At 55.9% G+C, this 57,671-nt stretch carries 39 protein-coding genes, 1 tRNA gene and 1 pseudogene (2 of these 41 only partly in view); 17 read left to right on the forward strand and 24 right to left on the reverse strand.

The window, feature by feature from the left end; genetic code table 11:
• The 8 genes from GS620_RS10380 to GS620_RS22295 all read left to right on the forward strand — a co-directional run.
• Positions 1-218, forward strand: partial view of a DUF4242 domain-containing protein gene (locus tag GS620_RS10380; RefSeq protein WP_152458857.1) — the 3' portion only. Its footprint begins 52 nt before the window's first position; only the last 218 of its 270 coding nucleotides appear in the window; its start codon lies beyond the left edge, outside the window; it ends in the stop codon at positions 216-218.
• Positions 219-285: 67 nt separating this feature from the next.
• The gene (locus tag GS620_RS10385) at positions 286-1,161 is read left to right on the forward strand and encodes a carbon-nitrogen hydrolase family protein (protein ID WP_171615669.1); all 876 of its coding nucleotides are present in this window, start codon (positions 286-288) and stop codon (positions 1,159-1,161) included.
• 91 nt (positions 1,162-1,252) lie between these two features.
• The gene (gene infA / locus GS620_RS10390) at positions 1,253-1,471 is read left to right on the forward strand and encodes a translation initiation factor IF-1 (protein WP_005978431.1); all 219 of its coding nucleotides are present in this window, start codon (positions 1,253-1,255) and stop codon (positions 1,469-1,471) included.
• A gap of 11 nt (positions 1,472-1,482) precedes the next feature.
• Positions 1,483-2,061 carry a nucleoside triphosphate pyrophosphatase gene (locus tag GS620_RS10395; protein WP_171615671.1) on the forward strand — a complete coding sequence of 193 codons (579 nt, stop codon included), beginning with the start codon at positions 1,483-1,485 and terminating at the stop codon, positions 2,059-2,061.
• Positions 2,058-3,080, forward strand: coding sequence for a ribonuclease E/G (locus tag GS620_RS10400; RefSeq protein WP_171232794.1), 1,023 nt, complete (start codon positions 2,058-2,060; stop codon positions 3,078-3,080). Before GS620_RS10395 ends, GS620_RS10400 begins: the two co-directional genes overlap by 4 nt.
• A complete protein-coding gene (locus GS620_RS10405) occupies positions 3,077-3,259 on the forward strand; it encodes a DNA gyrase inhibitor YacG (protein WP_171232793.1) in 183 nt (60 codons plus the stop codon). The genes GS620_RS10400 and GS620_RS10405 overlap by 4 nt, the downstream gene beginning before the upstream one ends.
• A gap of 79 nt (positions 3,260-3,338) precedes the next feature.
• Positions 3,339-3,413: transfer RNA gene (locus tag GS620_RS10410), tRNA-Phe, on the forward strand.
• 177 nt (positions 3,414-3,590) lie between these two features.
• A complete protein-coding gene (locus GS620_RS22295) occupies positions 3,591-3,764 on the forward strand; it encodes a hypothetical protein (protein ID WP_371809796.1) in 174 nt (57 codons plus the stop codon).
• A gap of 98 nt (positions 3,765-3,862) precedes the next feature.
• On the opposite strand, the gene GS620_RS10415 is transcribed toward GS620_RS22295, so the two are convergent.
• From GS620_RS10415 to GS620_RS21855, 9 genes are all read right to left on the reverse strand, one after another.
• Positions 3,863-6,523, reverse strand: coding sequence for a nitrate reductase (locus tag GS620_RS10415; protein ID WP_171615673.1), 2,661 nt, complete (start codon positions 6,521-6,523; stop codon positions 3,863-3,865).
• On the reverse strand, positions 6,523-6,855 hold the full coding sequence (nirD, locus tag GS620_RS10420) for a nitrite reductase small subunit NirD (protein WP_170713628.1): 333 nt from the start codon (positions 6,853-6,855) through the stop codon (positions 6,523-6,525). Before nirD ends, GS620_RS10415 begins: the two co-directional genes overlap by 1 nt.
• Positions 6,852-9,287 carry a nitrite reductase large subunit NirB gene (nirB, locus tag GS620_RS10425; protein WP_171615675.1) on the reverse strand — a complete coding sequence of 812 codons (2,436 nt, stop codon included), beginning with the start codon at positions 9,285-9,287 and terminating at the stop codon, positions 6,852-6,854. The genes nirD and nirB overlap by 4 nt, the downstream gene beginning before the upstream one ends.
• Before the next feature lie 4 nt (positions 9,288-9,291).
• A complete protein-coding gene (locus GS620_RS10430) occupies positions 9,292-10,971 on the reverse strand; it encodes an ABC transporter ATP-binding protein (RefSeq protein ID WP_171615677.1) in 1,680 nt (559 codons plus the stop codon).
• Positions 10,972-10,976: 5 nt separating this feature from the next.
• Complete coding sequence (locus tag GS620_RS10435; RefSeq protein ID WP_152458841.1) at positions 10,977-12,059, reverse strand: ABC transporter permease; 1,083 nt, start codon at positions 12,057-12,059, stop codon at positions 10,977-10,979.
• 71 nt (positions 12,060-12,130) lie between these two features.
• Positions 12,131-13,495 (reverse strand): CmpA/NrtA family ABC transporter substrate-binding protein, encoded by a 1,365-nt coding sequence (locus GS620_RS10440; RefSeq protein WP_171172771.1) that lies wholly within the window; start codon positions 13,493-13,495, stop codon positions 12,131-12,133.
• A gap of 270 nt (positions 13,496-13,765) precedes the next feature.
• Positions 13,766-14,935 (reverse strand): ABC transporter substrate-binding protein, encoded by a 1,170-nt coding sequence (locus GS620_RS10445; protein WP_171615679.1) that lies wholly within the window; start codon positions 14,933-14,935, stop codon positions 13,766-13,768.
• Complete coding sequence (locus GS620_RS10450; protein WP_171206155.1) at positions 14,932-15,516, reverse strand: ANTAR domain-containing response regulator; 585 nt, start codon at positions 15,514-15,516, stop codon at positions 14,932-14,934. Before GS620_RS10450 ends, GS620_RS10445 begins: the two co-directional genes overlap by 4 nt.
• 1,053 nt (positions 15,517-16,569) lie before the next feature.
• On the reverse strand, positions 16,570-16,887 hold the full coding sequence (locus GS620_RS21855) for a hypothetical protein (protein WP_216597874.1): 318 nt from the start codon (positions 16,885-16,887) through the stop codon (positions 16,570-16,572).
• A gap of 219 nt (positions 16,888-17,106) precedes the next feature.
• Between GS620_RS21855 and GS620_RS10460 the strand changes: the two genes are divergently transcribed.
• From GS620_RS10460 to GS620_RS10475, 4 genes are all read left to right on the forward strand, one after another.
• Positions 17,107-18,600: a recombinase family protein gene (locus GS620_RS10460; RefSeq protein WP_171615745.1), complete on the forward strand. Its 1,494-nt coding sequence runs from the start codon at positions 17,107-17,109 to the stop codon at positions 18,598-18,600.
• Positions 18,600-19,493, forward strand: a complete 894-nt coding sequence (locus tag GS620_RS10465) for a ParB/RepB/Spo0J family partition protein (RefSeq protein WP_171615681.1) — start codon at positions 18,600-18,602, stop codon at positions 19,491-19,493. Before GS620_RS10460 ends, GS620_RS10465 begins: the two co-directional genes overlap by 1 nt.
• A complete protein-coding gene (locus GS620_RS10470; protein ID WP_171615683.1) occupies positions 19,490-20,389 on the forward strand; it encodes a plasmid partitioning protein RepB C-terminal domain-containing protein in 900 nt (299 codons plus the stop codon). Before GS620_RS10465 ends, GS620_RS10470 begins: the two co-directional genes overlap by 4 nt.
• 375 nt (positions 20,390-20,764) lie before the next feature.
• The gene (locus tag GS620_RS10475; RefSeq protein WP_171615685.1) at positions 20,765-21,277 is read left to right on the forward strand and encodes a hypothetical protein; all 513 of its coding nucleotides are present in this window, start codon (positions 20,765-20,767) and stop codon (positions 21,275-21,277) included.
• A gap of 315 nt (positions 21,278-21,592) precedes the next feature.
• On the opposite strand, the gene GS620_RS10480 is transcribed toward GS620_RS10475, so the two are convergent.
• From GS620_RS10480 to GS620_RS10530, 12 genes and pseudogenes are all read right to left on the reverse strand, one after another.
• Complete coding sequence (locus tag GS620_RS10480) at positions 21,593-21,949, reverse strand: hypothetical protein (RefSeq protein ID WP_171615687.1); 357 nt, start codon at positions 21,947-21,949, stop codon at positions 21,593-21,595.
• A 205-nt stretch (positions 21,950-22,154) separates the two neighbouring features.
• A pseudogene (locus GS620_RS10485) lies at positions 22,155-22,328 on the reverse strand (IS5/IS1182 family transposase); the annotation flags it as partial.
• Positions 22,329-22,631: 303 nt separating this feature from the next.
• Complete coding sequence (locus GS620_RS10490) at positions 22,632-23,456, reverse strand: hypothetical protein (protein WP_171615689.1); 825 nt, start codon at positions 23,454-23,456, stop codon at positions 22,632-22,634.
• Between the two features lie 275 nt (positions 23,457-23,731).
• Positions 23,732-31,075, reverse strand: a complete 7,344-nt coding sequence (locus GS620_RS10495; RefSeq protein WP_171615691.1) for a hypothetical protein — start codon at positions 31,073-31,075, stop codon at positions 23,732-23,734.
• Positions 31,072-42,222: a hypothetical protein gene (locus tag GS620_RS10500; RefSeq protein ID WP_171615693.1), complete on the reverse strand. Its 11,151-nt coding sequence runs from the start codon at positions 42,220-42,222 to the stop codon at positions 31,072-31,074. The genes GS620_RS10495 and GS620_RS10500 overlap by 4 nt, the downstream gene beginning before the upstream one ends.
• A gap of 138 nt (positions 42,223-42,360) precedes the next feature.
• A complete protein-coding gene (locus tag GS620_RS10505; protein WP_171615695.1) occupies positions 42,361-44,088 on the reverse strand; it encodes a hypothetical protein in 1,728 nt (575 codons plus the stop codon).
• A 445-nt stretch (positions 44,089-44,533) separates the two neighbouring features.
• Positions 44,534-45,259 carry an ABC transporter substrate-binding protein gene (locus tag GS620_RS10510; RefSeq protein WP_216597884.1) on the reverse strand — a complete coding sequence of 242 codons (726 nt, stop codon included), beginning with the start codon at positions 45,257-45,259 and terminating at the stop codon, positions 44,534-44,536.
• Between the two features lie 18 nt (positions 45,260-45,277).
• A complete protein-coding gene (locus tag GS620_RS22205; protein ID WP_256369210.1) occupies positions 45,278-45,406 on the reverse strand; it encodes a hypothetical protein in 129 nt (42 codons plus the stop codon).
• A gap of 442 nt (positions 45,407-45,848) precedes the next feature.
• A complete protein-coding gene (locus tag GS620_RS10515; RefSeq protein ID WP_171615697.1) occupies positions 45,849-47,537 on the reverse strand; it encodes an adenylate/guanylate cyclase domain-containing protein in 1,689 nt (562 codons plus the stop codon).
• Between the two features lie 333 nt (positions 47,538-47,870).
• Positions 47,871-48,299, reverse strand: a complete 429-nt coding sequence (locus GS620_RS10520) for a hypothetical protein (RefSeq protein WP_171615699.1) — start codon at positions 48,297-48,299, stop codon at positions 47,871-47,873.
• A gap of 43 nt (positions 48,300-48,342) precedes the next feature.
• On the reverse strand, positions 48,343-48,645 hold the full coding sequence (locus GS620_RS10525; protein WP_171615701.1) for a chorismate mutase: 303 nt from the start codon (positions 48,643-48,645) through the stop codon (positions 48,343-48,345).
• 28 nt (positions 48,646-48,673) lie between these two features.
• Entirely contained in the window at positions 48,674-49,270 is a 597-nt protein-coding gene (locus GS620_RS10530) for a TetR/AcrR family transcriptional regulator (protein ID WP_171615703.1), read from the reverse strand.
• 86 nt (positions 49,271-49,356) lie between these two features.
• On the opposite strand from GS620_RS10530, the gene GS620_RS10535 reads away from it, so the two are divergent.
• From GS620_RS10535 to GS620_RS10545, 3 genes are read left to right on the forward strand one after another with little or no spacing between them, the layout of a single operon-like run.
• Positions 49,357-49,761: a hypothetical protein gene (locus GS620_RS10535; RefSeq protein WP_171615706.1), complete on the forward strand. Its 405-nt coding sequence runs from the start codon at positions 49,357-49,359 to the stop codon at positions 49,759-49,761.
• On the forward strand, positions 49,761-50,264 hold the full coding sequence (locus GS620_RS10540) for a DUF1772 domain-containing protein (RefSeq protein ID WP_171615708.1): 504 nt from the start codon (positions 49,761-49,763) through the stop codon (positions 50,262-50,264). The genes GS620_RS10535 and GS620_RS10540 overlap by 1 nt, the downstream gene beginning before the upstream one ends.
• Entirely contained in the window at positions 50,261-50,905 is a 645-nt protein-coding gene (locus GS620_RS10545; RefSeq protein WP_171615710.1) for a LysE family translocator, read from the forward strand. Before GS620_RS10540 ends, GS620_RS10545 begins: the two co-directional genes overlap by 4 nt.
• A gap of 330 nt (positions 50,906-51,235) precedes the next feature.
• Here GS620_RS10545 and GS620_RS10550 read toward each other — a convergent pair whose 3' ends face one another.
• Both GS620_RS10550 and GS620_RS10555 read right to left on the reverse strand, forming a co-directional pair.
• Entirely contained in the window at positions 51,236-53,314 is a 2,079-nt protein-coding gene (locus GS620_RS10550; RefSeq protein WP_253283867.1) for an autotransporter outer membrane beta-barrel domain-containing protein, read from the reverse strand.
• 1,007 nt (positions 53,315-54,321) lie between these two features.
• Entirely contained in the window at positions 54,322-54,519 is a 198-nt protein-coding gene (locus tag GS620_RS10555; protein WP_170617081.1) for a DUF3955 domain-containing protein, read from the reverse strand.
• A 123-nt stretch (positions 54,520-54,642) separates the two neighbouring features.
• Between GS620_RS10555 and GS620_RS10560 the strand changes: the two genes are divergently transcribed.
• Positions 54,643-55,419, forward strand: coding sequence for a 2-keto-4-pentenoate hydratase (locus GS620_RS10560; RefSeq protein ID WP_171615718.1), 777 nt, complete (start codon positions 54,643-54,645; stop codon positions 55,417-55,419).
• Positions 55,420-56,501: 1,082 nt separating this feature from the next.
• On the opposite strand, the gene GS620_RS10565 is transcribed toward GS620_RS10560, so the two are convergent.
• Positions 56,502-56,987, reverse strand: a complete 486-nt coding sequence (locus tag GS620_RS10565) for a GNAT family N-acetyltransferase (protein WP_171206354.1) — start codon at positions 56,985-56,987, stop codon at positions 56,502-56,504.
• Positions 56,988-57,271: 284 nt separating this feature from the next.
• Here GS620_RS10565 and GS620_RS10570 point away from each other — a divergent pair, with 284 nt between their 5' ends.
• Positions 57,272-57,671, forward strand: the 5' portion of a protein-coding gene (locus GS620_RS10570) for a cysteine hydrolase (RefSeq protein WP_171206355.1). It continues 221 nt past the right edge of the window; the window shows 400 of its 621 coding nt (coding positions 1-400); its start codon is at positions 57,272-57,274; its stop codon lies off the right edge, out of view.

Below are 57,671 nucleotides of genomic sequence, written 5' to 3' on the forward strand. Positions count from 1 at the left end.
GTGACGAACTGTGCGGCGCGTCTGCGAAGTCGAACGAAGCGCTGGCGCAAATACCCGGCGTGCAGTGGGAGCATTCCTATGTTGCTGGTGACAAGACCTTTTGCATCTATCTGGCCGAGAGCGAGGACGCGATCCACAAGCATGCGGAACTCAGCGGGTTCCCGGCCAACACGATCACCGAAGTGACCACGATCATCGATCCGACGACCGCAGGGTAATTGGGCTGTACTCCGGTCTGCGTCCGCGACTAAGGTCATGCGAATTTGACCGCACGGGGACGCTGCCATGAAAGTCGCAACTGCCGCCTATGATCTCGACTGGTTGGATAGCTGGGCACAATACGAAGACAAGCTTGAGGGGTGGGTGTCCCAGGCCGCAAGGCAGGGGGCCGAATTGTTGGTCTTTCCCGAATACGGCGCGATGGAGCTGTCGACCCTGGACGGGGCCGACGTGGCGGGCGATCTGGAGCGGTCGATCCGGGCCGTGTCCGACCGGATGGTGGATGTACAAAACCTGCACACCCGCCTCGCCAAGACGTACAAAACCTACATTCTGGGTGCGTCCGCGCCGGTTGTTGATGGAACCGGGCGTCCGGTGAACCGTGCCGCCTTCTACGCGCCGGATGGCAGTTTCGACCATCAGGACAAACAGATCATGACCCGGTTCGAACGCGAGGATTGGGACATCGCCCCCGGTGGTCCGCTCAAGCTTTTCGACACCGCGCTGGGCAAGATCGGTGTGTTGATCTGTTATGACAGCGAGTTTCCGTTGCTGGGCCGCGCGCTGAGCGAAGCAGACTTGATTCTTGTGCCATCCTGTACCGAAGCGCTTTCGGGTTACTGGCGCGTGCGGATTGGCGCAATGTCAAGAGCTTTGGAAAATCAATGCGCTACAGTCATGGCCTCGCTGGTCGGGAACAATGAGTGGTCCGAGGCGGTGGATATGAATACCGGGACCGGAGGCGTCTTTGGCCCGCCCGACAAGGGGTTCCCGGCCACCGGTGTGCTGGCCGAAGGCACTTTGAATCAGCCGGGCTGGACCTATGCGGATGTCGATCTTTCAGCCATCGCTGAGGTTCGCGCAGACGGTCACGTGCTGAACCGAACCCATTGGGAGGAACAGGCCGCCCGAGTCGAATCGGTCACAATATCCGCTCTTTAGGTGATTCCGCCCTTGAAATAAGGCCGAAATAGGCTCATTTAAGCGCACACCCCCGCAGATTCTGCGGGTGCAACGTAATGATGGAGACAACATGGCCAAGGAAGATACGCTCGAATTTCCCGGTGTCGTGAAGGAACTCCTGCCTAATGCGACGTTTCGGGTCGAGCTGGAAAACGGCCATGAGATCATCGCACATACGGCAGGCAAGATGCGCAAGAACCGCATCCGTGTTCTGGCCGGCGACAAAGTTCAGGTCGAGATGACCCCATATGATCTGACCAAGGGTCGGATCAACTACCGCTTCAAGTAACGCCTGCCGCAATGGCGTTCATTCTCGGATCGGGTAGCCCAAGACGGCTGGACCTGTTGGCCCAGCTTGGCGTGCAGCCCGATGCCATCCGCGCCCCCGACATCGACGAAACGCCCCTGAAGGGCGAGCTTCCGGTTCCGTATTGCCACCGAATCACGCGCCAAAAAGTGCAGGCTGTTCAGGCGGATAGAGACGCCGTCACCCTCTGCGCAGATACCACCGTGGCCTTGGGGCGTCGGATTCTGGGAAAGCCTGAGGATGCGGGGCAGGCGGCGGAGTTTCTGCATTCCCTGTCTGGTCGTCGTCACCGCGTGATCACCTCGGTTGCGGTCCGGCGCGGAGACCGTGTGCTACAGCGTGATGTCGTCTCACAGGTCAAGGTCAAACGTCTGTCGGATGTCGAGATCAACGCCTATCTGGCGACCGGAGACTGGCGCGGCAAGGCAGGCGCCTATGCGATTCAGGGGCCCGCAGGGGCTTTCATTCCATGGATTTCGGGGTCGTTTACAGGCATCGTCGGCCTGCCCCTGTCCGAGACCGCGGCCTTGCTGCAAGGCATCGGCTATCCACTGTATCGAGAGGCATCATGAAAGGTCGCACCATTGTTCTGGACCACATCCAAGGCCGCGAAGCGGCTGCGCTGATGGTCGACGGCAAGTTGGATGACTTCTTGATTGCCGCAGACGCACCCGCGCCCGGCACGATCTACCGCGCCCGCGCTGACCGCCCGGTCAAGGGGCAGGGCGGGATGTTCCTGACCACGCCAGATGGCCCTGCTTTCCTGCGACAAGTCAAAGGCTTGGGTCCCGGTGCCCTGTTGTTGGTACAGGTCACCGGCTTTGCAGAGCCCGGCAAAGCCATACCGGTGAGCAATCGCATCCTCTTCAAAAGCCGCTATGCGATTGTCACGCCGGACGCTCCGGGCCTGAACATTTCGCGCAGTATCAAGGACGAAGACATACGCGATCAACTGCTTGAAATCGCGCACGAGCAGATGGGTGACAGCGCCTATGGATTGATCCTGCGCTCCTGCTGCGCGGGTGCGGATGCCGAAGAGATCTCGGAAGACATCGCGGCCATGTTGACGCAGGCCGAGCAGGTGATGAATGACGACGGGACCGAGCCTGAACTTCTCAGCGAGGGTGACAGCCCCCATATCCTTGCCTGGCGCGACTGGACCGACCCGGCCGAAGTCGTGACACAGGCGGGCGGGTTCGAAACCCACGGCGTTCTGGATGCGCTGGATACGGTGCGGGGAGCGTCCGAGCCTTTGCCGGGCGGGGGGCATCTTTACATCGAACCCACACGCGCATTGGTCGCCGTGGATGTGAACACCGGAGCGGACACCTCGCTGGCGGCGGGCACCAAGGCCAATTTCGCCTGCGCCAAGATGCTGCCCCGTGCTTTGCGCGTACGTGGGCTGGCTGGTCAGATTACGCTGGACCTCGCGCCCATGCCAAAGAAGGATCGCCGCGGGTTTGAATCCGCTTTACGCGCCGCGTTCAGATCAGACCCGGACGAGACGATTCTTGCAGGCTGGACCCCGCTGGGCCACTTTGAGTTGCAGCGAAAGCGTGGTCGCGTTCCTGTGATGGAGGTCCTGAAATGAACTGCCCGATTTGCGGTGCCGCGACCGAGCAGAAGTTTCGTCCGTTTTGTTCCAGGCGGTGTGCGGACATTGATTTGGCCAAGTGGCTGAACGGGTCCTACTCGGTTCCGTCGCAGCGCGAAGAGGACCTCGAAGCCGAGGATGACACGCAGGACTTCACGCCAAAGCGACCGCATTGAAAAAATGTGAAAAAGCCTCTGGACACCGCTTGTAGCAAGTCATAGAAGGCCCCCACCCAACGACGAACGTCGTTCCCGTGCCCGGGTAGCTCAGGGGTAGAGCAGTGGATTGAAAATCCTCGTGTCGGTGGTTCGATTCCGCCCCCGGGCACCACTTCCTCAGGTAAACCCTTGGTTTAAATCGAGCTTTAAACAGCAGGTTGGAGCCGTAGACCATGTCAGAGACCCTTTCACCCAAGTACAAGTTCGTAAAAGATGGTGTGTTTTACTATAGTGCCGCGTTCCCAAAGAGTATTGCCGCTACTATTCGTCTTCTCGGATCGCGTTTTCTTTGCGTACTCATTTGGCGAACATCGTGGCGGCGAGCGCAAGAAAGGCTGCTGATCAACTGGATGAGTATTGGTTTCATCTGAGGTTGCAGGACACGAAATTGCTCAGTAAGCATATATTGGTGCTTGGAGCGCAGGACGACGCCATCCTTCCACCGGATTGCCCGAACCGGTGAATCACGCTCAGCCAGGTTTTGGGTATCGAGTGAGTGGAAACCGCTCCTACCTAGATAACCTACCAAAGCAGACTGCTGTCCAGCTCGACAACCCGGGTTTATACTTGCTGTTTTTCCGGGAAACTCTTGGGTGTATTGCGGTTCAACTTCGAATGCTCCGCGACCAATTCAGCCAACTCTGGCCGGCATGAACCGCAGTTTGTTCCAGCTTGAAGGGCATCTCCGATATCGTCCGCATTGATCAAACGTTTGTCGCGAATGGCGCCGATGATGGTTTTTAGTCCGACCCCGAAACACGAACAGACAATTGGTCCACAGTCTTCAGAAGCAGCAGATGACCGGCCAGACAGTATCTGAATGAGCGAAACCTCAGGCAAACTTGCCAAATAGTCTCGCATCAGAATGATAGGTTGGCGGGAGACGAAAAGCGCTGCCAAGAGGCGCTGTCCGTCTGACAGCGCGATCCTATGCGCGCCGCGATTGGGGTCTTCGATTGAAGTCACCATGGCATCAGGTAGTCCAAACCACTCGCGGGCTTTGTGTTCCCAATCGTCGATGTCCTGCTTGCCCGCCAACTCCATCCTGTAGCCTTTGCCCGTTTTGCTCATTGCCCAGTATTCTGCCGTAGGCGAAGCCGCATCGACGGAAATGGCGAAGCCGTACCAGGAAGCATTCAGACGCCGCACAGAAACAGCCGTCGCCTTGCTTTCAGGCTGTCCAGATATCGGATCAGTCACACTTGGAACAAGCGCATCCACACGGGCTGAAGGTGCCGTTTCACCCGTCCAGTGAATTGGTGCGAACACTTGCCCGGGTGCGACAGCTTCCGAGATTCGCAGGCGAAAGACACCGCTTCCAACTGAGCTGTCGAGTTGGACCAAATCTGCGGCGCTAAGGCCCAACCGATCAACGTCTGTTGGATTCATGTCAACATAAGGTTCGGAAAGGTGGGCTGATAAACGAGGCGACAAACCTGACCGTGTCATGGTATGCCACTGATCCCGGTTTCGCCCTGTGTTTAAAAGAAACGGGAATTGTGCACAGGTTTCCACTTTGGGCGGCTTGTGAGAAACCGGAACAATACGCGCTTTGCCATCAGGATGAAAAAACTGTCCATCGCCAAAAAACCGCTTGTCGGTCGCACCAAGTGTCGTTGGCCATTGTGTGGGGCTCAGCGCATCATAGTCTTCATCCCCAACGTCGGACAACTCGGTAATATTGAAGTCCTTGCCAAAAGACGCCGCAAGTGAGGTCATGCTCGCGTATTCTCTGAAAATCTGCGCCGGAGACTCGTAGTTAAATGCCTCTTCCCAACCCATCCTACGGCCGACCTCGGCCAAGATATCCCAGTCCGAGCGGGCTTGCCCCGGAGGGCTCAAAACGGCACGTTGTCTGCTTATCGTGCGATCTGAATTGGTTACAGTCCCCGATTTTTCTGCCCATCCCGCCGCTGGCAGCAGCACGTCTGCGATACGCGCGGTATCTGTCCGCGCGGTCAGGTCGCTGACAACTGTAAATGGGCAGTTTTCAATAGCTGCGCTCACTCTGTCCGCGTCCGGCATGGTAGCCGCAGGGTTGGTGTGGATGATCCAGAGCGCCTTGATCTGACCGTCTTCGATGGATCGGAACAGATCGACCGCTTTTAATCCTTGCCTCCGAGGGATGTTGGGCGAATTCCAAAATTGTTTAACCGCCTGACGATGGTCCTCGTTTTCTATGTCCAGATGGCAAGCGAGCGTATTGGCCAGACCACCCACCTCTCGACCGCCCATGGCGTTAGGCTGACCTGTGACCGAGAACGGCCCCATCCCTTCGCGACCAATTCGACCGGTGGCCAGATGGCAATTCAAGATCGCATTGACCTTGTCGGTACCGCTGGAAGACTGGTTTACACCCTGACTAAAGACCGTAACGACCCGCTCAGTACCGATCCACAAATCGCAAAACGCCTCAATCTCAGATGGGCTGAGCCCCGTCTCGTCAGGATCGTCAAGCTGCGCCAGTTCGAGGGCTTCAGAGAACCCATTGCTTCGTTCCAGGAATTCGGCGGATACATGGCCGGTGTGGTGAATTCTGCAAAGCAATCGGTTGAAAAGCGCTACGTCGCTGCCTGGCTTAAGCGGCAGATGAAGGTCCGCCTGATCACAACTCGCTGTGCGGCGCGGGTCAATGACCACGATCTTCGTGCCATGCGCCTGACGCGCCGCCATGACCCGCTGATAGAGAACGGGATGACACCAGGCAAGGTTTGAACCAACCAGCACAACTAAGTCAGCGTGATCCAGATCTTCATAAGTCCCGGGCACTGTATCGGTTCCGAAGGCGCGTTTATGCCCGGCCACAGTTGACGCCATACACAACCGCGAATTGGTGTCGATATTGGCTGAGCCGATGAAGCCCTTCATCAACTTGTTGGCAACATAGTAATCCTCGGTCAGCAATTGGCCCGAGACGTAAAAAGCTACGCTGTCCGGTCCGAATTCTCTGATTGTGGTCGAAAAGCGATCGGCAACCAATTGCAGTGCGTTATCCCAACTGGTGTCCTGGCCGAACGCGCGTGGGGCCAACAACCGGTGGTCTAGACCCACGGTTTCGTCCAAAGCCAACCCTTTCGAGCATAGACGCCCGTAATTCGCCGGGTGGTCCGGGTCGCCTCGCACGGTAAGACCACCGGCACCATCGGGGCGCAAAAGAACACCGCAGCCGACGCCGCAATAGGCACATGTTGACCGGACCTCTGGCAGGCCAGTTCCGTCCATCAGGCCGCACTCCGCCGGGTGACGGCGCTGTCGTCAAGCAGGATGCGCCCATCTTCCAAACGTACGGGGTAGGTGGTGATGCGACCATCATCTGCGCCTTGAGCCTCGCCCGTATTCAAGTCGAAAACCCAGTTGTGTAGGGGGCAGGTGACCGACTGGCCGTGGACGATGCCTTCAGACAAAGGGCCACCCTTATGGGGGCAGCTATTGGTTGCGGCGTACACTTCAGCCTCAGCAGTACGGAATACGGCGATGCAGCCGATATGGGTTTTCACCAACCGCGCCCCGCGTAAGGGAACCTCGTCGATATGTCCGATGTCGATCCAGCTCATTCCGCTGCCTCCAGTGTGAAATCTGCAATCGGCGCGTAGGTCCGCGCTTTTTCTTTGACGTGTTCGGCCCACGGGTCTTTACGGTAGATGCTTTGCGACAGCTCGAACCTGGCGACCAAGGCGGTGCGGTTTTCAAGGTCGTCCACGACCTGAGCTTTGACCCAGTCCATGCCGACCTTGCCCAGCCATTTATACAATCGATCCAGATATTTGCCGCCTTCGCGATAGGCTTGCGTGACGGCCATCACCACTTCAATCGCTTCGCCCTCGGTCTGGACCTGACACAGCAATTCGGTCTCTTTCACGTCCATACCGGCGGCCCCTCCGATACTGATCTGATAGCCTGAGTCCACGCAGACAACGCCGATATCTTTGCAAGTCGCCTCAGCGCAGTTGCGAGGACAGCCCGACACGGCCAGCTTCAGCTTATGCGGAGTCCAAGACCCCCACAGGATTTTCTCAAGCTTGATGCCGAGGCCGGTGCTGTCCTGCGTGCCGAACCGGCAATGATCGGTTCCGACGCAGGTTTTGACCGTCCGCAGGCCCTTGGAATAGGCGTGACCCGAGACCAGACCGGCCCTGTTCAGATCCGACCAGATCGCAGGCAGGTCTTCACCCTTCACGCCCAGCAGATCGATGCGTTGGCCGCCGGTGACCTTTACGGTTGGCACGTCGTACTTGTCGGCGGCGTCGGCAATGGCACGCAGTTCTTCGGGGGTGGTGATCCCGCCCCACATGCGCGGCACGACGCTGAACGTACCGTCTTTCTGAATATTCGCGTGTTTGCGTTCGTTAACGAAGCGGCTTTGTGGATCATCCTGATATTCCAGTGGCCAATCCGCCAGAAGGTAATAGTTGATCGCCGGGCGGCAGACATGACAGCCGTTGGGCGTATTCCAGCCGAGTTCCTGCCAGACTGCGGCCTGGCTTTTCAGTTCCTGCCCTTTGATCAAACGGCGTACATCTTCATGCGTCAGGTCGGTGCAACCACAGATCGGTTGTGCGGCTGGCATCTGGAACGCATCGCCCAAAGTGACCTGCAGGACCTGTTCGACCAGACCCGAACATGTTCCGCAGGAAGCGCTGGCCTTGGTACTTGCCCGCACCGCGCCCAGATCGCCAGCCCCTGAATGGATCGCCTCGACAATGTCGCCTTTGCATATGCCGTTGCAGCCGCAAATCTCCGCCTTAGGCGGCAATGCTGCAACGGCTGAGAGAGGGTCCGCGGTGTCGCCCCCCTGGTAGGCCGGGCCAAAGATCAGCGTCTCACGCATGTCTTCGATGCTGGTGCCATCCTTGATCAGGCCGAAAAACCAGCCGCTGTCGGCCGTGTCACCGTACATGACAGCGCCGATCAGACGGTCCTGTTCGATCACAAGACGCTTGTAGACGCCCCGCGATGGGTCGCGGAACACGATATCCTCACGCCCCGGTCCATCTGCGAAATCGCCAGCGCTGAACAGATCGCAGCCGGTGACTTTCAACTTCGTTGAAAGAGTTTTTTGCTCAAACGCGGCCTCTTTATCCAACAAGGCATGCGCCGCCACTTTCGCCTGATCGTAGAGCGGCGCGACAAGACCAAAGACCTCTCCGTTATGCTCGACGCACTCACCCACAGCGTAAATCTCCGGATCCGAGGTCAACATTTGGTCATCCACATGAATGCCACGCCCGGTGGCCAGACCGGCCTCCTGCGCCAGCGCTGTATTGGGACGGATGCCAACGGCCATGACCAGCAGATCACAGGGCAGCTCGGCCCCGTCGTCCAGCAAAAGTGCGCGGACCTTGCCATCTTGCCCAAGGATTTCCTTGGAGTTCGCCTGTAGGCAGATCTTGATTCCTTTGTCTTCCAGCGACTTCTTCAGCAGGTAGCCTGCGGCTACATCCAACTGACGCTCCATCAGGTGGCCCATGATATGCACCACGGTGACGTCAACGCCGTGCGCGGCCATGCCCGCCGCAGCTTCAAGCCCCAGCAAGCCGCCACCGATCACGACGACCTTGTTGTCGGGGCCCATGTCCATCATCTGCTGGGTGTCTTCCAGGTCGCGATAGGCGATGACACCTTCCAGATCATGACCGGGCAGGGGGATGATGAACGGGTTCGACCCGGTTGCGATCACCAGCTTGTCGTAGGGAAGGTGTCCGTGCTCGCCCTCGACAACTTTCATCTCGCGGTCGATCTTTGCAACTTTCTCACCGAACCGGCAAGCAATCCCCCGCTCGGCGTACCAGGCGTCATCATGTGTGACGATCTCTTCATAAGTCTTCTCACCCGACAGAACCGGGCTCAGCATGATGCGGTTGTAGTTCCCGCGGGGCTCGGCGTTGAACAGGGTGATATCGAACGCGTCCGGGGAGGCGTCAGTCAGGTGTTCCAGCACCCGACCCGAGGCCATGCCTGCGCCGATGACAACAAGTCTTTGTTTCATGGTTTCACTCCGCTGCAATCGCCTTGGGGGCGGGCGTTTTTGGCTTGGCGCCGTGTTCGTATTCTTCGAGGAAATCGAGGACCTCCTGCCGGTAGGCGTAGTAGTCCGGATGCTCCAACAGCGCTTTGCGGGTGCGCGGGCGCGGCAGGTCGACCTTGGTGATCTTGCCTATGGTCGCTTGTGGGCCATTGGTCATCATCACCACGCGATCGGCCAGCAGGATCGCCTCATCCACGTCATGGGTCACACAGATTGCGGTGACCTTGGTGCGGGACCAGACCTCCATCAACACTTCCTGCAATTCCCAGCGGGTCAGACTGTCGAGCATCCCGAAGGGCTCATCCAACAGCAGCAGCTTGGGCGATAGGGCAAAGGCGCGTGCGATGCCGACGCGTTGTTTCATGCCGTTCGACAGGTCGCTCGCGGATTTGTCCATCGCATCGGCCAGACCGACGCGTTCCAGATAGTATTCAACGACATCCTGACGCTCGGCGATGCTGGCCTTGGGATAGACTTTGTCGACCCCGATCGCGACGTTTTCCTTGGCAGTTAGCCATGGGAACAGGTTGGGGGATTGGAACACCACGGCGCGTTCTGGATCAGCCCCCTCGACATGACGACCATCCAGCTTGATCGCGCCCTTCGATATATCGTTCAGCCCCGCAGCCATGGTCAGAACCGTAGATTTTCCGCAACCTGAATGGCCGATCAGCGATATGAACTCGCCCTTGTCGATTTTCAGGTCAAAGTCCTCGACCACGGTCAGAGGGCCTTTGGGTGTCGGGTACACTTTGTGCAGTTGCGAGAAGTCGAGGAAGCGGTCCTGGATCATCCCCTTTTGCGCCTCAGCCACCGCAGCCGGCACACCGTGAATTGGAGTCACATCGGGCAAGATGCGCGAACCTTCGACCTTGGCTTCGATCCCCACATCCATCAGGTACTTGGTGACGTCGGCGCGTAGGCGCTTGAACGTCTCGTCGTTGTTCATAGCACCGCGTTCGCGAGGGCGCGGGATCGATACGCGGAATTCCTGGCCCAACGTACCATCGGGGTTCAGAGCGATGATCCGGTCGGCCAGAATGATCGCCTCGTCCACGTCATTGGTGATCAGAACGCAGGTCTTTTTGTCGGCCTCCCAGATATGTTCGATCTCATCCGCCAGATTGGCACGGGTGAGCGCGTCGAGCGCCGACAGAGGCTCATCCAACAACAAAACCTCGGGGTTCATCGACAAGGCACGCGCCACGTTGACCCGCTGACGCATCCCACCCGACAGTTCCGCCGGGCGGCGCGTGGCAGCATGGCTGAGACCCACCATCTGCACATAATGCGCGACCTTCTCGGCCTTCTCAGTCTTGCCGAGGCCCGGAAAGACCGTATCGACCGCCAGCCCCACATTGCCGCTGACCGTCAGCCAAGGCATCAGTGAATAGTTCTGAAATACTACGCCACGTTCCGGACCCGGCCCCTTGATCGGAGTGCCTTTGAACGTGACCTCTCCGCCAGTTGGAGTATCCAGACCGGCCATGAGGTTAATCAGGGTCGTCTTGCCGGTGCCGGAAAAGCCGAGGATCACCAGAAACTCGCCCTTCTGCACGTCCAGATCGATGCCTTTCAGCACATCCGTGCGCGCGGCGCCTTCACCGAAGGATTTCGTGGCGTTTTTGAAGCTCAGTATGCTCATCGCGCTCACCGGTTGTTCGTGAATGTGAAGAGGGATTGCAGTGCGTACATCACCCGGTCCAACAGGAAACCGATGATGCCGATGGTGAAGACCGCAACCATGATCTTGGCAAGCGAGCTGGACGAACCGTTCTGGAACTCATCCCAGACAAACTTGCCCAAACCGGGGTTCTGCGCCAGCATTTCCGCCGCGATCAGAACCATCCAGCCGACGCCAAGCGACAGGCGCAAACCTGTGAAAATCAGCGGCAACGCCGAAGGCAGCACCAGCTTAGTGACTTTGGTATAGGTGTTCATTTTCAGAACCTTGGAGACGTTCACCAAGTCCTTGTCGATGGTCGCCACACCCAGCGCGGTGTTGATCAGGGTCGGCCAAAGCGAACACAGGGTCACGGTGATGGCCGAGATCAGGAAGGACTTGGCGAACCAACCGTCGTTGGTGACGTAGACGGCCGAGACGATCATGGTCACGATCGGCAGCCATGCCAGAGGTGAGACCGGTTTGAAGATCTGGATCAGCGGGTTCAGCGCCGCATTGGCGGTAGGCGACAGTCCGGCAGCGATCCCAAGGGGAACGGCCACAACGGTCGCGATCAGAAACCCGAAGAACACGGTTTTGATAGAGGTCCAGATTTGCTGGTAGTAAGACGGCGCGCCGGTGTAGGCGACTTGTTTGACCTCGTCCGCGCGGCCCGTATCGATCAGCTTCTGGTTCCGTTTCTCAACCATTGCCTCGAACTTGGCGCGCTTGGCGGCCTTGGCCTGTGCGTCCTCGTTGAGGTTGACCATTTCTGCCCAGACCTGAGCTGGGCCTGGTACGGCGCCCAGGGAAGTTTGCACTTTCGGGGCGAGCGTCCCCCAAAGCAGCAGGAAGGCGCAGATCGACAGCAGGGGGACGACCAGAAGACGCCAGATTTCGGTCATCTGAGCGCGGGGGTTGTCTCCGGCGGCAGCTTTCAGGACCGGGGTGGCCCAGCTTAGGCCAAGAATCTGGAACCATTTGTCGGCGGCGTTGATGCGGGTGAACAGGCGGGTGCGACGCGCCTCTTTGGCGGCGTCTGCGTTGAATTCGGGATCGACCGTTGTCATCTGATGTGTCCTTGCGATGGCGGGGCACTTTGGGGTGTGCGCCCGACTGATACCGGGCGCGACGCATGGGATTAGCCTTGCACGTCCGAGCCGACGATCTTCTGATCGCCCTTCAGACCAATGGACAGGCTTTCGAGATAGGCGTTGGGGGTGCGGCCGTCATAGGTGATGCCGTCGATGATATCCTCGGCCGGGGTGGGCGCTTTGTAACCATCACTGTCCCAGGGGAAGTCGGCCTCATTCGCCAGGCCTTCATCGACTAGCAGGCGCGCGGCTTCCAGATAGATCTCGGGTTTGTAGACAGATTTGGCAACCTCGTCATACCAGCTGTCGGGCTTGGATTCAGGGATCTGACCCCAGCGGCGCATCTGTGTCAGATACCAGATCGCGTCCGAATAGAACGGGTATGTCGCGTTGTAGCGGAAGAACACGTTGAAATCAGGAACTTCGCGCTTGTCGCCTTTTTCGTATTCAAATGTGCCGGTCATCGAGTTGGCGATCACGTCATAATCTGCGCCCACATATTCCGCGCGGCTGAGGATCTCGACCGCCTCGGGGCGGTTGGCGTTGTCGTTCTCATCCAGCCACATCGCGGCGCGGATCAGGGCCTTGGTCACAGCCAGCGTGGTGTTGGGATACTCTTCTGCGAACTCGGCAGTGATGCCAAAGACCTTCTCAGGGTTGTTCTTCCACAGCTCATAGTCCGTGATGACCGGCACGCCGATACCCTTGAACACAGCCTGTTGGTTCCAAGGCTCGCCCACGCAGTAGCCGTATATCGTGCCGGCCTCCAACGTGGCAGGCATCTGCGGCGGTGGCGTTACTGACAGGAACACATCTGCGCCGATCTGGCCGGTTACGTTGTCAGGGCTGTAGTAGCCGGGGTGCAGTCCACCGGCGGCAAGCCAATAGCGCAGTTCGTAATTATGGGTCGAAACGGGGAAGACCATGCCCATGTTAAAGGGCTTGCCTTCGGACTTGTATTTCTCGACGACCGGAGCAAGCGCCTCGGAGCTGATAGGGTGTTGGGGACGACCATCCTCCATCACCGGGATATTCGGCTTCATCTCTTCCCAAATCTCGTTCGAGACGGTGATGCCGTTGCCGTTCAAGTCCATCGAAAATGGTGTGATGATATGCGCCTCGGTGCCGTATCCGATGGTCGCGGCCAAAGGCTGCCCGGCCAGCATGTGCGCGCCATCCAGCTGCCCGTCGATCACGCCATCCAGCAGCACTTTCCAGTTGGCTTGTGCTTCCAGCGTCACGAACAGGCCTTCGTCAAGAAAGTACCCATTCTCATAGGCGACAGCCAGCGGCGCCATGTCAGTCAGTTTGATAAAGCCAAACGTTAGCTCGTCTTTTTCCAGTTCCAGTTCGGCCAGTGCCGGTGACACAAGCGCCGTCGTCGCAGCAAGGCCTAAAAGAAGCTTTTTCATCTCGTTCCCTTTCGGTTCAGCCCAACCCGTTGGGCAAACAAAAAAGCCGCCGACACAGTCCGCCGGGAGGAGGTGGCGGATGGTCGAGCGGCTTTGCTCTTGTGAGGTGCCCTGGACTATGGGCGAATTCCGTCGGTGGGCGTCGTTGCCTTCCGATGTTCCGATTTAGCCAGTCACGCAGCGGCGCGTCATCAATTTTCAGCGTTTTCACCTCGAAAATTCTGCGTCGCAGCAATAACAGATGCTGCACTGCAAAAATTTTGTGCAGACTTACCCCGCTGGCTCGAAAATGCGTCGGTCGAAAAAGACGTTCCGAGACAGAAGCAGGCTGCCATTGGTCGAGGCAACCGCCGTCGACTCGGGTAACGCCCCTTCAAGTTTCTCGGACGCGCCGGGTGTTTCCACACCAAGCCCTTGCAATTCGCGACGATAGAGATCACTGCGAAAGACCTTTGCGGATTGTCGTTCCGCAGTTCCGGCGTCCAGCCCGTTTCGTTTCGCCAATTGATGCGCAACCCATTTCGCCTGACTGCGCCATGGGAAGGTGGCAGCGCCGTCAAAAAACTCGACAAACCCATCGACATGGCGCTGCTCGCCGCGGGCCGATATAGTGAATTCGCCCATCAGCGCTCGGTCAATCAGCTCGGGTGAGACGTTGAGATAGGTTTTACGCGATAGCATCTCGGATGCAGTTGTTCGGCTGTCCGTGTTCGAAAGCCAGCGTCCTGCGCGCCAAACGGCCCGCATAAGGCTGCCCAGCAAATGTGGTTCGGTTTCGGCCCAGTCGTTTCTGACCGCCAGCACCTTTTCAGGTGCACAGGACCAGATCGCCTTGCCGGGCAACAGCAGTGTACCGACACTGTCGTCTACAGCGAATGAGCCCCAGGGCTCACCCACACAGAAGGCATCGATCTCGCCACCTGCGAGCGCCTGCGCCATGAGTGGAGGCGGGACGGTTCGGATTTCGACCTGTTTCGAGGCCAGTTCGGTTCCAGCGACCCAATAACGCAACAATTCAACATGCATCGAAAACGGAAAAGGTACACCGAACACCAAAACGTCGCCGGCGGCCTGTGCCAGTGCAGCCCCAGCTGCAGCAGCATCGGAGAAATCGAAGCCGTAGCCCTGGTCGGCCAACCGCCCAGCCAATTGAGTTCCAACACCTATGACATTGCCATTGAGCGACAGGACAGACACGGCGGATAACGGTGTCGCAATGCCTCCAAGACCCAAAGCCATCGCAACGGGGACGGGTGACAGAAGATGTGCCGCGTCCACGTGCCCAAAGGCCAGCATATCACGCAGAGACGACCAAGATGGAGCCGGTCGCAGGTCCAACGAGATGCCTTCGGCGTGGTCAAACCCCATCTCGCGTGCCACGATCAGTGGAGCGGCATCAACCAAAGGCATATAGGCGACAGGCAGGGTTACCGTTCTCATGACAACAAACCTGATGCTGTGACCAAGGCTTCGGACACCTCGGCAACCCGGCGATTCTGATTCATCGCGGTTTTACGGAGCAGGGCATAGGCTTCATCTTCCGAAACACCCTTGGCCTTCATTAACAAGCCCTTAGCTCGGTCAATCACTTTGCGCTCTTCCAGCGCACGGCGGGTTTCGGCCAGTTCGGTCCGTATCTGACGTAACACCTGAAACCGGGCAATAGCGGTATCGATCACAGGTTTAATGCGCTCGGCTTGCAAACCGTCGACGACATAGGCCGACACCCCGGCCTCAACTGCGGCTTTCGCCAACCCGCCCGCAGCGCTCGAGACAAACATCGCCACGGGACGTTCCAATGGGCCCGAAGCAACGGTGAGCTCTTCCAGCATATCCCGCGATGGATTGTCGATGTCGATCAGGACAATGTCTGGGCTATGCGTTGCAATTTTACGTGCCAGCCCGGAGACATTGCCGATTACATAAACGTCTACGTCTCCAGCCTCTTTTAGGGCATCTACGATCGCAAAAGCACGCTCTTGGTTCTGTTCGACTACAACGACAGTCAGATGTTGGTTCATAGAGACTCAACTGAGCCCAAGATTCATTGACCGCAATTCCAAGGCCAATAATCTGTTCACCAGGCTGCCGGTTCGCCCATTATTTCAGCGTATTTCCGCATTTAGCGGAATGCCTGCACAGTTTTTCTACATGGCATCAAAGAAATCTGCGGTGAGCGCTGCAGTGGCGTCTCGCATCGAACCTTGTGTTTTTCACTTGCTCAAACGGTCGTAGGATTTTTCAACAATTCTGATCTGTCCGATCGCATCAAGACGGGGCATGCTTTGCCCCATCAGAAGTTCAAACTGCCGCAACTTCGAATCTACCTCTTCTGGCTTCGGTCGCTTGTTTGCTATTCGTGGTCCTCCGTTTCCTAAACATAACGGTAGACCAGTTCAGTTGGGGAGGCTCAAAGTTGCCCATACTGCTTTGTTCTGCCAGGACCCCTACCAGTTCCGCTGGGAGATCTTCAGTCAGTAGGGCTCAGGTCTTGAGAGGCATAGGCCCACGATTTCTTTCTCCATTCGCTCGTAGACCGTGAGAAGCCTGGCGGCTCGTTTCACGGCGTCGAGCGGGAGGTCGGTGCGCAGGGAAATGTACAGAGATGAGTTTGATTGTATGTTTGATGGCGCCCTGGGAAGGCGTTTGCGGCAATGGAATGCCCGACCCATTCGCATGAGGTAAGGGTCGGCGCAGTGTTTTGGCTTCTGATGGGACGAGCCGGAGCGCTTGCGCGCATAGTTCGCAACGGATCGTGTTACACCCTCTGTCACAGTTTCGGGCGACTGAGACACATTGTCTAAGATGAGCTTGGGAAAGCTCTTATTTTCTCGACTTTTCATGGAAAGTGGCTGTGCGCGCAGTTTGCAGCTAGCCAGTCTCAACCAAATTTCCCTGAAAACAGGGAAGTTTACAGGGAATACGCACCGTTTTGGCAGTTTTTTGGTGCCTGAGACTCCGAAATAGATAGTTGGATTAATGCCTTGTGGGAGAATTCCCTAAATCCATTAACAGTGAAAACCTGACGATCTTTCAGTGAAAATCCAAAGGCTTTCAGGGAATGGCTATTTTCCTCAGGTTTCTGCCCCCATGATTTCGTCAGCCGTTGTCAGCATTCGAACAAGTGCGGTCCGGAGATATGCAAGCTCCAAGGACAGGCATGCTTCGCTTCGCCCACATAGGGCCAGGACCGTTTCGGCGACTTCATCCGAGTGCCGCATGAGTTCAATCAGGTGCTCACCTGCGGGTCCGTGTGCCCCGGCCAACCAGTTCTTTGCGGTTCGCTCCGAGGCGCCCGCCCAGTTCATGGAAACCTTTATCGCCCGATGGGATCCTCCAAGCTCGCGTTTCAGTGCCGCCGCAATTTCCAACCGATAGTCTAATTTGTTCATGTGCCATTGTCCTTATTTGGAAAAGTGTTGCCCATCTTCGGAAACACTTTTCCGAATTCCGGCGTTTAAGCTTTGGCCCACAGGAATCACGGCCATTCCCAACAGATGTCGAATTCAACGAATGGAGGTGCTCAGCACTTGAGCTGGCGCGACGATCATGACGAGAGCCCCGGTGCTCCCAAATCCCGTCGCGCTATCCGCGGGGCGCAATACGTGCGCATGTCGACAGAGCATCAGCGTTATTCGACTGAGAACCAGTCTGATGCCATAGCGCAATATGCGGAACAGCGAGGCATCGACATTGTGCGGACCTACTCTGATGAAGGTAAAAGTGGCCTGCGCATTCAAGGGCGCGATGGCCTGAAACAGCTTATCGACGATATTCAGTCAGGACGTGCAGATTTTGAAGTTGTCCTGGTTTACGACATCAGTCGCTGGGGCCGGTTTCAGGATGCCGACGAGAGCGCTTATTACGAATACATCTGCAAACGCGCCGGTATTTCCGTCGTGTATTGCGCTGAACAATTCGAAAACGACGGCAGCCCGGTCTCGACAATTGTCAAAGGCGTTAAGCGCGCCATGGCCGGCGAGTATAGCCGGGAGCTTTCTCAAAGAGTATTCACCGGACAGTGTCGCCTGATTGAAAGAGGGTATCGGCAGGGCGGGCCACCCGGTTTCGGTCTGAGGCGTATGCTGATTGACGAACATGGCAAACCCAAAGGCATTCTTAAACGGGGCCAGCACAAAAGTATTCAGACGGACAGGGTAACTCTGGTTCCGGGCCCCGCAGAAGAAGTTGCCATTGTCCAGGAGATATTCCGATTTTTTGTAGAAGATGGGAAATCGGAAGCGGACATTGCAGTAAGCCTGAATGCCCGTGGAATTCTGACCGACCTGGAGCGTGCCTGGACCCGCGGCACCGTGCATCAGATTTTGATCAACGAGAAATACATCGGAAACAACGTCTGGAATCGTAGTTCTTTCAAGCTGAAGAAACATCGCGTTCAAAACGATCCGGATATTTGGGTCAGGGCAGAGGCTGCGTTCGAGGCGATTGTCGATCCAGAGCTTTTTGCTGCAGCAGGAGCCATCGTCGCTGCGAGATCAGCCAGACTGACTGACGATGAAATGTTGGAAGGCTTGCGCGATGTTCTTCAGGCTCAGGGATATCTGTCAGGCCTGATCATCGATGAAGCAGACACGCTTCCTTCAAGCGGCTCATACCGTGCGCGTTTTGGCAGCCTGCTTCGGGCCTATCAGCTTGTCGGCTTTCAGCCTGATCGCGATTACAGATATGTCCAAATCAACAGACGTTTGCGGGACATTCATCCTGACATCGTTGCACATACGATCGCAGGAATTGGCGGGGTTGGCGGAAATGTGGAACGGGATCCCGTTACGGATCTTCTGACAATTAACAACGAGTTCACTGCGTCGCTCGTCGTTGTGCGATGTCACGAAACCAACGCCGGGTCTCTCCGCTGGAACATCCGTTTTGACACGAGTCTGAAACCCGACATCACTGTTGCCGTCCGGATGGATCGACCCAACAGGAAACCACTCGACTATTACCTGCTCCCGGGTGTCGACATGACATTGCCACGCCTTCGGCTTGCTGAAAACAACGGCCTGTCACTTGATGCCTACCGTTTCGACACACTCACTCCGTTGTTTGAAATGGCGGTTCAGGTCCCAATTCCGGAGGCTGCTTGATGACTTACCGTGCTTCCCAGATCGCGGAACTGATCCCCATTGATCTGATTTCAGTCGTTAATCCCCGCATTCGCAACCGAAGGGCTTTTGAAGCTATGGTCGACAGTATCGCAGAGCTGGGGCTGAAGCGGCCAATCACGGTTGCAAAAAGAGATGGCGAGGATGGACTTCGCTATGATCTTGTATGTGGTCAGGGTCGGCTCGAGGCTTTTCAGGAATTGGGCCAGGACGAAATCCCTGCAATTGTGATCACTGCAAGCAACGAAGATTGCCTTGTTATGAGTCTTGTTGAGAATCTGGCGCGACGCCATCATAAGGCCCTGGATCTACTCCGTGACATCAAAGGCCTGAAAAACAGAGGATATTCAGACGCGGAGATCGCGCAAAAAACCAATCTTTCAATGAAATATGTGCGGGGCGTTCTCCGGTTGCTGGAAAGGGGTGAACACCGGCTGCTAAGAGCAGTAGAAAGTGGTAAGATTCCAGTAAGCGTAGCCGTCGACATTGCTGATGCGGAGGACAGCAAAGTTCAGGTCATTCTGCGTCAGGCTTACGAAAACAATCTGTTGCGCGGTGGTAGACTCCTTGCCGCAAAACGCCTGGTGGAAGCGCGCCAGAAACATGGGAAAGGGCAGCCCGGTACAGACAAACGGCAAAGGCGATCGCTATCCGTCGAAAGCCTGCTGCGCACGTACCAGAATGACGTTGAGAAAAAGCAGGTTCTACTACGAAAGGCGACGGCAACCCGCAACGAGCTGATGTTCATCACAGAAGCTCTTCGGACTTTGCTGAACAACGAGAATTTTGTGACGCTGTTGCGGGCGGAGGGTCTTGCGTCACTTCCCAAAAAGCTAACGGACAGGCATTCTTTAAGGACGGGAGAGATACAATGACCCGCGGCAAGCTGGAAAAACCCATCGAACTGGCGTTCGAAAAGGAGTTGGTGCGGATCGCGCTGGATCGTATCTGCCCGCTCTACGCCGTTCAGAAAGGTACAAAGGAGACGGTCAAATACGCTCAGGTTGCTGCATCAATCCGGGAAATTGGTCTTGTTGAGCCTATGGTCATTGCGCCTGACAAATCCGACCCTGAAAACTACATATTGCTTGATGGGCATCTTCGACATGCGATCTTGCTGGATCTCGGAGCGAAAGACGCAATTTGTCAGATCTCCACCGACGATGAAGCCTTCACTTACAACAAACGTATCAGCAGGCTTGCTACGATCCAGGAACACAAAATGATCCTGATGGCTCTGAAGCGTGGCGTGCCGGAAGGGCGGTTGGCGCGCGCGCTCAATATCAACATTAAAACACTTCAGGAAAAGAAACGCCTGTTGGACGGAATTTGTCCGGAGGCGGCCGATTTGCTGAAGGACAAGCAGGTAACACTGACGAGCTTTCGAATTCTCAGAAAGATGAAACCGTTGAGGCAGATCGAAGCTGCGGAACTTATGGTGACGATGAACAAATACACGGTGAACTATGCACGTTCACTGCTGGCAGCGACACCAGAAAATCAGTTGGTTAATCCCGACAAACCCAAGGCTGCGAAAGGTGTTTCCCGCCAGCAACTGGAACTGATGGAGCGCGAGTCTGCCAATCTGGAACGTGAGCTGAGATTGGTTGAAGATACTTACGGAGCCGATCATCTCGATCTGGTTCTGGCACGTGGGTACGTTTCGAAACTCATCAGCAACGCTCGGATTACGCGATACATAGAAATGCACCACGCCGGGTTTCTGCCTGAGTTTGAAAAGATTACGGAGACGGAGGCCCTGACTTCCTGATCTGAGTGGCTTCGGGCAATTAGGGCCGGATCGCGACCGGGGACCCGGACCCAATGAAGCGCGGGGACCGCAGGAGACGCCGCACGGTGGGGCGGATCAAGTGCGGAGGTGGGGATGGCGGCGACCCCGTGCGGAGCCCACCATTCCGGTATTATCCAGCCGGCTGATATTGTGAATTTTACTCACAAAACTGCAGCGCGTTGGAAAGCCCATCCTAACGCGCTGCTTTTTGGCAGGATAAGCGCCATTATGTTAAGTTTTGACACCTTAACTGGATTTTTGTGCAAGGCAATGAGATGAGTAGTTCTTTGAAGAAAGCTGATATGTTAATACTAATTAATCGGATTGGGTCTATTTCAACGAATTGGATAAGATATGCCAGAAAGCAATGGGACTAAATTTAAGCAACCCACAGTAGATTTGCTATTGATAGAAGCCCAGATAATTTCTAACAAGATTGAGGCGACGGTTGATAGACTTTGGCGGTTAAGAAATATCTGTTTGACTTTTTGGTTGGCCTGCGTCGCCGTAGCACTCGGCGACAAAGTTGAAACTCGATCGCTTGCGTTAATAATGGCATCGTGCGCAATCCCAGTGTTCTTCTTTTTAATCGATGCTCGTTACAATCGTTGGTATAGAAAGCTCGCTTCGAGGAACCATGCCATTTCTAGCTTCATAAACGACCAATCTACAGAAAATTTGGAGATGAGATTCCCTCTATACGATCCTGGTTACTTTATTATGGATTCTAAACAGCGTGCGTATCGAGATAGACAAGAATCAAAATGGCGTTTCTCTCTTTTTCGAAATTTGATCGACTCAACACCGCTTGTGTTTTTTGGGATGCAAATAGCAGGTTCGATTGTGATTCTTGTCGTGTATTTTTGAGCCTCAAAAACTTGCTTGGCTTAAGTACGGTTCCAATCAAGCGAAAATGGAGTTTGCTGGCCTGCCCGGAGCTCATCTTGATCGGAGGTCCGGAGGTGAGATTTCAAAAATACGATGGTATTTTTCAACGTGTAACGGACGCTAACCAAAATCATTCGATGAGAACAATGCAGATACTGCACTGCATTCATATCGAAAAAGCGCAAGTAGTTTAAGCGCGAAGCAGCTTGAATGACAGCCATTCAAAGGCTGTCTTCTCAGCGATGGCCTCACTGCAACTATCGTTAACTGGCGCTGAAACCTGTGGCAAAAGCCTTAGTCTTCGGTTAGATCTCTATTCGTGTTTGGTTCGCAAGGCGCCAGCCTCATCGTGTCGCAGACTTTCTGTAATTCGTCACCGCCAGTAGGGCTTTCGGAACTACAGCGAACAAATTTCTTTTCGACACAAACGTATTCGTAATCAATTCTAAGTTGAGAAATAGTATCGTCATCATATGTGACCTGAACTGCTCGACTAGTTTGTATTGCGAGTCGAGCGGTTGCAGCCATATGATGGTTGTTTGTTAAAAAGAATTTGCTCCCAACTCGAATTTGCCAAAATGTCTTTTCGGGATCTCCAGATCCCGCGTCAGAGGATTCGTAAATATTCACAAAATCAGTCAGTATTGTCATCTGCTAAAGTCTCCCTAGTTTTGAAATTCGTACGGCTGAGCACTGAGATTGGTAATTTACTATTGCCGATAGTGCTTTTAAGGAAGCTGCTAGCCGAGCGGTCGAAATAGCCTTTTTGAAAGGTTGGAAAGTTACATGATAAACAATTGTCCAATTTTGTGCAACTTGTGTCAACTTTTTTGCATTCAGTTTACTATGACCTAGGTCATGTTGACAAATGACGGAGCCACAGACGGATAGATGTCAAATCGATGAAACCCAGAAAACTCTCTGTGGGTTTGTCGTAGCGGGGCGCCACACGGAGGGCATACTTGAGCTTGTTAAGGCAACGCTCGACTAGGTTGCGCAAGCGATGAAGCGAGCGCTCCACTCCGATCCGTTTTTTGTGGGATTTAAGTGGGCTATCGCCCGCCAACTCCAGATACCATCATCTCGATAGAGCTGAGGCCAATCAAGCACTAACAATCAGTTTGGACCAGTCAGATCTGGCTGCTCAGGACAATAGCTCGTAAGCTTTGAGCAAGCGCGCGTTTCTCATTGTATACGCAGTTCGCCCAACTGGGTACATCCTCATACCCCGTAAGGCTTGCTTGCAATTTGCTGGACACGAGGTGTTGAAACAACGCGAACAACGGGCTGAACGAAAAAGCTGCTCTCTTTGTGGATAATTCGTAGTTTCTTGTCAGCCTTTGAAAGTTACCTCAACTGCCTTCAAAGAACCGTCGCGCTCTGTTTCCAGCCGAATGGTCTGAAGTGAGGCATTTTCCGATTTAATAACAGACGCTTGAACCGCGAATGAAAGTGCGATCTGGTGGCTTTCTGGCAATTCCTCTAGTGGGTTAATCCAGTCGCGTTTTGTGAGATCTCCAATCAACGCCAATGCACTCTCGATCTTCTGCCGGTACCTCGCGTCGCCGCCACCGTTGTAGGATACCGCACCATCGATCAGCCGGCTGCGGGACAGGCTCCCGCACTGAAAGGACTTGTCGCCGGCGGACGTGTTGATACGGTGGATCAAGTAGACAATCCCCCAGTAATAGCTGTGCGCTTGCGAGAACTTGGCGTCGCTGTGTCCCTTCTTCTTGTCACCAAGCTTAGACATCTGGGCGTCGCCTTCGAAGCCGGCGGTGGCCTCAGCCATGCCGGCCAATTCATTTGCCCAGAGGTTCGACAAGTTGGGACCCCGGATGAACCGCGAGCCCTGCCCGGATTGCCCCGTCAGCTCCTTCCACCACTTGTCGTTGGGATTACCTGCTTGGACCGGGTCGCGCTTGGGTTGGTTGGAGCCTGCGGTGCCGTGCTTGCTTTCCACCCAAGACACAGCTCGCACGATCTTCAGAATTCGCTCCTTCGCATTGGCGTCAAGCTGGGTGCTATGCGCCGCACCCATGCGGCAGCCCAAAAAGCCGATGTGAAAGTCGAGCGCTGCCTGCGCTAGAGCCCGCACGGACGACCATTTATTGGACTCGTCTGTTAGGGCGCTCTCCGTCTCACTAAGCTTCGGCATGTCTTTTCTCCTTCTTTGTCCGTAAACTTGTTTCGGCATCGAAAATGTTAACAGACTACTTGGCGTTTTCTGGCTTTAGCCTTGGTTCGTAAACGGTTATGTGCTTAAGGGTGCATTCGGGCCCAATACAAGGTAAGGGTTGGGTATAGTCCCGAGCGATTTTGCCACTGGTAGTACTCCTTTTTCTTCGATTGAGGATACCATGCTTTTCCGCAATAAACCCATCAATTTGCAACAATAACTGCAACGTTGCCCCGTCTGGTTGAGGTTGTCGCTTATGGTGTCAAGTCGTCCACAGACAGCGGAGGTGTGAAGTCTTCCAAGCGACTTGGGAGCTGTGCGCCGCCCGAACGATCAGTCTTGGTCAGCGTGCGCCACTTTGAGTCGGGCGCGTCAGCAAGGTCGGTTTCGTGCCATTCAAAGATGGCCTTCTTGCGGATATGTCCACTGGCCAAGTCCTTAACCAACTCTACGAATTCGATCCGATCGGGAGCGGGGGCGGCAGCGTGTATAAGTGTGCGCGGTTGTAGCTCTTGTGACAGTCCTACTGCCGAATAGACAGCGGCAGGGCGTGGATCAGTGACTTTCTCGGCAATCGACAACTCTATCCCAACAGTCTTTTTCTCTCCGTTCGCGTCTAGGGCGATCTCGACCTCCAATTGGTCTCCTGCCGTAGGCGGCGCCCCATCGTCGTTGGGCTTCAGTCGGCTGAGCGGAAGCGCGTATGCCTTGCCAGAGGCAAGAAGCTCGGCATCAGTCTTCAAATCCTCGATTGTCAGACCAACCGCCTCTGGATCGACCCCGGGCTCTGGCTGGCGCTTGAGGCTTAGGGTCAATGTTCCCACCAGCTCAGGATCATGCTTGAATTCGCCATCGGCCAAAAAACCAAAGGCAAAATAGAGCGTTTGGGTCAGATCATATTCGGTACGATCGACCGCAAGCACCGTAGCCTTGTCTTGACCCATTCGGACGATAGGAGAGCTTTTTCCGGGGCTGGACAGCACCCGATCAAAGGCTGGGTCGGCAAAGATATATGTGCGACGCCGAATGTTCGGGGTGGGCCGGCCCAGCGGTTTGCGCCCAATCGGCAAAGAAAGCGTGGTCGGCACACCATCTGTTAGCTTGTCGTCATCCGCTGCCGCGATAATTGCGGTGCCGTCCCTTTCGAATGCTTTGTCCGCATCGCCCGGGCCGAAGAAGTAAAAATGAAGCTGGGCTGGGGTATCAGGGTCGGGATCGCGAAGCTCTTCCAAGAGGTGCGTGAGGTCCAGATTTGCAAAGGCCAGCATTATAGACAACGCGTCGTCGCTCTGCTGCTCTAATGGCTTCCAACTCATGCTCTGCGCTGACATCCTTTTCGCGCCCACTGATATCCACGCGCGCAGGGTAGCTGTGCCATCCGGGTCCGATTTTTCCAAGAACCCGGACTGGGCAAGGGCGGTCATTACGTCTTCGGGGCCCTTATGAGACAGCGCAAGGCAAAGTTCAAAACTCTTGCCGCTCTCGATGGCGGTCAGGACGTCTACCGGGTTGATTGATCTTGTCAACAAATCCAGAACGAACCGCGTCTGATCAAGGCGCCACATCGTAGCGGCGGCGTCGCGGATCAACACCGTCTTGTCTTTGTCGTCCAAGTTGTCTGCGGCTGAAACAAACGTGCGGCGACGTATTTCTGGATCGAATGTATCGTCTAGCGGCAAAGCGGGGGAGCGGGGCGTGCGCAACTGGCGCGCCATCACCGGTGATAGAACGGCTGCACGCCCAAATTCAGGGACACCGGCGACAGTGGCCGGGCCATCCGCGCCGTCGGTCAGCACCGCGTCAGCAAATGTATGCAACGTGCCTGGGCGCGCGCCGATATATCCCCGACTAAAAGCGGGCGGGATAACCGCCATTGTTGGCGGCAGCCTTCCTGTGGTGCTTAGCAGCCGCTTCAAAGCCTCCGTTCGGCGCTTTGACAACGGCGTGCGTACCCGCGGTGGCAAGAGCGACAGGTGTCGCGCTGGCGGGGCGGGCAATGTGGCTGAGGCGTAGCCGTCTCCGTGTTCGTAGACCGAGCGGCTTTGTGTTGCCAAGTAGCGGCCCGTCTCAGTACCCAGTGCAACAGCCGCGCCACTGGACAATACCGCGCTACGAGCGGCCAGGCCCGCCTGCTTCGACACAACGGGTGCATCCGCGACGCCCACCATAGCCTGTGCGCTGGGGGCAGCATGCGCGACGGATCCGGGCCATCCAAGAGCTGCAGAGGCGTAGATCTGTGTGCCGCGATCGATGAGTGCGCGCTCTGTGACCCGCCCGAAATCATAAAACCTGTCCGGCAGGGCGATCGGCGCCATGCCCACTAGGTTCGCGTTGACTTGTTCATCAAAGTTAGCCCCAAGTTCGGCAAAGCCAGCAAGCCTTAGGCTTGCATCCCGCGCCAAAGCAAGTTCAATCTGCCGAGCGGGTCCCAATCGTTCGGGAAGCGTCTCAAGGTCAGACACCCCGGGCGGAAGATCCAACGTAAACCAATTGATGTCCCCATCGACCGAGAAGATGAGAAGCCTGATCTCGCTCCGCTTTGCAGGTTTTGGCAAGTTGACTTCGGTATTCTCGCTGGGGAGATCAAGCAGCCGAACGTCGTTCGGCGACGCTGTACTCAGGGACGTGATGCGCCACTGCTCTGGGTCTTCGTCAAGTGCGGCCTGCAGTCCAATCAATGCCTTCAGGAAAAACGGCCAGTCTGACGTGGGGATCTGGTCGTCCCATCCGACTGGTTCGATGTAGATCTGTTCGGTCATACGGGCCAGAAGGCGCGTCGAAACAGACCCGGAGGGCGAGGTCTTTTGCGCGAGCATGAACTTCTCGATGTCGTCGCCCGACAGCAGGTTTGACGGCATCGACACCGAAGACGGCGTCGACCGAGACGGCACGGAAAACGCCGCACTGTCAAATTGCGCGGCTTTCCATGTCATTGTACTTCCTGAGAATTGCATCAGCGCATCCAAGGGCTCAGGCAAGGGTTTGGCAGCATCGAAACTAATCACCCAGGGCAGACCAAACAGAAGCATATCTTCGCCATTATTCAGCAACCCCGGCGTGCCTCCCAAAAGCAGCAATTGCGTCGATTCGCCATCAAGCCTGTCCAGTAGCACGCCATCGTCAAAGCCGCTGAGTATGGCAGCGCGGCCGCCGATCCCCGGAGCCTGTGGCCGCAGGCTGGCCGGGTCACGGTACTTGGCATTTGTCGAGACATATCGCGGTCCAAAGACAAACCGACCGGTGAGTTCATTCCGCCAAAGCGCTTGGCTGGTCAGAACACCAATCTCTACGGTCCGCCATTCCCTGTGCAGCAAACCCTGGCGTACCAACCGATGCCGAACTTGCAGGCGCATCTGAAGCGAACGCGTCAACAGAACCTGCCCTGAGTTTGCCTCAAGCGCGTCAATCGGAAGACTGTGGTCACGCAGGCTGATGCTGACCGCGTGTTGATAGGGCGCTGTCCGTTTCGTCGTGACTGTGCTTGACCGAAAGCGGGCCTTGGTGCCTGTTGGCATAGTCACAGAGACTGCCTCGGGGTCCCAGGCTATCCCGCTGGTCTGAAACGCGAACACATCCCTTTTGGTCCCAGCGTCAACCGTTTCAGTGATATGTCGGTCCAAGCTTACGCGGCTTTGCCAGTTGCCTTTCCGGCACGTGGTGTGACTGCGCAGCGATAGGCTTTCGGTCCTCGTTTGCGTGTCGGGGACTTGGCCGATCTCTGTTGTCCGCCCTCCGGTCACCTCTGCCAGGATCGTTGCCGTCTGAATGCCCCAGACTGGAGCTGTCTTCGTCCGGTCGGTGACGTCGAGGGCCAGAGCCGCGCTATAGTGTAGAGCTTCAATGGTCTCGAACGCGATCCCGCTGATCGGTTCGGCAAAGCTTGGCCGATCTGCCGCGATATCCTCGCGTTCAATCCAAAGGCTGGCGCGCTCGACATCCACTCGCACGCGTGTTGGCACAACTTTGCCCAGACCCAGCCATGTCAGCCCGTCGGGTGCGCGGCAAAGCACAACCGGTCCACCGGGCCGGAGCGAGGCCTGAGCTCCCAGCGAGAGATCGAGCGTCCAATTGGCGGCATCGCGCTTCAGGTCTGCCTCTTGGATCCAGACCGAAGCGTCGGGCGTCGCCTTCGGCGCGTCGTAGTGATAATGCCCCGGCGCCTCCTCTGCGACCGTCAGCACAAGTTGGCGGTCCAAAAAGTCGAACTCAAGCGTGACGTCCTCGAGCACGGACCCGTCGATCTCGGTGGTTGGTGTGCCCGTGAGGCTTACGGCAAGGCGCGCGACGGTCTCGTCCCGCTTGCCCGCGACATCCACCGTTAGATCGGCTTCAAAGTCGAAGCGCAGCTTTTCTCCGGTCGGCTGTAATGTGCCGCCTTGCACGTCATAGAGCCCTTCAAACAGCGAGTCTTCGGGTTTTTTGCGCGGCTTAAGGCGCACGGCAGCGACCTGCTTCAAAGCCATTCCATTGGGCGTCGTCATTAGCTGAATCACCAGAAGCGGCCCCGTTTCGTAGGGCGCCTCCGGGCGGCGCTCCGTCGCTTGCGATAGGGCAAGCGACGCTCGCATCAGAAGAAACGCGTCCCCGCCGGGAGTGTAAGACAACAGTCGTAACGGTGCGAGGTCTAGCGCACCAAGCCGAATGTGAAAGTTCAGGGGCTGGCTCTCGCCCAGATCATCAAAGAACCGCCATTCATAGAGCGAGGTCTGCAAGGCCGCCGCCTCGAACGAACTGGCGTCGGGGCCGATGCTCCCTTCAAATGGGTTGGTTCTGGCGTCAAAAACGCCATTCGTTAGTGGCAGGTCCCGTACCCAGAATTTTATCGATTTGTCATCCCCGAACCCCGTGACCTCTAGGGCTTTGTCATGTGTGAAAAGCGCGATCTCAGACGTGTCTTCATTTGCTTTCGCAAGAAAACCCGCGGCGCGCTTGATCCCACCGTCGATTTTATTGACCGCGGCGTGCATGGAGGTGCCGCGCGTATCTGCCAAGCCGATATCCGTGGGGTAGGCATCTGGCGCAAACCCGGCGATGATAAGGTCCGGTTCTTCAGAGTCTTGGGTCGGGCGTAGCGTTCCCGCTTCGATTTTGATTGGCAAAGGCTTGTCGCCGTTTTCCTGCATAGGGCCAAGCAAAGCTTTCTCGCCACTGAACAGCTCTGGAGTGGCTTCGCTGTCCCATTTTAGAAGGTAGCCGCCGAAGCGGATCTTGCTGCCTTGAGTGAGATCATAGTCTTGTGTGAAGCGCACCGTGGCATTCGCGTTGTATGGGGCTGCAAGCTTAATCGGGCCCGGAACTGAGGTGCCTATTGGGGCCCACCCCGTAGCCCGCGCGTCCTGCGTGCGTGTGGCGGCAAGCTGGAAGCTGCGTTCGGTCCACAATCGAGCCATCTCGTCAAAGTCAAGCACGCCGAAAATCGCCGCCTGGGGCACAGGTGTCAGGGTTTTGTCGTCTTGCTTGAGCTCTTCAGCACTGACACCAGCGAACAGTTCGTCCAATATAGGAAGGTCAAAGCGCATCGACACCTCAGTGGATGCGGCAGTCGGCAGACTGCCGGGTCTTACCGCATAGTCGAGCCCGGGCGCAACTGGAGAGACCATCTGTACGCTTACTGGCCCCCATTCTGCCATGGATGTCGGAGTCGCCCAGGGCCAAGGAAAATTGGTGTCTCCGTCGGGGGCAGTTGCCAAATCCATCAGCGCGCTGTGGCCAGATCTTAGGACTAGGGGGGTCCCAAGACTCACCGGCACAAGGCTGCGCAACTCGGACGGGCGGTCGCCTTCGCCCGCCGCCAGCATCGGCGCCGCCGTGACCAGCGGCAGCCCCTCTGTCGTGGTCCAAAGCAGCGTTCGGGTGTCATGGTCGAGGGTCAGTTGCCACTGCGCGGATGGCGCCTGGCCATTGGTGTCTTGGGTAAACGTGAGCGTGCTGTTCTGCTCTGGGACCGCCCCAAAAATCGGCGTCAATTCGTGCAAGCTGGCAGGGTCGCGCCGTCCTGTTGGCAAAAGCCGGTCAGGTGTCGGTGCCTCTTCCGCTGTCCAAAGTGCAGCGCGCAAAGCCCCCGTAACCCCGTCAAAGCCAAGCGTAATCTCGACCGCGTTGCCCGTTTCCCAGGTGATCGCCGCTTCAGTCTGGCCGGCGTCATTCACTTCAACCACGAAACGGGCGGTATCCGGGCGGCCATAGCCCTGAAGATCTTTCTGTGCGTCCACCAGAAACACGCAATTGCCTTGCAGCGTGGACCGTCGTGGTGGGGCGACTCCGGTTGGGACCTCTTCCTTTTGCGGCGGTTCCCATTGCAATTGCAGCGTGCCGGACCCGACGGGAAGGATGACGTTTTGCGTGCGGTTGTTCGGTTGTTGCCGCCGGTCTGCGGCCTCTTTAAGCGGTGTATAGGTCGGCAGCCCTTCGCGCGTTGCAAGATGCGAGAACGCGAACGCGCCTTCGGCTGATTTGCCGTAATGCGCAACGAGCAGCGGCGCGGGCGCGCCATCCTTTTTCAGCGCGTACCGCAGCATGGTGCGGGCCCCGTTCTTCACCAGGTCCAACCGGGGCGAGACGCCGCTTTCCGAAGCGCGCTGGTCCAGATCAAGTCGTGCTATGGCCTTTTGGCCCGAGGCGAACCCGGTATCTGTTTCCAGCCGCACAACCATCAAATCCGGGTCCAGCTTGATCCGCCAATCGTCCCCGCTGCCGTCTTGCGCCCGCACGTGCAGCGCCCAACGGTCTTGATCTAGGCGCCAGGAGAAAGGCGGCAGCGTGCAGCGCGTGTCGACCTCGGCCAAGATAGGGGAACTGACGTTCCTCAAAGCCAAGATTGCATTCGCGAATTCTTTCATCAGATCGACATCCGTCACGGCCATCGCCTTGGTATGAACGCCAACAAGTCGCGCAATATAGCCTTGGTCTGTCCATTCGAGTCGGATGCGAACCGGAATGACTTCCATTTGCGAGGCGACAGTCTGTGCGCCGCCCCCCGCCGGATCTGTGGGAAGGTCTTTCAACGGGTTGGGCATCCACAAGTCGATCTCGATCCCTTCTGGGACCAATGTGACTTTCAACCCTTCGGCCTTGCTATTTCTGAGCGTGTTTCCTGAGAAAACGCTGTGCGTGCCAGCGTTGTAGTTCAATAAACGTGCCAACCCGGATTTTGCAGGCAGGCGCAGATCCATCGAACCGGCAACGCAACGCATGTCAGGTGTCGTGATCTCAGGTGTCCCGCCGCTGTGAATTTCGGTATCTGGCCAATCCTCGGGCGCCGCCAAAAAGAGATCGTTTTCGCTCTCATCTTCTCCCTTAAGGTTGAAGATTGTCGAAGGGTAAACTGGATCAAATATCCGAGCCGTACGTCCCTTTTCAAACCGCTGTTTGGCCTGTAACAGGGTTGGAGCATTGACGTTATATGTCTCGCCGTCTTTCTTGTTTTTGACGACCTGCGATGCGTTTGACAACGATAGCCCGCGTAGAGTAGCGACGTTGTCTACCACGCGACCCTGCTTGGTTCCGTGTCCGCCATAGACGACATCAGTTTCAAGCTTCCACAGCGGTTTACCGTCAGCGCTTGGACCAACCACTCGTATTCTACGCAAAAGGGTCATAGCTGGTCTCCTTTTTGGTCGATGCTGACGCTCTTCGCGCCATCGCTTCCAGCGAAGCCTGTCAGTCGAACCTGTGACTGCTGGCCAAAGATCATCCGCTTGGCGATGCGGAAATAGGTGACCTTCAAAGCGTTGCGTTTGCTTAGCGCAGAAAGAGCGTCCGAATCGGGCAGCCAATGTACTCCTGCGAAGGTTTCCTCTTCCGCGGAAACTGCTGGCACCTCCTTTAGCTCTGCCACAGTCGGCGCTGCGGTGCCGATGGCCAGAGGTAGAGTCACAGTAGGCATTGTATCGGGCACGACCTGCCGCAATGCGCGAACGGCTGTGCCAATGACGAAGCGATCCGTATCCGTCAGAGCTTGCACCGCGCCGATCAACGCTTGCAAATTGTTCGCGGTCAGCACGGTTTCGTCTGCCCGACTGTACTGGACGATCCGGAAATGCGCGAAGGGCGCATCAATCGGCCCTTGCGGTTGAGTTATCTTTGTCGCGACATAGGTCGCTCCAAGACGGGTGTGGCTGACCTCGCGTGTCGCGGCCCAGATGTCCTGCAAATCCTCCAGAAGACCAATTGCGATGTCCCTTGAACCGGCATCCAACTGGCTAGCATAGGTCATGAACTGCGCCACGTCCGCGTCGCTCAGGCCCAGCGGGTCTAGATTGTCTGGGAAGGAGAACGCGCCATAATCGGCTGGGGCGTCACTGAGCGCGGGCGGCAAGTCCAGCTTTGCAAGGCCAAGCGGCAGCATTGCTTCGATCCGGTCCCCGGCGGCAAGGTCCGCATCTTGCAGATCCGATATCAGTGCTTCGACAGAGGCCGCCGCTTTGAACGGCTCTAGGGCTGCGACAACTCGCGAGATGGCGTCCGGATCGGGTGCCAGCACGGTGAAGGCAAAGCGCCTAACTGGGGACCAATTCGCCCAACGTCCCGCGTCAAATCTAGTTGGCAGCACTGTGAACGCAGCCGTGTCCGGCAGCGTCACGGCGGGCAAGACCGGCTCTGTTGGGATCGCCACACGACCTGGCACCTCGACGGAGATTTGAAGCCGCCAGTTTTGCTTGTTGGACCCGGCTTGCGCCACCACCGTGGCGTTACCGCCGACGGTGCCGACAAATCTGTCCCCAGCAAGGCTGACGCTGTACAACGTATCAGCGTCTCCAGCGGATCGCGCGGGCAGCAGATCGATCTGCGGCAAAGTCGCGCCAAGATCAGCCGAGTCGGTCGAGATCCGGTAGCTGGTGCTCACATCCGGCAAGAAATACACTGGTCCGGCAGACTCGACCTTGCCATTGGTCCAGGCCAACAGATCCCGCCCCGGCATCAGATCCAGATTGCGCATCATCGGCAGGTCGAACGCGACATGGGCAGTGACCTCGCCGCTTGACTCGATCTCGTGCGTGATCGACCAGACAGGCCGATCGGCGATGCCCCAGGCCACACTAAGCCGGGGGTCCGTTTCCGGGGCGTCTTCGGAGAATGGCGGGAAGCTTGGCTTCCGCCCCGATCGCGGCAGGGGCGCTGCTGAAATGTCCGAGACGACTGCGCCTGCGGATTGGTGCACCAAGGCGGCGGTCTCGAAGAAATGTGGCAGACCTGATAAGTCATAACGGATGGCCCCGCGCCATGCGTCAGGAGCAACGCTGCGCAGGTCATTCAGCTCCTCCGGAGTGAAGACTTGCACATTTTTATTTGGATTGTCGGAGGCAGGTTGGAACTCGGCTGTTTCAAAGCCGTCGAAGGGGTCAAAATTGGCATCGTTCAGCAATGTCCGGGCAAGCTCGGTCCCCTGATAATGAGCGCGAAACTCAAGACCCGTCCATGCAGCCTGCAATGCCCGCTCGGCGTCCAAGTTCGCCTCGGACGCGATCTGATCTGCCGTCCGAGCGATGACAACCTCGATACCGGTGGCACCATTGCGCGATTGAACGGGCGACTTCCGAGCTGCCAGGATCGCCGGGGGTTCCGGCGGTTTCGTTCGGTCGAGCGATACGGCAACGCAGTGGTTTTGCCACGCGTCCGGCAACCCACCTTCAAGCGTGATGGGCCGCTCTCCAAGACCTGAGACCATGGTCTCGATACTCGCATAACGGCCATAGGGGCGGATGGCAAAGAAATGCTCTCGGCCCAAGCGCGCGGGATCGATGAAAAAGGCGCTGACGCGGCCATAGCCATCGGGCACGCGGGCGTAGCTTTCCTCCGATGTCAAAGCGGCGAAAGCCACGATAGCTTTGGGCGCGCCAAGGCTGTCCTCTGCAACTTGTGCCGCGCCATTCGGTAAGAACCGTGCCGTCCATGCGGTCACGCGGGCCACGAGCGGCACCAACGTCTCCAAGCGAGTGCGGCTTTGGGTGACATCGCCAATCGCCAAATCCGCACTTGGAAGGTGATCCGGTGGCAGCCATTCCAGTAACGTCTCGAGCGGGGTGATCGGATGCCACTCTGGCCGCCGAGCTTGCAGGAACGCCGCCATGACGGGGTCCAGCGCCGGGAAGGTCTCAAATGCGGGTGAGGGCGCGCCGTCAAGCACCGGATGTGCGTGCCAGTCTCCAACGTCTAGCCCAACATCTTGCAGCGCCTTCAGATCCGGGTGGCCGGGTCCGACTTTCTTTGTCCGATCGATCCGCGTGGCCCGTAGAACAAAACAGACGTCTCTTGGCTGGAGCGCGCGCAACCGGTCCAGACTGACCGTCACGCCAGCAGCGATGCCCGAGCTTTCGCCAAAGACGCGCGTTGCCGTGGCATCCGCAGCATATCGTGTGGCGCCCAGCCCGTCGGCGTCCGGCAGGCCAACAGTGTCGAAGATGAAACCATCGGGGAAGGTCACAGAAGGATCCACAGGCGCGCCCTGCAACGCCATTGGGTCCTCGAGCGTCACGACGAGGTACTTCACGTCGTGATCTGGCTGATAAGTGCTCCCGTTTTCCGGTTTCTCCGGCTTGCGCTGCTGCGCGGCCCGCGGCCTGAGCCCGATCTGCAGGATCGCCGTGTCGCCCCGAAGGATCCGCTTCGCATCCTCGGATTCAGAGATGCTGCGATCATCCATGGAACTAAGCCCCATAAAGGTTTCTGGCAGGTCCACAAGCTCCACACTGGGGTGGCCGAGGTCGACGCCCTCTGCAGCATAACGGTCCAGGGCTCCCATGAAGCAGGTGTTCACATGCGCAAGCAGTTCCTTGCCGATCAAGAAGCGTGCGGCGTCAATGTCATAGACGCGGAATCCGGCCGCGAGACCAAAGGCGCGCAGCGCTGACCAGCCATAGGGGTCGCTGCTGGGACTGTGGCCGTCCAGCAATGCGTCAAAGCCTTTGGTTTCTTGTGGTGGCACGGGCTCTAGCTCCACCTCATAGGCGCGGTAGACTTGCCCCGCAGAGGCAGTACCGCCCGTGCGGTCGATCTTTTTGTAGCTGAGCGCGTCCAGCGTGTCGGCGATCACAGGGTGCAACTGCGTTGCAAGATTGACTTCGATGGTCTCTGCGCGCGGTGTTGCGCCAGTCTTCTCCTGCGCTGTGATCTTGACACGTACGCGATATGCGTCCGCCGCGTCTGGGTTCGAGCCACCTCTGCGCCAAGCGCGGTAGTGCTCGTGTAGATCCGGACTATTCTTCAGAACAAGGCCACGCAGCATCGCCCGAAGTTCAGAGGCTTTAATACCGGAATCTTCGGCGGAAGACAGGGTCATTGCAGCGCCGCCACCGGGACTGGGCGTGTTTAACTCTGGTGTTTGCTCGGTTCCGGCGATCAAATCCGGCTTGGATTCTAGCTCAAAGTAAGAGGCCCAGGTTTCCATCTTTGTCTTACCTGGCTGCGCTTTGATATCTGGCGGAAATGCGACAGGTTGCACGGAAACGGTGATCTCGGAGGCCAGAAATTCATCTAGAAGGGCCGAGATCAACGTTTCTTCAGTGGTCGGGAACAGCGATAGCCTAAGGCGACGTTCGGGGAAGGCGACGAGCGATTCCGCGTCCGAGTACCAACGCGCCCTTGGCCGATTGCCCATATTTTCGGGATCGGTGCGCCAGGTCTCGCTGGGATAGCGGACTTCCAGGTTCCGGAAATCCGGTAGCTTGTCCGGGAAAAGCCCGGCCAGCGAGCGGGGCAGAACCTTGACGGTGGCGCGTTTGCTCGCATCTTCGACAACGGCGTCCCGGGTGACGCCGATCTCTGCTTCGCTCCGCATCCGCAGGCGCGACGGACTTGCCTCAAAAATGTCGAACCCGGCAACAAGTCCATTCATCTGGCTTTTGTCATCATTGGAGAGTTGCGCCGCAGAGGCGTTGAAATCCAGCCGGATCCCCGAACGTAGCTCTGGATCAAGCCGTCGCAAGGTACGGTGCTCGATCTCTGGGTTCAGGAATTCCTCCAAAGAGATCTCCGCCTCGGGATAGACCAACTCCAACCGCCCGGCGGCGCGTTCGATCTGGTCTTGTTGCAAGGCGAGGAACGGAATGCTCAGCGGGGTCTCAAGGAGCTCTACCGTTGCCGAATAGTTGAGCGGCTTGTTTTTCGCGCTCTCCTTAGGCGTGGGCCGCACAACCAATTGCGTTTGCACTGTCAGCCAGGGTCCTGAGAGTGCGGTTTCTTCGCTTATGTCGATTCGCCCGAGATTGCGAAGGAAGACACGGCAAGCACGTAGTTGATCGGAAGGCGTCGGCGTCAGCGGCACCCGCAAGGCCTCGGCGATTGCACGGTGCGCCTGTTCCTCGCTTTGCAGTTCCAATATCGAATTCCGGCTCGTGAGAACACGGAAATGTCGCGTTTCAATAACTTCTTCGTCCGCATCGTCAGAGCCCGAGGGCTGGAAGCGCAGCGACACCTGCATTCCTTGTCCCTGTCCGTCGGAACCGAGCGGAACCAGGAACAGGTCAGTGTCCAAACCGTCGTGAAAGCTGTCGATATCCGCCTGCCCGGGGCGATTTTGACTGTCGTCCAGGGCATCCGCGCCGTATTGTCCGCCGCCGCGCAGCGCAAATGTGCGGACCCGAAGCTGAAACACCGAATCCTTCCCATCCTCAAAGTCGTTCGGTTTGGCGAAATCGATCGCAAGTTCCAAATGCGGAAGCGGGACCACGGCAGAGTCGATTTCCGATAGGACCGGCATTCCTTCTTGATGCTCAACCAGCAATTCGGCGTTCAGCGGGGCCGGGGCGCGCGGCGCGGGCTTTGTTAAAGGGCGCTCCAATACGCGCTGTCGCGTCTCGGTGCCCATGAGGTCCACCGCGACGATCTTATAGACAACGCTGGCCGCCTCTTTTGATCCAAATGCCTCTGCCCAGACATCGACAGGGTTGCGCTTAGAAGGAATGGGCGAGCCGATCAACAAGGCTCTTAGGTCTTCGGGCACATCGCCCTGGCTGAAATCATCGCACAGATGCATGCGCGCGCGTTGGCGGCTTGTGGTGAGAACACCGCTTTCGTTCGTGTATTGCAGAGGCGTAGCAGTCCGTGTCTGGAATTCAGCTATCCATGGGATGATGGAGCCCTCAAAACTGCGCTCGATCCGATAATGAGCCAGCATGGTTTCTGGGTCATTTTCAAAGCCGATATCCTCGGATGACCCAAAGGCGGGCTCCAAATCCCACAAGAGCTTAAAGCCATCCTGATCCACTTCGATCCGGTCGTCATCCAGCCGAGGTTGCTGCTCCTCGTAAGAGGCGTCGGGGTGGTTTAGCAGCGTCACGGTGCCCCGGATTTTTGTCCAAGCGTCGTTTTCCCAAATCCGCTTCTCTATGGAAAACTGTGCGCCGTCGGAGAGATCGCCATTCTTGATGTGGTCCTCTGTGACCACAAAGGTCAGTCCGAAATCCGGTGCTGCGAGGTCGCCGGCGGCTTGCGCCCACTTGTCGTTGACAGGCGCGCCACGTCGCCTGCGGGCCTCTGCTGCCATGTCAAAGGCGCTTTCACCGGCCTGTGTTATCAAAGCGCTTCGTTTCTCCTCTGCTGCCAGTGAGGCGGCGATCTGTGCGTCGCTGAAATTCCGTGTGGCTTGGTATACCCGTTGGTCGCGGGCAGAGGGTTGATCCAGGCGGTTCGCGGCGTCGTGTTTGACGATCAGAGGTTCTGTATATGGGAATTCCTTGGCGACGATTGGATCTAGAAAGCATTCGGCCATCAGAGCGTTCAGGTCTATGGCCCCATGTTCTGATTGTCCCACCGAAAGGTCCAAATTGGCCTTCAACTCGTGTGTGCCGGCATTCAACGCGGTCAGCTTAAATCGGTCTGCGTCGCGCGTGACGTGCTGAATTCCTTTCCATTTTTTCGACAGTGTCAGTTGGTAGTCGAAGGTCGCGTTGCGTTCATGTTTGATCTTATCGGCACCGGCGATCACTTGGAACGGTTCGGCGAAGAACGTCGACTCAGGTTTGTGGTTGCCAGAGGCGTCGCGGGGCACCAGCATCATCAAATAGGTGTTCTTGCCATTGTCATCCGTGCCACCGGAGAAGAGCAAAGCCCAAAAGTCGGTTTTCTTGATTTTCACTCCGGGAATGTTTGTAGCCGGGTCAGGATTTGGGTCTGGCGGCGGCGTGCTCGGCAATTGCGAGACGGGCGTGTCAAGCCGCGTGTCCGCATCCTGCGCGCGGCGAGCGCGGTTGACCTCTGGCGCGGGGGCAGGGGCGGCAAGCGTCTCTTCCTTGGGGGGGTCGATACCCAACCCGAGGTCCATGAAACGTGCGACGCGCGCCCGGGCGGCCGCGAGCTTTGAGTCGCCGAAAGAAAAGCCCACACCAACAGAAAGGGTGCGGCCGAACCCGCTGACCCCGACTGCGGCGTGAACTTTTGCTCCGACGCCTTGACCAGACAATACCACTTCGGCCGAGACAGAGATCGTAAGCCCGATTGAAAAGCCGATGCGCAGGGTGAACCGCTTGCGGAAAATCTTGAACGACATCCAAATGTTCACGCTGATCCGCAGCGAGAGATTCAGGTAGATCTCGCCGTAAAACAGCGTGTCTTTGGGGTTGAGCGGCGCGATATAGGCGATAAATTTCGCGCCCAACAGGAAATCGGCCCGGGCCGTTGCACTGGCGCCGAAATTCGCATTGCCGACGGTCCCGCCGAACAGCAAATGGCCCGACGCCTTAAAGGCCAGACCATAAAGCATCGTTGCGTCCTCGATCCGAAGAACCAGGCCGCCAGAGACGTCAAGGTGGAAGTTCCCACCCGGGTTGCCCATGGTGAAACCAAGCTCATAGGGCCAGCCGAACTCGCAGTGATACAGGCCTGGTCGGATGTACAAGGTTGCGGCAAAGCGCGTGGATTGGATCGCCTTAACAAGGTTCTTGTCCAATTCCGGGTGATTGCCAATCATGCCCGTTGGGTCAGAGAGGAAACGCGCCAATAGCTCTTTGCGCGGCACTGAGAAATATAGATATCCGCGCAGGGTTGGCCGCTCTTTGAAGGGCGCGCTGCTGCTGGCGATGAACCAATCGTTGTAGTTTGTGGCCAACCACCCCCGGATATTTGCAAAGAAGGTAAAGTCTGTGCGCAGACCCAGAACGATATCCATCAACAAGGGGTTGGCGAGTTCCTTCTCACCTTTTGCGTCATAGCTGGCAGAGCTTGCGGATGTCGCGGTGAGGGAGATCATACCGCGCAGCGCAATCGTAATGGCATCCTTGTCGAATTGTGGCGTCCAGGCGTTGAAGTTCGTAAGATTGCCTTGCACCTTCGAGACTTCGTCCAGTACTTTGACCAATTCGCGGGGTGAGCGCGCGCGGTCGGCTGCCGCCATCGCCGAAAGCGTGTAATTCTTGCCAAAGCCAAAACCCGCCTCGCGGATAAAGAGTGGTCCGATCGGTGTGTCGATCCGCTCTGTCAGCTTTTCAGCCTGACCGTATAGGAACATCGCGTTTTTGACCTGCGGGTTGCCTTCCCGGCGAAGCTCGAGAAAGCCCATCGCACCGCCAAAGGCGCCCAGCCCTGATATGTCGATCCGCCCCGAGGCTAAGAACCCATCCGCTGTGACATCTGCTGGCAACGCAACTGGGGCATAGAGGGTGGGTATGGTGCCATCGACAGCGACAGCAGAGGCTTCGACCTGCGCGATGTCGCCGACCCTCAGCAAGACAGACAACCCGTCGGCGCGTATCCGGGGCAGGGGGATCGATCCACCAGGCTCAGGTGGTGCCAGCAACAGTTCGTGGAAGTCTATCTCGGACGACACAACGTCGCCAGCTTCTAGGAAGGACACTTGCCCAGACAAGCCGATCGCAGGCGGCGTATCTGGCCAGCTCTTAGAGGCGGGGTAGAAGGCGATCCCTCGCAGTTCGAACCCGAAGATATCAAATAGAGATTCCTGTAACGGTGGATCAAGCTCCACTAGGAAAGAGATGTGCTTGACTAGTTCGCGCCCGTCCCCAGTCAGCGGGGCACCGTCCAGCTTAATCGCCACAGAGCGAATGTTCTTCAGCATACCGCCGTCGAACTCTCCTGACGCAGGTTCAAAGCTGGCCGATCCCCAAAGCTGGAAGAAGAACTGAACCGGTCCGAACTCTGGCTCTCTGTACGACAGGCCAAGCGCGTCCAGCGTTACTTTGAACTTTGTCCCAGTGGAATAAAGAGGTTCGCCCTCTTTTTCGAGCTTGGCGTTGGCGGAGGTAACGACGAGCCTTCGGTTGCGCCGGCCAAAGACAATATCGATCTCAGCGTTGGCTTCCCCGATCAATGCGGGCGGCATCGGCCCGCTGCCAGAGATTGTACCGCCTTGAAGCTCTCCTCTGCGGATAAAAATCGAGCCGCTGGTGAAGCGAAACGGCTGGTCCAATCCGGCAAGGCGTACCGGCGTATTGGTCGTTTCTGCCACGAGGTCCAGCCCCCCGCGTCCTATTCCGAACTCGGTCGCGCTAAGCGTCAGTGGAGTGCCACTAGCAGAAAGCTGGTCAAATATTACGTCAACCGATGCGCCCTTTGCCAAAGCAAGTGAGGTGTCTCCATCAGTGAATGACAGCCGGAACATCTGATTGCTTCTATTAGCCTTGCCCCTCAGCTTCATCCCAAACAGGGACTCGTTGAACGTCCCTTCAATAAAAACTTCTTCTCCGGCCTCCAACTCGGAATGCATCGTATAGACATCAAGGCTGAGTTTGAGATCCACCGGCCCCGCCTTCATCTCGGCGACAGTGATTGTGATCGGCAACTTCAGCTCGATCTTGGGGAAACTGACCTCAGGATCGACTTCGCCAACTTGGACATACTGCTCAAACTCCGTGAACGCGCCGCCTCCGTTTGCAGGGCCTTGCGGCATCAGGGCGAGCAGTTTGTCTGTCAAAGCCTCGGCTTCAAAGTCGATGTCAACGTTGCCCGGCGCAAGATCTTTGAGGTCTGTCAGGTCCCCGATCTCGCTAAGCGCGTAAGCGTTGCCGTCGATAGTCTTGTCTACGCGGGTGCCGCGTTCGCCCCCAAAGCTCTGAAAGAACTTCGCTTTGCCGTGCTGGACGGCAGCCAAAACGATATTCTGGTTATCGTTCAGTGTCGCTGTTATCGCTAGCAGTGGGTCTGCCTCTGGCCCATCCTTCAAACGCGGAATGCTGCTTGTTTTGTCGGCCTTTGGCTCTATCCACAGATTGGAGGATAGGGTCGCCTTGGGCGCTGTGTCCTTGCCGGATAACAGCGCCAAGCCCTGCCAATGGTTCTCGAAGTCGAGGATCAGCGCGGGCTTCATCGAAAGATCGCCGGATAGTTCCAGAAAGCTATCGCCGATCTCGAACTCATTTGCCTCCAGGTCATTGATCGTCACGACGATCTGTTCTGGCCGGAAGGTCGCTGCATCTAACCTGAGTTCAAGGGTGACATAGTTCTGCGCAACATTTAGCGTTTTTAGGATCGCGAGGATCGCGTCGGCCAGCAATTCGCCCAGTGTCTCGGCGAGCTCGGCCAAAAGTCCCGGAATCGGGCCAAGAGTTTCCCCTAGCCAGCGTGCAACCGCACCAAGAATGCGCAACAGCCGCGACAGAAATTCTTCTGCATCTTTCCAAAGCACGCCAAACTTTATTCTAATCTTGCCGCCAATCTTGCCTATCTCAGGGAGGCGGATATCGCCGCCAAGATCCAAGATCTTTAGGTTAGCCAGACTCCATTTGGTGGCACCGTCCGCGATCTGCGTGATGGATATCAGATCGAGCGCAACCGCGATCCTTGTGTCCGGATCGCTTGTCGTCTCAAGCCAAAGCCGCGCGATCTTCCAGGTGATTTTGACCTCGTCACCACTGGTTACAAATATCGCTTCGTCGATGTGGGCGCCGCCTCGAACCGGAAGGCTTGCGCCGCCAAATCGGAATGTTTTGTCAATCGCGACAGCGCCCTTGGTTTCGACTGCGCCATCTACTGTGACGTCGCCGTCGGTGTATTTGACCTTAAAATTCTTGATGGTGATGGCGGCCCGATTGTCCACCGTGATTGTCACGTCAGACCCAGTAGTGATGACTATGTCTTTGCTGTCAATTTTCCCTGTGAAAGGTGCGCCACCAGAGAGTTTGATAAGATCATCGGGCAGCCAATCCGGCACCGGCAATTTCAGCGCGTTCAGCGTATTTAGGCTGGGGATAGCCCCAAAGTTTACGCCATCGAAAGAGAGGCTTGGAAACGCGAACTCTGGCAGGGAAAAGCCAAGTTCAGGCTGGTCGGGGATGATCATGTCAATAGTGGCGCGCACTTCGTCTTCTGTGATCTTGACCGCGAAATCCAGCCGCCCGTCGACGGTCGCATTTGCAAATTGGGCAACTTGCACCTTCGCGGTGATGTCGAGGCTCGCCTGGGCCCGCATCGTGATCTTGCCGTCATCGCCAATGGCAAGGGCAACATCGGCGCCGCTTGCAACAGTCCCAACAGGCAGCGCAAAGAAAGTGCTGTGCGTGACGTTGATAGGACGTTTGGCCAGCTCTTGCCGCACTCGGGAAAGCGCACCTGCAGCGTTGGCATCGTTCGCCTGTGTTGGATTCTTTAATTTGTAGGGCTCGACGGTCGTATCAAGCACTGCGGCAGGCAGCGTTAACGCAGTCGCAAGATCCAGGTTCGCTTCGACGGTGTTTCCGTCAAATTCCTTGGTGATCTTGACCGCGCGGATCACGACGTCCGCATTCTCGGCGTTTTGCGTGCCAATCAGCGACAGGGTGACCAGATTATCGGTTAGTCGAATTGAAACGTCGGTCATCGCTAATGCCCCCAAACAATCGTCTGTCGCGGGCAAAAAACGGTATGCCCTGTAGCGGCTCAAGCCCCACGCTTGCGCCTTAGATCAGCGCCCATATGGCCCGAAACGCAGTGTTTCGTTTCAAATTACCGCCCTGCTTTACGGGTCGGCATCGCCCTTCGCCGCAGGTTGGAATTTGCCCAGAAGGTAAGCCCCATGAGAGAGCGCTAGCAGCGCTGTGAATGTGGCATCAGGTTCCGGGAAACTGGAAAGAATTGCCTCGTTCTGGGCAAATGCGGACAGAAAGACATTCGGCAAAAGCGCCGAAATCGAACCCACGAGCCAAGCGGTGTATGTAAATAGCAAAATTGCGGTGATAGCCACGTTCTGTACGCGGGTGATCGCCAAATGGTCAGCTTTGCCTAACTGTTCGGATGTTATCAAATCAATAAGCCGCGCATCTTCTTCCGAGTTTTGGTTGTCCAAGGCGCGGACTTCAAAATTTTTCCCGGTTGCATCGGTGGCGGCACCGAAATGCTCTTCCCAGCCTTCAGGCGCGTTGCCCTTGATCAGGGAAGAGGCAAAAGGAGCTCCGACTGTGATCCCCATCACAGCCCATGTCCAGGCCGGCAATGCAGGCAGCAAGGAAACATCAGCAGTCCCAAACCCGGGCCGGGAACCGATGTTGAACGAGGCGTATACGGCATAGCTGGATAACAGCACGATTGACCAGGCGGTGATTTGCGATAGAGACAGTGAAATTCGGTTTTGATCGCTGATGACCAACCCACACCATCGCCCGCTGATCCCATACCCGAAGGCGCAAACCAAAAGAACAAGTGAAACCATCGATAAATATGCATAGGCCGCAAGCGATAGTGCGCCGGATTCATTGATGTCTTTGCTGGTCAGCCGCGCGAAGCTCAGTAGACTCTCTAATCCGACGGCTGCCCGATTGAAGAATCCGCCCCATGACTCTGACGTGAGGTCTTCTTTGGTATCGGCCAGCAACAAAGCTTCTCTCCAGACTGCGTTGCAGGCTGGTGTAAGGCCGCTGACTTCCTTTTCTTCGCTAGGAGCCATCGCGGTGATGCATTTTGCGTAACTGTCTATGTCCAGTACGTTCGCTTTACACAAACCACCCAAGTCGGGGCCTTTGGCGCTGCCTTTTGGTGGCTTGCACTTTTTTTGTAGCGCAGCCCTCAAGTTGCTCCAATTTTCAGGTTTTTCTTTCTGAACATCTTGTGCCTCGGCATCCGAAATCTGATTTCGGGCGACTCCAATCAAATCTCCCGTTGCATAGACAGCCGACATCGAAAAGACCAGCAAGATCAAACCAATCGCTCCAAAGGCAAGAGCAGGAAGTATCTTGGCTTTGCTCTTGGGTTTCAGATATCGCGGATTTGCGATCGCCGATGTCACCAAGGGGAGGTCCTTGGGGCGTTCGTCAAATTCAAAGTAGCCGATGCGGTGCGCGTTTTCTTTTGAAGTGAAAATCGATTTTGGCTTTTTCCCTTCGAGGGCGGTTGGCCGAAGTCGAGGTCCGTACAGCTTTTTTGATAGCTTTATTGGCTTATCATTCGCATTCACAGGCCAAAATGCGATTGCGTTCGGTAACGGCACAAGATGTGGGCTTTCCGCGATACCAGCCTGAACGGCTGTTTCCATGCTTTTGCGTCGCGCCAGTTCCTCGCTATTCTCAACTGATAAATTGCGGCGTGGGTGGCGCTTCAATTCGTTGTGTGACGAGCGCAGCAGCATATTTGCCAGGACGGACTGAAAACGCTTTAGTTCATCCGGGTCTGTGTCAGTTTGCAAAAACTCGGAATAAGACCAGACAATCTGTTCAATTGATGATTTGGTGTCAATAATATCCAGCGTTTCCATGAAAAACCGGGTCCAAAAAAGGCTCAAATAAGCGAAGGGTGTTTTTTGAGCAAAACCCCTTCTTTCGAAAAGTTAAGTGTAGCTTAACACGTAGAAAGTGTATGCCAACCCCATTTTGGCCTCTGTGCAATTCACCTTGAGTGGTTTGCCGGGCTAGGCGAAGGATCAGAATGTCTCGTTCATGTTGTAGTGTCGGTTCAGTCCACCCGCAGGATTTTTCATCTTGATATCACGAAAACACTCTTCTCAGAATGTTTGGTAAGCCATTCTGCGCTGTTTCAATTCTTTCACTGAATAAGCCGCACCTAAATCCCTGAAACTGCCATCACTTCCTAACAATTCCTTCCGGCTTGCATCGTATAATTCCCATAACTGATCCCCCGTTTCCCAACTATAGGAGCGGACCAAATTACGGGGGAGGATCAGCTTTGGAGGAGTAAAACGATTAAACATCAATAACGCGCATGTCCCCAATACTTGGGTGACATGTGTGCAATCGAAGTGCTGATAGTTTCCGCCTACGCCGGTCACGGCGCGTAAGGGCCGTTATGTTAAATCGTGTGGTCACGGCGCAGGCTTCTTCGCGTTCGCTGATCACACGTGTTTGCTTGCCGCTGATGTGTGCACAGAAATCTGAGGTAGCATACGGCAGATAACCAGGCAGAGCGACGACAACGTCAGGATTGGACGCCTGAATTTTCTGAATGGTCGGTGCGTAGTCGGTCACTGACAGCGCCAGATAGTCCTCGCCCACAACCTCAGCGCCCAGCTGCTTGGCATACTCGCGGACCCAGTGGCCGGAGATGGTGCCGAAGTTGTAGTCGGGGGCCATTATGTAGATACGGGGACCGTAGTTCTCGACCGCCCATTCCATCAAAACGCTGAGTTGCTGAGAGGCAGAAGAACCTGTCACGAAGGTCTGCTTGTCACACGCGCCGCCTTCATAGAGCGAGGAATAGAAATAGGGGATGTTTGCCTCGCGGAAGATCGGACGGATCGCCTCACGGGAAGAACTTGTCAAACCCGCGAACATCGCCGCGATGCCATCTCTCAGAACCGCCGTCTGCGCGAATTGCGTATACTTCGAAAGTTCGGACTGAGCATCGTAGCCGACGACCACGACCTCTTCTCCGTTGACGCCACCCGCTGCGTTGACACTTGCAATCGCCAGATCAAGTGCATTGTCCTGCTAAATGCCGTAGATGTTCAGGCCACCAGTAAGGTCGAAGATCGCTCCGACCTTAACCTCGGCAAAAGCGGCAGTAGAAGTCAGCGTCATAGCGGACACAAGGCTGACTGTGCCTAGAAGATTTTTCATAAGAGTAAGCTCCCTGATATGAGTCAGTCTGAACGCTGATCAATGCGAGAAGCTTGGTGTTAGGAATCAAAAAGCGACCCAAATGGGCGTCAACGTCCAGCCGAGTCGCTTGGTGATTTTGTGTGCATCGTCGCACGGCCATTAGCAAAACGTTCAAGTTTGCCATTGTCAAGAGTTTCCTAATCGGAAGCGTTCGCACCCAAAAATACAGGCAGATTTCATGACTGCAGGGTCGCAAAGAATCGAATCATCACTCAAGAAGTGCACGTTCGTTTCCTTCGCAGCATCCGTAGCTTAGGCTCACACCGGTCGTTCACTGCGAAAGCAACTGCCCATGGCAATGGAACGGCAGTAGCGCGGACAAGGCGCTCTTTCGCTGCAGTTGTGCCAAAGGCTGCTTGTTAAACGATCTGGACCTACGCTCAACAGGCGAAATAACCGGCTAGGTCGACAAGCCAAGGTCAGGCAATTGCTCCAGTTCCATCTGCCAGACTGGCCACACTCGGCTTCTATCGAAAATGTCGGCGATGGCGGACATTGAAAGTGCCGGAAACAAAGTGTGCGCAGATGCGATGTGCTGTTGCGCAACCTGCCTCTTGCCTCGCCGCAGTTCTGCTAAAGCGAGAAACAGGCTTGGCCACCAATTCGCACCAACAGCGCCCGCTGACCTTTCCAAAGTGGAAATGCCAGGTTGGACGTCTGATGTATCATGCAGCATTTGACCAATACCCAGGAAGAAAAGGTGTCCAGCTCGAAACTTCGACGATTGCGCCAGCTCCAACGTCCGTTCCGCGTTCGAGACCGCGTGCAAAGCTTCGGGATCGTGCGTCCGAGCCCAATCTGGCGCCGCAAATGTGTACGCAATCGACCTTCCATGCGGTGCGCCCCAGGCATTTGGATTCAAGCGTTCAACTTGCGCTGCCGCTTCAAGCGCGGCTTCGGTTTTGCCCATTATGCCGTTCACACTGGCCAACATGACATAGCCACCTGGCATTTTGGGGTCCATCCGAACGACGTCCGTGGCAACTTGCAATGCCGCCGCGAGCGTTTCGTGTACGGGCCACGCACCGCTCATGGCCTTGCGGTAGCCCACAAAAGACTTCTGTATATGGGCCGATGGGTTCCTTGGTTCGAGCGCAACCGCCCGCGTGAGCATGGCGTCCGCTTCCTCAAATGCCTCAGATTGGCCCGATGACATCAGATCATTGGCGCGCGCACTGAGCTCGGCCGCGTTCAACTGTTCTGGCGGGCGCATCTGGATTTGCATTTTTTCGTGCGCGTCGATCTCTGCGCTGATCCGCAGAGCAAGCGCCAAACCAAGCTCATCTGCTAGTTCGAACTCATCGATGACGACCCGATCAAACCGTTCGCTCCAAAGCCGCCGCCTATCCTGTCGAACGTAAAGGTGGACTGCGAGGCGTATCCGATCTCCGGACCGGCGCAATATAGCGTTCAAGACATATTTCGAAGGTGCGCCCTCGTTTTCCGGTCGAAGGACATGCAGCCAGTGGTACTTCTCGAGCTCGATTGCGGTTGCTTCCGCGATCTCTGGGGCAAGGGTGTCGAGTGATGCCTTTTCGACGAAATTCTCGAGTCGGATAGAAATTAGCTCAGATGTCAGCTCGGTCGGGGGAATGCCGCCAAACGCCCAGACCTTCACCGGCTCTGCAATGTTCTTAAGCACCCGCGCTCCCGCATTCTCAAACGACACTTGCAGGTCTTTGGACAGGTTTGCGAACACGGCATGTGAAATGGCGATGCCGCGCGGTTTTGCGAGCGCCTCGAGCCGCGACGCGATATTGACGCCGGTCCCAAAGACATCTTCATCCACAAAGCTAGCCGGTCCTTGGTGAATACCTATGCGCAGTGCTGGGGCACCTTCATTGGCCAACAGTTTTTGAATCTTGAGTGCTGAAGCGCACGCGTCCGAGCATCCATCGAACGCGGCCAGCCACCCATCCCCAAGACGTTTCACAACCACGCCGCGGCCCACTGTGATGCATGGCTCGACGATATCGTCGCGGACGTTTCTCAGGGCGTCCAACGCGACACTGTGATCCTCATCCATCATCCGCGAATATCCAACGATGTCCGCCGCCAAAATGACGGTTTTTCGCTCTGAAGAACCCATCTGAAACCATCCATAATTGCCGTCACACGTCCGATGCGAGTCCAGTCCGTGCATAGCATGTAACCTAAAGCAACTGACCATGAATGCGGGCGTTCGTACAGAGTGCAGTATCCGGCATATTGGGCTCCTCGGCCGAAATCGGTGGAAGCGCAGCATCTAGGAGTAGGCGCTCTCCACCCAACCCGCTCGCGGCCCATACCGGCCTTTCACCGCGCCTTCGAGATTCTACGGTCGCAGCCCGCTTTCCTGCCATTCGCCGCGCCTGCAAAATTCGGCGATGGCCGAACTTACACTGTGCAGGACCGAGACGCCATATTTCCAAGAAGTAGAAGGTCAGGTTTTTCCGGTCAGGTCGGCTTCTGCCGAGTCGTCAAAAGTAAACTCGGCCCTGGTGAGGAACGGCGCCATAGCTGCAAGTTTTCTCAATTCCGCAAGCGATGAATACAACGGCGTTGACGGATCAATTCTCGCTTTCGCACGGCTTCTGAAGAATTTCGCGTACTCTTCCACATAGACACGGTCCTTTGGCGGCATGTCCGCGAGATGGTTCGTCAGGAAGTTGTCATAGTGGTGAACCGCTTCCGCAAACCTGTCATGCCGATGCTGCGCCATTGCACGAAATAGTTCTGCCTTGGCCATTAAATATGGTTGCGCTTGGAACCCGTCCAGGCGGTCAAGAACGGCCGAGTAATCTCCTGCCTGCATGGACTTCACCGCCTTGTGAAAAATCCCAGCAGCCGTGATATTGCGGATGAGTTTCACAGGTCAGCCCTATCAACTGCGCCCCTGGCGTCTCCGAAATACATTATTCCCCAAGCTCCCGGATTTCCCGCTGAATCGACCATTCGATCAGCTCAGCCCAAAGCTTGCGTGCGAGGTCCGGGTCCAGACCCTGTTCGGACGCGGTTGAGCCGACCTTGTCCAGCACTTCAGCCACCCGGTCCGTCGTGCGCGCCGGCAGGCCTTCGGTTTTCTTGAGGTCCACGGCCCGGTCGATATAGCGGTTCCGGGTGACCAGCAGCCTTATGAGGTCTACGTCGATCGCATCGATTTGCGCGCGGAGATCAACCATGTTCTGGCAGGCATTGGGCGTGAGAAGGTTCGTCATGTTTTGAATTCCTTTGGTAGTTTTGAATTTAGCCCAGAAGTTCGCAGAGGAGCCTCACGGCCCGCTCAGATCGTTCCTGGCAAAAGGTCTCCGATGGCTGCGGGAGGCGACCAATGACGCGCCTGATCTGCTGATCGCCAATTAGCAGATCGAGGTATAGCGCCACGGCCTCTCCGGATTGTTCAAAGCTGAGCGCGCCTTCTTCCCGGGCGCGCAGAAGCACCCTTTCGAGAAGCGGGAATATCGCCTCACGTCCCGCCTTTGACAGTGTTGCACCCAGTTCACCACTGCTATCCGCCGCCGCCGCCCGGTTCAGCGCTACGGCCCTGTCACCTGTGAGCAGATCTAGCAGTTTCGGTCCGAGCGTGCCGAGAATGGAAATCGCGTCGTGATCGGTCTTCAGTTCGGATTCAAGGTACTCTTTCACTTCTTCTGCATTGCGCGTGACGAGCGCCTGAAACAGGCCTTGTTTGTCGCCGTACCAGTTGTAGAGCGTCTCGTTCGAAGCCCGCGCCTGCTTCGCGATGCCCAGCATCGACGTTCCGCCATAGCCCTTGGCCTCAAGCACCTCATAAGCTGCCGCCTCGATTTGTTGTTGGCGCAGTGATCTTTTTTCTTTGCGCATGCCAGTCTCCCGCGTGTTGACAACATCCGTAACTGATATTACGGATATACACAACCGTAACTGCAATTACGCTTTTGGAGAAAAGAATGACCCATCATGACCGCCAGGCCCATGCAGCCCTGACCACACTGATCCTGCTGCAAATCATCATGCTGTCGGCACTCTATGCGGGCATAAGGCCACACCCGCCTGTAGCGACGCCCCTATTTGGTATCGCCCCGTATCTTGGTGCCGCCGTGTCTATTGCCGTGGCCGCGATGATTGTGCAGCCGCTCGCAACCACCACCGGGCGCGTCCTAAGCGTAGTGGCGGCGCTGATGGCCCTAGTATCGTTCGGACCGCAAAAATACTTCGACGCGCAGTTTGCCCTGATATGGCCCGCTGTGATCCTCGGCCAACTCGCGGCGCTGGTGATCTTTGTTCGCGTCATAGCGTCCCGTCAAAAGGAAGAGACAGCCCAACACGCAGCCGCATCTGCAGGACAAGCTTGATGGCTCGCATTCTCATGCCAATGTCAATGCTCTCACTCCTGAGCACCGGCGCCATTTTCGGGTTCTTCTATGCTTGGGTCTGCTCGACCATGTGGGGCCTGGACGCAACCGACCCTCGTGTTGCGATCAACGCGATGCAGGCGATGAATGCCTCTGTTCGCAACCCTGTCTTTTTTCCGGCGTTCTTTCTGACACCGATCTTTCTAACGCTGACCGCGTTTGTCGCGGTCCGCCTAGACAGTACAAGGTCAGCTGTCCTCTTCGCAGCAAGTGTCGCGATCTATGTCACCGGGGCATTTCTGGTCACGGCCTTGGTCAACGTGCCGATGAATGAAGCCCTTGCGCAAGTGACCGTGCCAGCAGACAGCGGCGCGGCAGCCGACCTGTGGCAGGACTATTCGGCGCCGTGGCAGTTCTGGAACACGATCAGAACTTTCGCCAGCGGGCTTGCCCTGCTCCTAACCGGCCTCGCCATCCATTCCCTGAAACCGGAGACGACATGATGGAAATCTCACTTTTGACCTTCGCCCTATTGGCCCTGGTGGTCGTGATGACACCCGGACCGACGGTTCTGTTGGCATTGTCCAACGGGTCGCGGTTTGGCCTTACGGCAGCAGGCTATGGAATCGCAGGCGCGGCATTTTCTGACGGCGTTCTCATCGCGGCGGCCGGTCTGGGGCTGGGAGCAATACTTGCTACATCCGCGGTTCTGTTCAACGTCGTGAAGTGGGTCGGTGTCGCCTATCTGGTGTGGCTTGGCGTTCAGATGCTTCGGTCCTCGGGGGAGCTGGGATCTGTTCCATCGCGACCAAATGGACAAAACTCAGGCGCGTCGCGGCACCGGTTGAACTTGTTTCGCAAAAGCTTTCTGATCGCCGTCACAAACCCTAAGGGCTACTTGTTCTTCACTGCGTTCCTGCCGCAATTCCTTAACTCATACGAACCGCTTCTGGCGCAATACGCCATGCTCGCTCTTGTCTTCATCGGCGTCGACGTAGCCGTGATGGCAGCCTATGCTGGACTTGGTTCAAAGGCGATGCAGTTTTTGAGCGACCGGGGTGCACTGTGGATCGACCGGACCTGCGGCGGGCTGCTCATTACCCTTGGCTGCGCCCTGGCATTTCTCCGACGCAGTGATGTGTAATTCGCTATTCGATCCACGCTTTGCTGACATTCGGGCAATGTACAGCATCCAGTTTTTTGAGCTTGTTGCTAACGTTAGATTGTATGCAGCATGTTCGAGGAACCGAACGCTACCACTTGGCAGGGACGGCCCGTTCCTGCCATTCACTGACCAGTCAAGATGCTGCGGTCGCAGCCCGCATTCCGGCCGTTCGCTGCAGTCACAAAAGCTGGCGTCGGCGGAACTCACAGATCGAGGACAAAGCGGACGTCCACCGGGTCCGTTTGTGAAGGCCCAACAACTATGGTCGGCGTGTGTGATTCCTAAATTTGAAACAACCGTACTGCCAAATCAAAACCGAACACTTAGGTTTGCACCTAGGCCATGTTCTTGGCCATTGGAGCGAACAGAATAGCCATATCCTGCCGTTAGTCTGGCCTGCTCAGATATTTGATAGCCCAGTCCTAACCCAAGCACGAAGCCGTTTGCTCCTCGGTTTTGTCCGACTTGTGTAAACGTTCCAAATAAGGGGCTTGTAACTGTGATTTCGTGCTCACTGTCTTTGTTGGCAAAGAAGTCGTATTCGTATCGAGCAAAGGCGATTGGGGTGAGTAGCCCGTTGTCCGTCAAGAAGTCTTGTTGATAGTCAATCCCAATTGAAGCGACCAGAGACTCTGCGTTCGCTTTTTCAATCGAGTAGTTGAAATCACCACCGCCGGTCTCTGTGCCTGAACCTTGTTGAATACGCCCGTAGTTCAATCCAAAAACCGTAGAAACCCTTGTACCGCTATCCAGGCTAAACAACTTCCGTGCCTGGATACCAGCGTGGATGCCCTCTTGGTCCAAATCCGACTTTGCCTCGCCTCCCGTAAAACCATCAACAGAAGGGTTGTTCCGTTTGGCGTCCGTTTCACCGAACATGTAACCGATCAGCCCTGAGAACTCCCACGTTCCGGTTGTTGTACGCCCATAGACGCCTACGTGATAGCTGTCGGTCGAAAAGTCCTGATCGACTTGATCGTGCTCATCCATGGAGGACGTTCCGAAACCTGCATACACGCCGACCACACCTCTATTGGTACTTGCGACATCCGCTCCGACCAAAATGGTGCCCAGCGAATAGTCGAATGTCCCGAGGCCGTTACTTCCATCAACGTCCCCGCTCACATAGGCCGTGTCGATCCACCAACGCCGATCTGAGCAGTCTATTGCGCCGCTAGGGCTCTGGGCCAAGTCGATATCGCCTGCTGCAACGGGTTGATCCTCATTGCTGAAGCCAACTGCTTGATACTTGCGGCAGTCAGCGTGGCTCAGCACGGTGTTGGTTATCAGGTCAAGTTGCTCCAGACCAACGGTCAAATTGGAGGAATATGGTTCTGCGTGCACACGATTAAACCCAGCCAAACCTGAATTGGTAAGCGTGTTAACGGCATTGCCCAAATTTGTGCCGTTGGTCAGGTTGGTTCCAGGCGACGTGTTTGTGGTGTTGGCCACCGCACCAGCAAGGTTGCTTGCATTGGGCGATCCAACAACTGATGGATGTTGCGGTAAACTCGAAACGGGGAGGGTCGAAAACGCTATGTCGATTCTACCGTCCGCGGTTGGTGTGTTTGAGATACTCAGACTGGATAGGGCGGGCAGAGATCCCCCGGCAACAAGAGTTGGAGAGTTTCCATCGAAACTCGAGGCTTGAAAAACCGTGTAGTCGTTGCCAGCAGCATAGTCCTGCGCAGTCAGGCCGGGACGAGCGGCTTCGACTTGTATGGTAGCGCGGTTAATCCCCGTCACTGGCCCGCTGGATGAAACCAAGTCGGCTTTCTGCCCGGCCGTCGGATCGACTTCACTTAAGATCCTTGACCCAGCTTCAAAGGCGATTCCGCCACTATTGTTGAGCGTACCAATTGAAAAGCCCGGCGAAAGCACCCCTCCGTTCTTAACCGTGAAGTTGAATGCGTTCACGGTTCCCGTTCCGGCCAGCGTGCCAAAATTCTCAAAGTTTACGGTGTTCAAACTGCTTGCCGCATCAAGCCGAACAGTCGTGCCAGCGGCTATCGCCATGTCACTGGTTGAAGAAATCGAACTATTCGTCAGTGTGAAATCAGAAGCCTCAGCAACCCGGGTTTGGATATAGTACGCCCCGAAAACCACTTCGGTAGCCCCCATAACGGTAAGGTTGTCGTACGTTAACGGTCGGTCTGACTGGAAGTAAACTTCAGTGGGGTCGATATTCGCGCCGTTGAACGGAACGAACGTCATTGATCTGCCGGAACCAATCGAAGTTCCAATGAGGTTCACTCTGAGCTTCCCGTTGATGTTTGTTGCCAACGCTTCCCGGGATACAAAGTCTCCGCTGCCTGCGGCGACATCAACATTCAGAAGAGTTAAAACTGAAGCATTGCTTGGAACGGTATTTTGGCCCGGAACATACAACTCAATTTCACCTGAGGACGTAATTGAGGAGTTGCCAATTGTAAGTCCTGTAATGGGTCCGTTTGGGATCGGCAGACACGTGCGTTCCGTCGTTGAGATTGTTTGATTAACGCGAGTGCTTTCAGATCCAGAAGCATACTCTATTCGAGGAGACCCCAATTCTACGCAGGCCTGTGAGCTTTGGGCTTGTACTTTGGTTGGCGACATCAAATAAGCTAAAATTACGAATGCGATATTCGCCAGAGTGATGAGCTGAGCAATTCGACTTAGTGGGAATGGCCTATTGTTTGTCACCAACTTTCTCCTCTCGCAACACAAGCGAAGCTACCTTAACTTAGGACTTGATAAACAAAGTTTATCTTTTTGGATTTTTTGTTGTGGCATATGAGCAAACTCACAACACGGGAAGGTCTGCCCAATGCAGACCTGCTCGTGCAATTACTGCGAGGCAAGACAAGCCGGGTTTTGCATTCCGACCATACGCACCTTTGCGTAGAAGCCGTGGCAAAAGGTCCAGCCTTGAAACGATTTTCCCGAGCTTGACGGGCGCTGAACAGCGCCATTGAGTATAGGCATGGATCATTGGATTTCGGAGTCGATAGCTAAGATCAATGCAGATGCTTACCGCTCTGCCGATACGCACCTTTTCAAGCTAGTAGGCCAAAACTTCTGGACCGAGATTGATCTTATCGAGGGCGCGTCCCTTATTCAGAAACTCGACGAAACCAATTTGAATTTTGAGTTTCAGAGTTTGCCAATTTTCGACAAGATCTGAAAGCTGGTTGACTGAAACCAAGAGAATGAAACAATAAACTGAGCAATGACACGGAGTACGAAGATACTGTTGGCGCTCACCGTATTGACGGTCGGGTTATGCATGTTCCTAGCGGGACGTGCGGTCGAACGTTACCAATATGAGGAGGCCTGCCTAGACTTGGGCGGAGGTCGCCATCCTGGAGATTACCCGATTTGCGTTTTGGAACAGCGTTCTAACTGACGGACGCGTCTCAGTCACGCGGTGATTGGAACAACGAAACTACGAGCACAACGACGCCAATTGCTGCGAGAATGAAAGTCAGCGGCAAAAAGAAGCTTTCTTGCAGAACGCCGTCTGGGTCGACACCGCCATAAAACAGGTGCTCTGAAAGCCCACTTAGTGCTGCAAGGAAAAGGATGACGATACCAAAAAGGCGAAGTTTGGTCATGTCAGGTCTCCAAGGGAATGGGCCAATAGTTAGCATCGTTTTTCATACCTGTGAATTGAGGAGCCTAGTTCTTCAATACCTTGATTGCATCGCAATCCAGCCGTAGGCGCGTATAATGCGAATATGACAAGAGATATTGAATCTAACGCTCAGACAATCTCTGATGCCATTGCCTCTGCCCAGCAGACATCTCCACTGTCTTCAGAGGCAGGGCAGCTAACGCTGGCTGACGCTTATTCGATTGCAAGTCGCGTCCGAGAACTTCAGGGCAAAAAGAGAGTTGGCCGGAAGGTCGGCTTCACGAACCGCGCGATTTGGCCTGTTTATGGTGTAGATCAACCCATTTGGGGAGAGGTCCACGCAGATGGGCTGTTTTCGACTGATCAGCCGGTAAACTTGGCAAGGTATTCAGAACCGAGAATCGAGCCAGAAATCGTACTAGGTCTTGGCTATACGCCGACGGCTGAAATGAACAATGAACAGTTGGCAGGTTGCGTGGAGTGGGTCGCTCCAGGGTTTGAAATCGTGCAATCGATTTATCCCGACTGGAAATTCTCAGTCGAAGATTCAATCGCAGCACAAGGATTGCACGGCTGCCTTGTTCTTGGCGACAAAATCGCGGCTACGCATGATGTCTTGACCGGCTTAGCCGAAGTGCCACTAGCATTGTTCAAGGGCGCCGAGGCCATCGAGTCCGGCAAAGGTGAAAACGCGCTTGGAGGCCCAATTGAAGTCCTGGCTCATCTTGTGTCTCTGCTCTCCGAAGCCGACCAGCTTCAGGGAGGCGAGCTGGTTACAACCGGGACTTTGACAGACGCCTGGCCAGTGTCTCCAGGTGAAGAATGGTCAGCTGGTTTTGGTGGCGTGATGGACGCCGAGCTATCGGTACGATTTTTATGAGGCTTTGGTAGATTTGTGACGCCGACTGAACCAATGAAGAGTTACTCTCAATAGCTGGCCACGATGGTCTTCCACTGATTTCATCAATTCTGGGATGCAAATTGCACGATGCTATCCAAATCAGATTACATGATGTTTCTCAGGCACCCCGCCTGGCTATGGATCAAGAAGTACGCCAGGCATCTGTTGCCGCCGATTGGCCTCTCACCAAAGTCAATCACACAATGCAGTCTTGTCACACGTTCGGTTGGTTGATCATTACAGATTCTTCCCGTTTGGCTCCTTGCGATAAGCTAGCGAAAGCTCAGCAGCGGCGACTTGATGTTTTCAAAATTCGGGGCACCGAACTTGAAACTTTTTAAAGCTCGCTTCTTTTAGAGCAGCGCCAGGACAACAACCGCATTGGGCTGAGGGTGTGTGTGATGACTCCGGCTCACGAGCTCTCTCGTAGCGCTCGTTTTCGGCACCTGTGCGAAAGCTCTCTCAGTAGCGCGAGAAAGCGTACGCAGAGGGTGTTCTTGGCTTAAATCACCAGAACGCCAGAGTTTTCACACAACCTCGGCTGGAAGCAACAGATTTACAAGCTTCACAAGAACCACGACCATGGCACGAGACCAATCAAGAATTTGCCCGGTAGGCAATTACCTTCGAGGTCCAGAATCAAAGGATGGCTACTGCGCCCAAAGCTTTGGGCCAAAGATGCAAATCTTTAGGCTAAATGCAAAGCTATACGCGCACCTACAACCGGTGTAGGTGCGCCCATAACGCTGCATTCCTAACATTGATTTTAATCAGAAATTCTGGTGGTTTTCGCCCATAATTTTGCGCAGCATTTGCGCATAAGTCTGCACGATTTGCCCATAAGTTTGCACGGTTCACTATACACGCTCAAACTTCGATTGTTGTAGCGCAATTCCATCAACTTTAACGCATCAAAACTCAATCAAAAGTGCATTCTGACTAGTAAAGTTCAACCCAAAACCGAAGAACACAGCTCAATTGAGAGGTCGCGGCAGATCCCTTTCAATGTAGCGCGGCTCGGTCTGCCTCGAATGTCCCCTCACCGTGGCTCAACCAACGGTTCAAAGTTGCATAGACATTTCGTGCCAAGTCATTCCTCCATGATCAGAGGTTGATGGACGAAGATAGTTGTACCCAAATCTCTGATAAAGCGGAACGTGATGCTCTTTGCACATAAGGTAGATCGCGGATTTGCCCATTTTTCTCATGCGGCCGACGAATTCAGTCATCAATGCCCGCGATAGGCCTTTTCCTTGATGCGCCGGATCCACGACGACAGACATAATAACGACATTTGGCGCGCCGGGGTCATGCCCTACAAGTTCTTTGAATTCCTCGTCAGACATTTCAACGTTGTACGCACATCCGCAATTCACAAAGCCGACGATCTCGCCTTCGACCTCAAGAACAAGGAAACCATCGGGATAGACCTCGATTCTCTTTGCTATCTTTTCGAGGGTAGCCGCTTCGTCGCCTTCATAGGCATCAGTCTCGATCTCAAAGCATCGAATTGCATCAGAGGGTTGGGCGTTTCGAATTCGGCTCATGCATTTACACTATGAACGATAGGTCAAGTTGTATAGCCGCCGTTGGTTCTGCTCGCACCATTGCTCAATCTGCGCGCGGTGCAGCCTTTCTCTGCACACATCCCTCGCGGCAGCATTGCGGGCAATGTTGCCCAAGGCGCGAACACATGCTTTTCATTCCATAACAACGCAGCGCTCTTGACCGTACTCACTTGCACATCTAGTAAAACTGATCTGCCCGCTGGGACGACCCGGCCAAGCAAGGGCGTTTTTTTCAGGACGACCTGCCAAATTAGAGGTCGAACATGACAACTAAAGCCAAACAAGCCAGGAAACTGATCGAGGGTAGACCTGCCCTAGTCGTAATCGACATTCAAAAGAGCACGTTTATTGATGACAGCGAAGTACGCTCCATCGACAACATGCCGGGCTACAAAGATCGCATGATCGCTGCGCGTGATTTGGTTAACGCCGCGCATGAGAGCAAAGTGCCCGTCATCTTCGTTCAGGAAGTCCATCGTCCCGATCAGGTCGACTTCGGCAGGGAACTGGATGGTGACGAAGACATACACTGTCTCGAAGGTGATCCAAGAACGGAAATTGCAAAAGATGAGATGGGATATCGCAAAGGTGACTACATCGTACCGAAGCGACGGTATTCTGCATTTTTTGGCACCGATTTCGAAATCCTGCTGCGCGGTTTAA

This window comes from Ruegeria sp. HKCCD6428, from assembly GCF_013110595.1.
Classification (GTDB): domain Bacteria; phylum Pseudomonadota; class Alphaproteobacteria; order Rhodobacterales; family Rhodobacteraceae; genus Ruegeria.

Coding starts and splice junctions, on each gene's coding strand:
- GS620_RS10385 (WP_171615669.1), top strand. CDS start 286: ATGAAAGTCGCAACTGCCGCCTATGATCTCGACTGGTTGGATAGCTGG.
- infA (WP_005978431.1), top strand. CDS start 1,253: ATGGCCAAGGAAGATACGCTCGAATTTCCCGGTGTCGTGAAGGAACTC.
- GS620_RS10395 (WP_171615671.1), top strand. CDS start 1,483: ATGGCGTTCATTCTCGGATCGGGTAGCCCAAGACGGCTGGACCTGTTG.
- GS620_RS10400 (WP_171232794.1), top strand. CDS start 2,058: ATGAAAGGTCGCACCATTGTTCTGGACCACATCCAAGGCCGCGAAGCG.
- GS620_RS10405 (WP_171232793.1), top strand. CDS start 3,077: ATGAACTGCCCGATTTGCGGTGCCGCGACCGAGCAGAAGTTTCGTCCG.
- GS620_RS10415 (WP_171615673.1), bottom strand. CDS start 6,523: ATGGACGGAACTGGCCTGCCAGAGGTCCGGTCAACATGTGCCTATTGC.
- nirD (WP_170713628.1), bottom strand. CDS start 6,855: ATGAGCTGGATCGACATCGGACATATCGACGAGGTTCCCTTACGCGGG.
- nirB (WP_171615675.1), bottom strand. CDS start 9,287: ATGAAACAAAGACTTGTTGTCATCGGCGCAGGCATGGCCTCGGGTCGG.
- GS620_RS10430 (WP_171615677.1), bottom strand. CDS start 10,971: ATGAGCATACTGAGCTTCAAAAACGCCACGAAATCCTTCGGTGAAGGC.
- GS620_RS10435 (WP_152458841.1), bottom strand. CDS start 12,059: ATGACAACGGTCGATCCCGAATTCAACGCAGACGCCGCCAAAGAGGCG.
- GS620_RS10440 (WP_171172771.1), bottom strand. CDS start 13,495: ATGAAAAAGCTTCTTTTAGGCCTTGCTGCGACGACGGCGCTTGTGTCA.
- GS620_RS10445 (WP_171615679.1), bottom strand. CDS start 14,935: ATGAGAACGGTAACCCTGCCTGTCGCCTATATGCCTTTGGTTGATGCC.
- GS620_RS10450 (WP_171206155.1), bottom strand. CDS start 15,516: ATGAACCAACATCTGACTGTCGTTGTAGTCGAACAGAACCAAGAGCGT.
- GS620_RS21855 (WP_216597874.1), bottom strand. CDS start 16,887: ATGAACAAATTAGACTATCGGTTGGAAATTGCGGCGGCACTGAAACGC.
- GS620_RS10460 (WP_171615745.1), top strand. CDS start 17,107: ATGTCGACAGAGCATCAGCGTTATTCGACTGAGAACCAGTCTGATGCC.
- GS620_RS10465 (WP_171615681.1), top strand. CDS start 18,600: ATGACTTACCGTGCTTCCCAGATCGCGGAACTGATCCCCATTGATCTG.
- GS620_RS10470 (WP_171615683.1), top strand. CDS start 19,490: ATGACCCGCGGCAAGCTGGAAAAACCCATCGAACTGGCGTTCGAAAAG.
- GS620_RS10475 (WP_171615685.1), top strand. CDS start 20,765: ATGCCAGAAAGCAATGGGACTAAATTTAAGCAACCCACAGTAGATTTG.
- GS620_RS10480 (WP_171615687.1), bottom strand. CDS start 21,949: ATGACAATACTGACTGATTTTGTGAATATTTACGAATCCTCTGACGCG.
- GS620_RS10490 (WP_171615689.1), bottom strand. CDS start 23,456: ATGCCGAAGCTTAGTGAGACGGAGAGCGCCCTAACAGACGAGTCCAAT.
- GS620_RS10495 (WP_171615691.1), bottom strand. CDS start 31,075: ATGACCCTTTTGCGTAGAATACGAGTGGTTGGTCCAAGCGCTGACGGT.
- GS620_RS10500 (WP_171615693.1), bottom strand. CDS start 42,222: ATGACCGACGTTTCAATTCGACTAACCGATAATCTGGTCACCCTGTCG.
- GS620_RS10505 (WP_171615695.1), bottom strand. CDS start 44,088: ATGGAAACGCTGGATATTATTGACACCAAATCATCAATTGAACAGATT.
- GS620_RS22205 (WP_256369210.1), bottom strand. CDS start 45,406: ATGAAAAATCTTCTAGGCACAGTCAGCCTTGTGTCCGCTATGACGCTG.
- GS620_RS10515 (WP_171615697.1), bottom strand. CDS start 47,537: ATGGGTTCTTCAGAGCGAAAAACCGTCATTTTGGCGGCGGACATCGTT.
- GS620_RS10525 (WP_171615701.1), bottom strand. CDS start 48,645: ATGACGAACCTTCTCACGCCCAATGCCTGCCAGAACATGGTTGATCTC.
- GS620_RS10530 (WP_171615703.1), bottom strand. CDS start 49,270: ATGCGCAAAGAAAAAAGATCACTGCGCCAACAACAAATCGAGGCGGCA.
- GS620_RS10535 (WP_171615706.1), top strand. CDS start 49,357: ATGACCCATCATGACCGCCAGGCCCATGCAGCCCTGACCACACTGATC.
- GS620_RS10540 (WP_171615708.1), top strand. CDS start 49,761: ATGGCTCGCATTCTCATGCCAATGTCAATGCTCTCACTCCTGAGCACC.
- GS620_RS10545 (WP_171615710.1), top strand. CDS start 50,261: ATGATGGAAATCTCACTTTTGACCTTCGCCCTATTGGCCCTGGTGGTC.
- GS620_RS10555 (WP_170617081.1), bottom strand. CDS start 54,519: ATGACCAAACTTCGCCTTTTTGGTATCGTCATCCTTTTCCTTGCAGCA.
- GS620_RS10560 (WP_171615718.1), top strand. CDS start 54,643: ATGACAAGAGATATTGAATCTAACGCTCAGACAATCTCTGATGCCATT.
- GS620_RS10565 (WP_171206354.1), bottom strand. CDS start 56,987: ATGAGCCGAATTCGAAACGCCCAACCCTCTGATGCAATTCGATGCTTT.